At 32.6% G+C, this 57,671-nt stretch carries 45 protein-coding genes, 2 pseudogenes and 3 riboswitches (1 of these 50 only partly in view); of the genes and pseudogenes, 15 read left to right on the top strand and 32 right to left on the bottom strand.

Annotated features, from left to right (window positions below):
- On the top strand, window positions 1-733 hold the 3' portion of the coding sequence (xerS, locus tag AC0NJG_RS22935; protein WP_087952154.1) for a tyrosine recombinase XerS. The gene continues 341 nt to the left of window position 1, outside the view; only the last 733 of its 1,074 coding nucleotides appear in the window; its start codon lies off the left edge, out of view; it ends in the stop codon at window positions 731-733.
- A gap of 276 nt (window positions 734-1,009) precedes the next feature.
- Window positions 1,010-1,285, top strand: coding sequence for a hypothetical protein (locus AC0NJG_RS22940; RefSeq protein WP_065705857.1), 276 nt, complete (start codon window positions 1,010-1,012; stop codon window positions 1,283-1,285).
- A gap of 41 nt (window positions 1,286-1,326) precedes the next feature.
- Here the strand turns inward: AC0NJG_RS22940 and AC0NJG_RS22945 are convergent, their stop codons facing one another.
- The 3 genes from AC0NJG_RS22945 to AC0NJG_RS22955 all read right to left on the bottom strand — a co-directional run bounded on the left by AC0NJG_RS22945 (window position 1,327) and on the right by AC0NJG_RS22955 (window position 3,528).
- Complete coding sequence (locus tag AC0NJG_RS22945) at window positions 1,327-1,461, bottom strand: DUF2642 domain-containing protein (protein ID WP_002046518.1); 135 nt, start codon at window positions 1,459-1,461, stop codon at window positions 1,327-1,329.
- A gap of 224 nt (window positions 1,462-1,685) precedes the next feature.
- Window positions 1,686-1,919 (bottom strand): hypothetical protein, encoded by a 234-nt coding sequence (locus AC0NJG_RS22950; RefSeq protein ID WP_065705855.1) that lies wholly within the window; start codon window positions 1,917-1,919, stop codon window positions 1,686-1,688.
- Between the two features lie 178 nt (window positions 1,920-2,097).
- Complete coding sequence (locus AC0NJG_RS22955) at window positions 2,098-3,528, bottom strand: IS4 family transposase (RefSeq protein ID WP_087952155.1); 1,431 nt, start codon at window positions 3,526-3,528, stop codon at window positions 2,098-2,100.
- Between the two features lie 151 nt (window positions 3,529-3,679).
- Here AC0NJG_RS22955 and AC0NJG_RS22960 point away from each other — a divergent pair, with 151 nt between their 5' ends.
- Both AC0NJG_RS22960 and AC0NJG_RS22965 read left to right on the top strand, forming a co-directional pair.
- Window positions 3,680-4,288, top strand: a complete 609-nt coding sequence (locus tag AC0NJG_RS22960; RefSeq protein ID WP_087952156.1) for an ArsR/SmtB family transcription factor — start codon at window positions 3,680-3,682, stop codon at window positions 4,286-4,288.
- Window positions 4,281-5,537 carry an MFS transporter gene (locus AC0NJG_RS22965; protein WP_087952157.1) on the top strand — a complete coding sequence of 419 codons (1,257 nt, stop codon included), beginning with the start codon at window positions 4,281-4,283 and terminating at the stop codon, window positions 5,535-5,537. Before AC0NJG_RS22960 ends, AC0NJG_RS22965 begins: the two co-directional genes overlap by 8 nt.
- A gap of 346 nt (window positions 5,538-5,883) precedes the next feature.
- Here the strand turns inward: AC0NJG_RS22965 and AC0NJG_RS22970 are convergent, their stop codons facing one another.
- The 4 genes from AC0NJG_RS22970 to AC0NJG_RS22985 form a co-directional block, all read right to left on the bottom strand.
- Window positions 5,884-6,267 carry a hypothetical protein gene (locus tag AC0NJG_RS22970; RefSeq protein WP_142940660.1) on the bottom strand — a complete coding sequence of 128 codons (384 nt, stop codon included), beginning with the start codon at window positions 6,265-6,267 and terminating at the stop codon, window positions 5,884-5,886.
- A gap of 187 nt (window positions 6,268-6,454) precedes the next feature.
- Window positions 6,455-7,027 (bottom strand): histidine phosphatase family protein, encoded by a 573-nt coding sequence (locus AC0NJG_RS22975; RefSeq protein WP_078214455.1) that lies wholly within the window; start codon window positions 7,025-7,027, stop codon window positions 6,455-6,457.
- A 218-nt stretch (window positions 7,028-7,245) separates the two neighbouring features.
- Window positions 7,246-8,400: a 1-deoxy-D-xylulose-5-phosphate reductoisomerase gene (locus tag AC0NJG_RS22980; RefSeq protein ID WP_087952159.1), complete on the bottom strand. Its 1,155-nt coding sequence runs from the start codon at window positions 8,398-8,400 to the stop codon at window positions 7,246-7,248.
- Between the two features lie 92 nt (window positions 8,401-8,492).
- A complete protein-coding gene (locus tag AC0NJG_RS22985) occupies window positions 8,493-9,746 on the bottom strand; it encodes an MDR family MFS transporter (RefSeq protein WP_087952160.1) in 1,254 nt (417 codons plus the stop codon).
- Window positions 9,747-9,848: 102 nt separating this feature from the next.
- On the opposite strand from AC0NJG_RS22985, the gene AC0NJG_RS22990 reads away from it, so the two are divergent.
- Window positions 9,849-11,495, top strand: coding sequence for an ABC transporter substrate-binding protein (locus tag AC0NJG_RS22990; RefSeq protein ID WP_087952161.1), 1,647 nt, complete (start codon window positions 9,849-9,851; stop codon window positions 11,493-11,495).
- Window positions 11,496-11,926: 431 nt separating this feature from the next.
- Here AC0NJG_RS22990 and AC0NJG_RS22995 read toward each other — a convergent pair whose 3' ends face one another.
- The gene (locus tag AC0NJG_RS22995) at window positions 11,927-12,355 is read right to left on the bottom strand and encodes a DUF5412 domain-containing protein (RefSeq protein ID WP_087952162.1); all 429 of its coding nucleotides are present in this window, start codon (window positions 12,353-12,355) and stop codon (window positions 11,927-11,929) included.
- A gap of 399 nt (window positions 12,356-12,754) precedes the next feature.
- On the opposite strand from AC0NJG_RS22995, the gene AC0NJG_RS23000 reads away from it, so the two are divergent.
- The gene (locus AC0NJG_RS23000) at window positions 12,755-13,459 is read left to right on the top strand and encodes an anthrax toxin lethal factor-related metalloendopeptidase (protein ID WP_087952163.1); all 705 of its coding nucleotides are present in this window, start codon (window positions 12,755-12,757) and stop codon (window positions 13,457-13,459) included.
- An 86-nt stretch (window positions 13,460-13,545) separates the two neighbouring features.
- Window positions 13,546-14,079, top strand: a complete 534-nt coding sequence (locus AC0NJG_RS23005; RefSeq protein ID WP_474063520.1) for a hypothetical protein — start codon at window positions 13,546-13,548, stop codon at window positions 14,077-14,079.
- Between the two features lie 238 nt (window positions 14,080-14,317).
- Here the strand turns inward: AC0NJG_RS23005 and AC0NJG_RS23010 are convergent, their stop codons facing one another.
- The 3 genes from AC0NJG_RS23010 to AC0NJG_RS23020 all read right to left on the bottom strand — a co-directional run bounded on the left by AC0NJG_RS23010 (window position 14,318) and on the right by AC0NJG_RS23020 (window position 18,262).
- Window positions 14,318-15,565 carry an MFS transporter gene (locus AC0NJG_RS23010; RefSeq protein WP_087952165.1) on the bottom strand — a complete coding sequence of 416 codons (1,248 nt, stop codon included), beginning with the start codon at window positions 15,563-15,565 and terminating at the stop codon, window positions 14,318-14,320.
- Window positions 15,566-15,704: 139 nt separating this feature from the next.
- A complete protein-coding gene (gene allC / locus AC0NJG_RS23015) occupies window positions 15,705-16,946 on the bottom strand; it encodes an allantoate deiminase (RefSeq protein ID WP_087952166.1) in 1,242 nt (413 codons plus the stop codon).
- 44 nt (window positions 16,947-16,990) lie between these two features.
- Entirely contained in the window at window positions 16,991-18,262 is a 1,272-nt protein-coding gene (locus AC0NJG_RS23020; RefSeq protein ID WP_080990916.1) for an MFS transporter, read from the bottom strand.
- A gap of 510 nt (window positions 18,263-18,772) precedes the next feature.
- Between AC0NJG_RS23020 and AC0NJG_RS23025 the strand changes: the two genes are divergently transcribed.
- Window positions 18,773-20,395 (top strand): PucR family transcriptional regulator, encoded by a 1,623-nt coding sequence (locus AC0NJG_RS23025; RefSeq protein WP_087952168.1) that lies wholly within the window; start codon window positions 18,773-18,775, stop codon window positions 20,393-20,395.
- Window positions 20,396-21,141: 746 nt separating this feature from the next.
- Here AC0NJG_RS23025 and mmuM read toward each other — a convergent pair.
- The 4 genes from mmuM to AC0NJG_RS23045 form a co-directional block, all read right to left on the bottom strand.
- Complete coding sequence (mmuM, locus tag AC0NJG_RS23030; RefSeq protein ID WP_087952169.1) at window positions 21,142-22,119, bottom strand: homocysteine S-methyltransferase; 978 nt, start codon at window positions 22,117-22,119, stop codon at window positions 21,142-21,144.
- Window positions 22,094-23,503 (bottom strand): S-methylmethionine permease, encoded by a 1,410-nt coding sequence (gene mmuP, locus AC0NJG_RS23035; protein ID WP_168411497.1) that lies wholly within the window; start codon window positions 23,501-23,503, stop codon window positions 22,094-22,096. The genes mmuM and mmuP overlap by 26 nt, the downstream gene beginning before the upstream one ends.
- Window positions 23,504-23,586: 83 nt before the next feature.
- A riboswitch (SAM riboswitch) is annotated at window positions 23,587-23,694 on the bottom strand.
- Window positions 23,695-24,465: 771 nt separating this feature from the next.
- Window positions 24,466-24,930 carry an SHOCT domain-containing protein gene (locus AC0NJG_RS23040; RefSeq protein WP_087952171.1) on the bottom strand — a complete coding sequence of 155 codons (465 nt, stop codon included), beginning with the start codon at window positions 24,928-24,930 and terminating at the stop codon, window positions 24,466-24,468.
- A 409-nt stretch (window positions 24,931-25,339) separates the two neighbouring features.
- Window positions 25,340-25,474, bottom strand: coding sequence for a hypothetical protein (locus tag AC0NJG_RS23045; protein ID WP_255290326.1), 135 nt, complete (start codon window positions 25,472-25,474; stop codon window positions 25,340-25,342).
- A 248-nt stretch (window positions 25,475-25,722) separates the two neighbouring features.
- Here AC0NJG_RS23045 and AC0NJG_RS23050 point away from each other — a divergent pair, with 248 nt between their 5' ends.
- Window positions 25,723-25,833 carry a YjcZ family sporulation protein gene (locus AC0NJG_RS23050; RefSeq protein WP_000505681.1) on the top strand — a complete coding sequence of 37 codons (111 nt, stop codon included), beginning with the start codon at window positions 25,723-25,725 and terminating at the stop codon, window positions 25,831-25,833.
- Window positions 25,834-26,150: 317 nt separating this feature from the next.
- Here the strand turns inward: AC0NJG_RS23050 and AC0NJG_RS23055 are convergent, their stop codons facing one another.
- Complete coding sequence (locus tag AC0NJG_RS23055) at window positions 26,151-27,236, bottom strand: phosphodiester glycosidase family protein (protein WP_087952172.1); 1,086 nt, start codon at window positions 27,234-27,236, stop codon at window positions 26,151-26,153.
- A 160-nt stretch (window positions 27,237-27,396) separates the two neighbouring features.
- On the bottom strand, window positions 27,397-28,725 hold the full coding sequence (gene mgtE, locus AC0NJG_RS23060; RefSeq protein WP_087952173.1) for a magnesium transporter: 1,329 nt from the start codon (window positions 28,723-28,725) through the stop codon (window positions 27,397-27,399).
- A gap of 280 nt (window positions 28,726-29,005) precedes the next feature.
- Window positions 29,006-29,171, bottom strand: a riboswitch (M-box (ykoK) riboswitch).
- A 505-nt stretch (window positions 29,172-29,676) separates the two neighbouring features.
- A riboswitch (M-box (ykoK) riboswitch) is annotated at window positions 29,677-29,853 on the top strand.
- A gap of 186 nt (window positions 29,854-30,039) precedes the next feature.
- Here mgtE and AC0NJG_RS23065 point away from each other — a divergent pair.
- Window positions 30,040-31,167, top strand: a complete 1,128-nt coding sequence (locus AC0NJG_RS23065) for an FtsW/RodA/SpoVE family cell cycle protein (protein WP_087952174.1) — start codon at window positions 30,040-30,042, stop codon at window positions 31,165-31,167.
- A gap of 528 nt (window positions 31,168-31,695) precedes the next feature.
- Here the strand turns inward: AC0NJG_RS23065 and AC0NJG_RS23070 are convergent.
- The 3 genes and pseudogenes from AC0NJG_RS23070 to AC0NJG_RS23080 form a co-directional block, all read right to left on the bottom strand.
- Window positions 31,696-32,856 (bottom strand): Ger(x)C family spore germination protein, encoded by a 1,161-nt coding sequence (locus AC0NJG_RS23070; protein WP_142940661.1) that lies wholly within the window; start codon window positions 32,854-32,856, stop codon window positions 31,696-31,698.
- 335 nt (window positions 32,857-33,191) lie between these two features.
- Window positions 33,192-33,420 (bottom strand): annotated as a pseudogene (locus AC0NJG_RS23075) (spore germination protein); the annotation flags it as partial.
- A gap of 428 nt (window positions 33,421-33,848) precedes the next feature.
- Window positions 33,849-34,874 carry an alpha/beta hydrolase gene (locus tag AC0NJG_RS23080; RefSeq protein ID WP_087952176.1) on the bottom strand — a complete coding sequence of 342 codons (1,026 nt, stop codon included), beginning with the start codon at window positions 34,872-34,874 and terminating at the stop codon, window positions 33,849-33,851.
- A 411-nt stretch (window positions 34,875-35,285) separates the two neighbouring features.
- On the opposite strand from AC0NJG_RS23080, the gene AC0NJG_RS23085 reads away from it, so the two are divergent.
- Complete coding sequence (locus AC0NJG_RS23085; protein ID WP_087952177.1) at window positions 35,286-35,705, top strand: DUF1259 domain-containing protein; 420 nt, start codon at window positions 35,286-35,288, stop codon at window positions 35,703-35,705.
- Window positions 35,706-35,894: 189 nt separating this feature from the next.
- Here the strand turns inward: AC0NJG_RS23085 and AC0NJG_RS23090 are convergent, their stop codons facing one another.
- Entirely contained in the window at window positions 35,895-36,605 is a 711-nt protein-coding gene (locus AC0NJG_RS23090) for a DUF421 domain-containing protein (RefSeq protein WP_087952178.1), read from the bottom strand.
- Between the two features lie 1,235 nt (window positions 36,606-37,840).
- Between AC0NJG_RS23090 and AC0NJG_RS23095 the strand changes: the two are divergent.
- Window positions 37,841-37,993, top strand: a pseudogene (locus AC0NJG_RS23095) (Rieske (2Fe-2S) protein); the annotation flags it as partial.
- Window positions 37,994-38,359: 366 nt separating this feature from the next.
- Here AC0NJG_RS23095 and AC0NJG_RS23100 read toward each other — a convergent pair.
- From AC0NJG_RS23100 to AC0NJG_RS23120, 5 genes are all read right to left on the bottom strand, one after another.
- On the bottom strand, window positions 38,360-38,857 hold the full coding sequence (locus tag AC0NJG_RS23100) for a DM13 domain-containing protein (RefSeq protein WP_474063500.1): 498 nt from the start codon (window positions 38,855-38,857) through the stop codon (window positions 38,360-38,362).
- Window positions 38,858-38,955: 98 nt separating this feature from the next.
- Window positions 38,956-40,014, bottom strand: coding sequence for a sensor histidine kinase (locus AC0NJG_RS23105; RefSeq protein ID WP_087952180.1), 1,059 nt, complete (start codon window positions 40,012-40,014; stop codon window positions 38,956-38,958).
- Window positions 40,011-40,724, bottom strand: a complete 714-nt coding sequence (locus AC0NJG_RS23110) for a response regulator transcription factor (protein WP_087952181.1) — start codon at window positions 40,722-40,724, stop codon at window positions 40,011-40,013. The genes AC0NJG_RS23105 and AC0NJG_RS23110 overlap by 4 nt, the downstream gene beginning before the upstream one ends.
- 371 nt (window positions 40,725-41,095) lie before the next feature.
- Entirely contained in the window at window positions 41,096-43,312 is a 2,217-nt protein-coding gene (locus AC0NJG_RS23115) for a binary toxin-like calcium binding domain-containing protein (RefSeq protein ID WP_087952182.1), read from the bottom strand.
- A 223-nt stretch (window positions 43,313-43,535) separates the two neighbouring features.
- Window positions 43,536-43,949 carry an ATP-binding protein gene (locus AC0NJG_RS23120; RefSeq protein ID WP_373408449.1) on the bottom strand — a complete coding sequence of 138 codons (414 nt, stop codon included), beginning with the start codon at window positions 43,947-43,949 and terminating at the stop codon, window positions 43,536-43,538.
- Here AC0NJG_RS23120 and AC0NJG_RS23125 point away from each other — a divergent pair.
- Both AC0NJG_RS23125 and AC0NJG_RS23130 read left to right on the top strand, forming a co-directional pair.
- Complete coding sequence (locus tag AC0NJG_RS23125; protein ID WP_078386463.1) at window positions 43,886-44,656, top strand: ABC transporter ATP-binding protein; 771 nt, start codon at window positions 43,886-43,888, stop codon at window positions 44,654-44,656. The two genes, AC0NJG_RS23120 and AC0NJG_RS23125, sit on opposite strands and share 64 nt — an antisense overlap.
- The gene (locus tag AC0NJG_RS23130) at window positions 44,631-46,601 is read left to right on the top strand and encodes an FtsX-like permease family protein (RefSeq protein WP_474063501.1); all 1,971 of its coding nucleotides are present in this window, start codon (window positions 44,631-44,633) and stop codon (window positions 46,599-46,601) included. Before AC0NJG_RS23125 ends, AC0NJG_RS23130 begins: the two co-directional genes overlap by 26 nt.
- 411 nt (window positions 46,602-47,012) lie before the next feature.
- On the opposite strand, the gene AC0NJG_RS23135 is transcribed toward AC0NJG_RS23130, so the two are convergent.
- Together AC0NJG_RS23135 and AC0NJG_RS23140 are read right to left on the bottom strand one after the other, a co-directional pair.
- Window positions 47,013-47,957, bottom strand: a complete 945-nt coding sequence (locus AC0NJG_RS23135; RefSeq protein WP_000052085.1) for an acetyl-CoA carboxylase carboxyltransferase subunit alpha — start codon at window positions 47,955-47,957, stop codon at window positions 47,013-47,015.
- Between the two features lie 32 nt (window positions 47,958-47,989).
- Window positions 47,990-48,436, bottom strand: a complete 447-nt coding sequence (locus AC0NJG_RS23140; RefSeq protein WP_016122572.1) for a MarR family winged helix-turn-helix transcriptional regulator — start codon at window positions 48,434-48,436, stop codon at window positions 47,990-47,992.
- Between the two features lie 791 nt (window positions 48,437-49,227).
- On the opposite strand from AC0NJG_RS23140, the gene AC0NJG_RS23145 reads away from it, so the two are divergent.
- On the top strand, window positions 49,228-50,658 hold the full coding sequence (locus AC0NJG_RS23145) for an IS4 family transposase (RefSeq protein ID WP_474063502.1): 1,431 nt from the start codon (window positions 49,228-49,230) through the stop codon (window positions 50,656-50,658).
- 165 nt (window positions 50,659-50,823) lie between these two features.
- Here AC0NJG_RS23145 and colA read toward each other — a convergent pair whose 3' ends face one another.
- The 4 genes from colA to sdaAB form a co-directional block, all read right to left on the bottom strand.
- Entirely contained in the window at window positions 50,824-53,706 is a 2,883-nt protein-coding gene (gene colA, locus AC0NJG_RS23150) for a collagenase ColA (protein ID WP_087952185.1), read from the bottom strand.
- A 287-nt stretch (window positions 53,707-53,993) separates the two neighbouring features.
- Window positions 53,994-55,313: an aromatic amino acid transport family protein gene (locus AC0NJG_RS23155; protein ID WP_087952186.1), complete on the bottom strand. Its 1,320-nt coding sequence runs from the start codon at window positions 55,311-55,313 to the stop codon at window positions 53,994-53,996.
- Window positions 55,314-55,618: 305 nt separating this feature from the next.
- Window positions 55,619-56,497 carry an L-serine ammonia-lyase, iron-sulfur-dependent, subunit alpha gene (gene sdaAA / locus AC0NJG_RS23160; protein ID WP_087952187.1) on the bottom strand — a complete coding sequence of 293 codons (879 nt, stop codon included), beginning with the start codon at window positions 56,495-56,497 and terminating at the stop codon, window positions 55,619-55,621.
- Between the two features lie 22 nt (window positions 56,498-56,519).
- The gene (gene sdaAB / locus AC0NJG_RS23165) at window positions 56,520-57,218 is read right to left on the bottom strand and encodes an L-serine ammonia-lyase, iron-sulfur-dependent subunit beta (RefSeq protein WP_173601843.1); all 699 of its coding nucleotides are present in this window, start codon (window positions 57,216-57,218) and stop codon (window positions 56,520-56,522) included.
- Between the last annotated feature and the right edge of the window lie 453 nt (window positions 57,219-57,671).

Genomic DNA, 57,671 nt, shown 5'->3' on the forward strand with positions numbered 1-57,671 from the left:
TAAGTACCTTACCTCCCTATCAGAGAATGAAGATGGAGAATGTTATTTTTATAGAAATGTGATGGCTAAAATTGAAATACATAAAGATAAAGAAACATTAAATGCTCGTGCAAAACGTATGAGATCTAAAATATTCCATAATGATGATGATCAAGAATTTCTGAATTATGTTAAGTACGAACATGAAAAATCTTTAACAAAACATCAGTTATTCTATTTCCTAAGAGATAAAGAGCGTGATGTAGCCATCCTCTCCCTCTTTCTTGGTAGTGGTATTCGTGTAAGTGAATTGGCCGATCTCCGTATGGAGGATATAAACCTAAAAGAAAGACTAATTGATGTAATCCGCAAAGGAAATAAAGAAGATTCAGTATGGATTACCCCAATTGCATTAAATGATCTTGAAAAATATATGGAAATTAGGGATAGCAAATATGCTCCAGGGAAAGAGTTACAAAATGTATTCTTATCGAAGTATAAACATACTGCACAGCCTCTTTCTGTTAGGGCTATCCAAGATATAGTAGAAAAATATACTAAGGCTTATGGAAAAAGAATGTCTCCTCATAAATTAAGACATACATTAGCAAATAAATTATATATGGAAGAAAAAGACTCGTTACAAGTGATGCAGCAACTTGGGCATACGAGTCAAGATACAGCATTGTTATATACTCAACTTGGGGAAACAACTATTAAAGATAGTTTAGGCAGAATAGGGAAAGAAAAATAATAAAAGGTTCAGCTCTCTCCTCTTCCTAGATTGCTGAACCTTTTATTATTCATTGTAATTTTAATTTTATTATGTAAAAAATACATAGTTTATCTGTCGCTTCGTTTGGGATATGAATGATGAAAAATATTAATAATATTTGAAAATCTATCTTTAATTTGAATGTAGGTATATAAAATCATGAATTTCAGTTAGTCAGGTGTCAATTTAGGGAATCTAATATTGCCCATTCAAATATGATAGAATGGAGATATATCTAAAACGGAGGAAAAACAAATGAACGCAAACACAAAACAGTTTATTTATGATATCCAGCAAAGAAAGAATAATTATATAGAAAATGCATTAATAGCAATACAACACCCTAAAAAAGAACAATCTGAACAAGTCATTCAAAATATAGTAGAGAAGATGGATATGATGATTAGTCTAGTTACTACGTACATGAAGATTGAATCAGGATCTACGGAAGAATTAAAAGAACTTCAGAAAGAAATTATCCATGCTCAAGCATATATCCAAAAAAGAAAATTTGAAGAAAAACAGAGATAAAACCCTGTGTTTTTCTTTGGATGTCTATGAAACCAATTGGATCATTGTTTTGGCATAATCCATACAATTTGTTGAATTCGTACAATATACGGTACCGTATCTTCAATTAGCAAATGATCTGGTTTCACATCCTTTAACTTTCCTCTTACATTACCTCTTACAGTTTCAATAACCACATCTTAACTTGCATTCTTTCTCCTAATATATGAGATAAATCTTATAAATATGCTAGAAAGATAATTCATTATATGAACGGAAATAACATTTTAATAAGATACGTTTTCTATTCCTAAATTCCTAAAAAATTATTTATATAAGGTTATTTTTACTAGTTAATAGATGATGAAATAGGGATATTTTAAATGTATATCTATGTTGTTTTTTCAAGATATGTATCATTTTATATACGCCCTTTATTAAAATACTGCTTATACTTTTTTTGAAATTCTTTAGTAATACGTGCGTTAAATAAAATTGCTAACAACAAAAACACTCCATATTTCCCCTCTGCCGCTCCTATGATAATTACACTACTACAAATAAGTACTATTAATAGGATAAATGAGATTAAATAAATACGTTCATAGTTCCTTGACATCTTCTCGTATTTTATACGTTCTTTCCTTGCATCCATCTAAATGCCTCTTCGCCTTCATTATATTCTTTAGTAGGGGTAGCACCACATCGCTATCAAGCTAAGGTAATATCAAGTCAATTCCAAAAGGGATTTTTCACTTTTTATAGGGGAATCAGCATAAACTATTTGAAAATTCGCATACAAAATAAACCCTAACTTGTTTCATTTTTTTCAATTAAGCCGCTTGATTATCCGACATGGTACAATTATAAACGACACCTAATATATCAAAGACTGTTTTTTTCTCGTATCGATGAGATTTTCGTCCGTTGTGCTGTAGGAGATTAAACAGACGAAGCAAAATCTTTGATAATTCCTGGGTGTCTTTTTGTATGGTTTGGAGTAGAAGAGAAAAATAGTCTTTAATCATATATATAGCTTTATATTCACTTAGCTCTTGTTTCCTCTTCATGAGAAGTAACTTCCGCATTTGAAACATAATGGAGGAACAGAGTAGAATGGCAATTAGTTGCCCATACAAATGGCATTCCAATCGTTCTCGTTTTATCTTCTTACAATGATGAATGTGAAAGAATGATTTCCACGTTTTAAATAAAATTTCGATTTGCCAACGTAAAGAATACCAATAATGTACTTGTCCCGTTGGGATAATATCTGTAGGAGTGTTTGTCATATACACATTGATACCACTAAGTCGTTTACTACGAGGAGAATACTTCATTCCTTTCTTTTTTTCTCTTACAGCTTGATCTTGTAATCGTTTTTGTTGTTGTTCTTCTGTTAGCCGATGAACAATCACACGAGTTGGTACTTTATCAGTCATTCCTACATAAGCGTCAGATATTTCACATGTTTGTCCTGTTTGAAGAGAATTCATTAAGTCCTCCAAATCTATCTGTATATACTCTGTACCTTTCTTGGTTCTTCCATCTTGAAAATAATCAGGATTGGGATTTTTTTGATAAATACGTGTATTCGATTTGATACGTGAGATATAATAAGCTTTTTTATCTTGTATATGTTGAAGATCTTTCAAATGAAAATAACCTAAATCTCGGATACACAAATCATTCGCTGTTACAGTTGGAACACACAGGGAACCGTAGGTTCGATCATGTTGTTTCCCTGGACCTGTATGAATATGAAGGAACTGTCCACTTAATAAATCATACTCAAGCTGAATCTTTACTCCCGCTGTATGGCTACATCCTCCTGCACCTGGATAAACGAATGAAAAAGGATCTGGAAGTTGAAACGCAGTTGAATCTAAAATACGAATACGCTTGAAAACAGAATTATATGGAGAAGAAATCGGCATAGATGAGACCATTTTTTTGTTTAGTAGTTCGGTTAGTATGTGTTGTAAAAATTGGACAGCCGCTTTATTAAATCGTTGGTTCAGTCCCTCAGGACTGATGAGCACTTCTGTTGATGCCTCTAAACAGGTGGATAATTGAGTTAAAGAAGCCGTAGCGACATTTTGGCTCATCCATACACATAAAGCGACTAAATCTTTTGCTTGATACTTACTGGTTCGTTGCACAAAACCAACATCTCTAGCAAGGTCTCGTAAGGTATTTGGAGATAAGAAGCTTTGAATTTCTTGAGCAAATAGTTGTAATTCATTAGATACAGAAATAGACAAAAAAAACGCCATCCTTTCCTATGATTATAGAAACAGGATAACGTTTTTTTATTTTTCAGAAAATATTTTATTTATTATTGACAACAGTCTAAAAAAACAGTTATATTTATGTCAATAAAAACTGACTAGTCAGATGAAAGGAACATGTTAAATGATACAAAAAGATATATTAATTCTAAATGAGTATGAACAATTAAAATCATTAAGTGATCCATTAAGAGTTCAAATTCTTTCTTTTTTAATTGAAGAACCTCGTTCAGGGCAACAATTGTCACAAATTATTGGTTTGTCTCGTTCAAAAATTCACTATCACTTACGTGATCTAGAAAAGAATGGTTTAGTCCAAATAGTAGAGGAAAATAAGAAAAGAAATATGACTCAAAAACTATACCAAGCGGTTGCTAAAAGTTTTATCCCCTCTAATAATTTATTACCTTTTCATTCGGAGTATGGAGAAAGTCGTAGGTTATTAACCATTGCAACCTTAGAGAGAGCAAAGAGTCATGCTTTAGCGGCACCTGAAAATGCTTTTTTAACACAATCTGAAAAGCCAGAAGAATGGGCTAGAATATCAAGTCAAATAGAAATTCGCACAACAAAAAAGCGATTTGAAGAATGGGTTGCTAAATATCATAATCTTTTAAAAGAACTCCATGATATTGATGAAATTGAGAATAGTGACGCGGAGTGGTTTTACTTAGCCACAGTTGGATTCCAAATAGATGAGCCTTATTTTAAAGAAGGTAATCAAGATGAGTGAACCTGTTTTACAAAAAACTGCAGTCACGACAAAAGTTAAATCTTTATTCAAACAAAAATCTTTTTTATTACTTTGGGTTAGTACCATCTTCTCCGGGTTGAGTTTCAGTATGTTTTATTTTGCTGAAGCATGGTACGTTGTTCAGGAGTTAAATTTAGAAGCTTCCTTAGGGATTATTTATATTATTGGAGCAATTCCTCGGATTATATTTATGTTGTTAGGTGGCGTGTTAGCTGATAGACTAAGTCAATCGAAAATAATGTTTTTTTCAAACTTAACAAAGGCCATATTAATTGGAGGATTAGTTTTATTATTATTATTTACAGGTGAGATAAATTTCTGGACATTAATTATATTTGCGTTATTTTTTGGTGTTTTGGATGCGTTTTTCTGGCCTGCATCTAGTTCTATTACTCCCGTTATTGTTCCTAAAGAATTTCTAACAAGAGCGAATTCAATTATTCAGACTACAAGTCAAGCTACTTCAATTTTGGGTCCAATGATAAGTGGGTTTATAATTGTTGGACTTGATTATACAGGGATTTTTAGTTTGATTACGATCCTGCTAATTTTAGGTAGTTGCTTTATATTTTTTATTAAAGTTAATAAAAAAGTTGTTAATACTCAAGAAAATAAGCATCATTTACTTTTAAGTTTAAAAGAGGGCATTAATTATGTTAAGAAGGCACCAATATTAATGGCTTTTCTTTTAAAAACATTATTTTTGAATCTTTTTTTCATAGGTCCATTAACTATAGGTGTTCCAATTTTCGTTAAAAATATATTGAAAGGCCAAACAATAGACTATAGTTTTATAATGTCGTTTTTAGCTATCGGGATGGTGCTGGGTTCTATCATCCTTGGTATTATAAACCTCAAAAGAAAGAGAGGCATTCTTAGCCTAACATCTCAAATGTTTGTAGGGCTTTGTTTCTTGATATTAAGTTTTAGCAATGAGATATGGCAAAGCGTTGTTATTGTTGTTTTTTTGGGGATATCAATGACAATTTCTAATATATGTGCTGTTTCTGTTGTACAAAATGAAGCTGAACCAGAAATGATTGGGAGAGTAATGAGTATTCAAACCGTCTCTTCTATGGGATTAACACCTATTTCCTATGGATTGACTTCATTAAGTCTTTCACTTGAGATAGATATAAAATTTATTATTATGGCTGGTGCCCTATCTTTAATAGCATTTACCTTATATATATACTTTAAAATTCCAGCATTACGAACAGTCGACTAAATCATCAATTATAAAATACCTATAGAGATACGAAATTTTTGTTTTGGGGGCAACCTGTTCTGTTAGCTTGATGGGCATGGGGTAGCACCACACATCCATCAACTTAAGAAAACAGATTCACCCCAAAACGAAAAAATGAGCTTAATTCTCAAATATAACTGTCGAAAGGTAAAATTTTTGTTTTGGTGGTGCTTCAAAATATTAGCTTGATAGCGATGGGACTGACCCACTAATACTATATTTTAATAATGACTCTTTTCATGAAACAAAACTCAGTTATTAGTCTAAACTATTTTTTAGATTTAACAATAACAAGTGTGCTTCTTTACCTTTCAGATAGTCTCTATTATTCTAATTTCTTCATTTCTTTCAGCCGTTCTATATCCTTTTCAGAAGCGTTTTCTATTTTATACAGTTCATAGCTACCCTTTATCTCATCTATCACTACAAATTCAACTTCATTCCGAACATAGCTTTTGGTTTTCCACTTTTTATAACCAATAACATTATCTAATATAGTTTTTCCACTATCTTTTTTATATAAATTATAGCTAACAGGTGGACGTCCAATTACATACTTATTATCAGAAAATCCGACTATATCATCCCTTCCTAATCCTGTCCAAACACTCCAGACAAAAATAATCCGAAATATAGAAAAAACAACAATACCACATATGAAAAAAAATAGGATTGATTTAAAAAATAGCTTTAAAGATATCCTGTTCAAAAACATCCCCTCCCATTTCACCTCGGGATAGCAAGAACAAAACGTGAATTTTGTACGCTAAGAAACCGAATTTTTTAGATTTTTGAAATCAGTCCCCCGTCAGTGGCATAAGAAAAAGAGTTACCGCAGTAACCCTATTGCTTATAATACACGTCACTAGGAAAAGCTATGGATGAATAAAGTCAATCTATGAAATTTCCCACAATCTTTTAACCTCCACCAATTCCTGTCCATTGAATTCCATTCTATATATATCTGGCTTTGATGTCTGTAGTAAAAAATTCAAATCATACTTACTGTCATAATACCCCATCATCAACGTCATAATAGCTCCATGAGTGCCTACTACTACTTTCTGTCCTCGATAGGTGTTTAATAATTCTTTTAAGACTTTTATAGCACGTTTCTGACAGTCGACATTAGACTCTCCTCCCGTTAAAGCAAAGTCGGGGTCTAAAAATGACTTTTCTATCAAAGGAAATAATTCTTTATCCGACATTCGTTCCTCTTCAGCAATAAAAATTCTCTCTTTTAAGTCTTCAAATACTAAAACTTCTTGTCCTATTTGCTTCGCTAACTGCTGAACAGTTAGAATTGAACGATTGTATGGACTCGAGATAACAACGTCGATCCCCTCACCTTGTAATATATCTGTTATTCGTTGAACATCTAATTTTCCTTTTTCGGTTAATCCTCTTGTTGCTTCTTTTCCAAACTTTGGTGAATCTCCGTGCCTAACCATATATATGAAAGTTTTCATAATTACCTCCAATTTTTTTAGGTTTCTTTATTCCGTATATAGCTTATATTAATTAAAAAGGACTTTCCCAATGAGCATAACTAATAATTACTATAAATCCTTCTGCATGCGATATCTTAAACACATTTCTTTACAATTCCACAAACGTAAATGTATAAAAACAAAAGAACACGTAAAATGGAGAGCTAAAAAAGACGAGTTCTGTTCTAGCTCTTATTTCATTTTCTAATTAATAATTCGTTTGCATATTCACGAGCCCAACGATCGGCGTCTAATACTGTTTCCAAATCTGGATTTGCAGTGCTATGATGAGCTTCAAGAGTAGAATAAATTGTTTTTTCGATATCAAAAAACGAAATATTATTTTGTAAATATAGCGCATTTGCAATTTCATTTGCTGCATTTAAGACAGCTGGTGTTGTACCACCAATTTTCCCTGATTCATACGCATAATGTAAGCAAGGGAATTTTTTGAAATTTGGTTTTTCAAAGTGTAGGCTAGCTATCTCTAGTAGGTTTAATTTTTTATAGTTTGATTGTAATCTAGTTGGATAATGGAATGCATATTGAATTGGCATTCTCATGTCAGGAGCACCGAGCTGTGCCATGATGGATCCGTCTATAAATTCAACTAAAGAATGAATAACACTTTCTTTATGAATTAAAACATCAATTTTCTCATACGGGATATCAAATAACCAACGTGCTTCCATAACTTCAAAGCCTTTGTTCATTAATGTAGCTGAATCAATGGTTAGTTTTGCTCCCATTAACCAGTTGGGATGCTTTAAGGCATCTTTAGCTTGTAAGATTTCCATTTCCTCACGTGTTTTATCTCGAAATGCACCGCCTGAAGCAGTAACAATAAGCCTCTCAATTTCTTGAGTATTTTCCCCATTTAAACATTGAAAAATGGCAGAATGCTCACTATCTACTGGAATTAAGCGGCAGCCGTTTCGTTTCGCTAAATCTGTCACAATATGCCCTGCTGCAACTAATGTTTCTTTGTTCGCAATTGCTATATCTTTTTTCGCTTTTAATGCTTCAATTGTTGGAAGGAGACCAGAGACACCGACAACTGAAGATAATACAAGATTAGAATCAGGGTAAGTTGCAACTTCAATTAATCCATCTGTTCCATATGTGACTTTTGTGTCCGTAGAAATTCGCTTCCGAAGTGCATCTGCTAAATCTTTTGTGCTTACGCTTACAATTCGAGGGTGAAATGTATGTATTTGTTGTTCGAGAAGGTCAATATTGTGATTTGCTGTTAAACCAATAATTTTAAAATGTTCCGGATGAGAAGTGACTACATCTAATGCAGACGTACCAATTGAGCCAGTTGAACCAAGAATCGAAATATATTTTACCATGATAATTCCTCCAAATTTGTATTCTCCCTCTTTACACACCTATCCTACGATTCTATAGAAAGAATAGTGTATATTTCATTTTAAGTACTATATTATATTGAAATTTTATTCAATCTTTCCTGTGATTGACTACTAGTTCTAACAAACAGACCGTTATATAGGAAGAATGCCCCTATTATTACAATCATACCAATATAAACAGACATCATCGTAGGAATTAAGAATGCACCGACGATAATAGTCATTCTTGCAATTAGGTCCGCTCCAATATCTGATAGACCCGCAAAGGCTGAATATGATCCTCTCTTGTCAGCTGGAATCATATTAGCTTGTTCTGCATTTCTGATTGGTGAGTAAACAAGTTCACCAACAGTAGCAATAGAGTTAAAAATAATTAGTACGTACCAAGTGTTTGAAGATGTTACTGCCACATAGCCTATCCCATAGAGCACAAGACCTAAAAGTAACGCCTTTTTCCCACTTATATGATCTGTAAATTTATTTATAATAAATGTTAAACATACTACTAAAAGCATATTTTGTATATTAAGAATACTTAGCATCCTCACTCCTACTATTTCAAAGTCCCCAATGCTTATTGGATTGAATGTTTCTGAAAGTCGTACACCAATATAACTGTTTAAAGAAAACTCTGCCGCAAATATGCAAGTAGACCCTATTACAACTCTTAAAAATGCTCTATCTTGAATAGCAATTTTATAATTTTGAATTAGATCAAGTACTATATTTTCCTGCCTTTTTTCTAAGCACTCTTTAACTTCTGTAACTAGCCAAATTTTATAAGCAATCGGTACTGTAGCAGAAACACAAGTCAGTAGTATAAACAACTCTTGTTGATGATTAATGTATAAAAAACCACCTAATGCTGCACCAATTGCCATAGAAAGATTCATAAGCCAATAGTCAATTGTATAGACAGCCTTTCGATTTTTCGGTGTAGTTGAGTCTATGATGATAGCTTGCATGGATGGACGCCCAAGACTGCTAGTTATTATAAAACCTACATAAGCGATTGCAAATAACCAAATCATCTTATCTGTCGGATATAAGCTTAAAGTCATGAATAAAAACATCAAAGTACTAGAAAAAGAAGTTAACAATAAGATTTTCTTTCGTTGAAATCGATCTGAAATGTAACCTCCAATTAAATTTGAAAAAAAACTTAACATAACCGTTAAGATTAAAAATAAACCAGCCCATACTTTATTTATTTCTTGAGCAAAAAACAATGCCATAAAAGGCATTACTGCTGATGTAACAGCACGATTAAAAAATGATGTAATTAAGCGTACTTTTATATTTTGTTCAAATTCTTTCCAATTCATCGTATCTCCTCCCCTTGTCTAATGTTATATTAAACTAGACTTATCAAATTAAAAATGGACACCTTCAGAAAAACATGTCCACTTATAAAAGGAGATAGGAAAATGGATAAAACTTTACTGAATCTATGGCAATCATTTTCTTCTGGAAATATAAAAATACAAGACCTAGCAGATTTTTTAAATTTAAGTACAAAGCAAACCGTACGTTACTTACATAAATGGATGGACGAAGGTTGGCTAACTTTCATTCCTGGAAAAGGTAGAGGAAACCCCTCCTCTCTCCAATGGTTGAAAAATGTAGAACAAATCTATGAGTCACAAGTAATGGAAATTATGGACCAACAGCCTGTTGAAAAAAGTAGTAAATATTTACTATATAATTGGTCTCCAAACAGTAAACTACGCTTAATGACTAAGTTTCATTCAAAATTTGGCTATATACATAATTCAGATGACAAATTAATTATTCCTAGAAGGAAGCCCCTTTTAACAACACATCCGCTCGAGGCTGCCGATGTACATAGTGCACATATTGTTGCGAATGTTTTTAATCGACTTGTTTATATGGATGAAAAGGGGAACATATTCCCTGAAATAGCTCACAGTTGGGATTTAACTCCATCTACGCTTAGACTATATTTAAAAAAGTCTATAAAATTTCATGATGGCTCCATCTTAACAGCGTCTGATGTGAAATTATGTCTCTCAAAATTACGCAGTCATACATACTATAAAGACTTATGGGCACCCATAGAAAATATAGAAGTTGTATCACCACTAATTCTTGATATACATTACCCAAAGGGGTGTAGTTATTGTTTACAAATGTTATGTATGATAAATACAAGTATTTATAAAGAAAATAACGGTCAAATCATAGGAAGCGGTGGTTTTTATATAGGAGAGAATAGCCTGGAGAAAACATCATTGATAGCATTTCATGATTATTTTCAAGAAAGACCTTTGCTAGATACAGTAGAATTCATTCAAGTCCCTCTGGAATTTGATACTATTTATCAATCTTCCAAACACCATAAATGTAATTCTACTTTTCAAGTAGAAAGGAATTCCGGTTTTGGCGTTATAATTATGAATGCTTGGCGCGATTCTTCCATTCAGCACATAGATGTTCGTAATTACTTACATTCTATTATCGCTAACAATATAAATCATATTCATGAATATGATTCTCAAAAAATCCCAAATATTAAAAGCTGTTTAAAAGACATAGATCATCAAATCAATATCCCAAAAAGAAAACGTCCTGAATTTAAAGAACCACTTATTATAAAAGCTACTCAGTATACAGAAGCAACCACAAAATGGTTAATGAATATCTTAGAAAAAGAAAATATACCTTTTCAAGTTAAATGGGTTCCATTTGAAAACTATCTTAGGGATGAAAAACTTAATGAACAAGTCGACCTTTTTATTCATGGTGAAGTATTCGAGATGAATCAAGAGATATCATTTTATTATTTTTTAACAGCTAGATATTCACCATTGGCTAAAGTTTTAAAAACAAATAAATCACTAAGAAACCAACTATCTAAATACAAACATACACATTTTGAAGAGTGGCCTTTATTAAATAAGAATCTTGAAAAAGAACTGATAGAATCCTCTATTATGATTCCCTTATACTATGAAACACGTCAAATTCCTTTTTCATCAGACTTAACGAATATTAAGATGAAATATTTTGGGTATGTGGATTTTTCTCAACTTTGGATAAGACCTTTAATTTAAAATTCGCAAGAAACCTAATCCACTTATAATAATTATCACCCTATTTAATTTCCCTGATGCCAAAGGTGAATTCTTTAGGAGTACGGATACATCGCTATCAGGTCAATTAAACTGGTATCTTAGAGTCATCAACTTAAACAACAAATAACACCATCTCCATTTTTTCAATATTTTGAAGGACTCACAAAACAAAATTATTATCTCTCCACAGTTAACTATGAGAAGTTAGCTCGTTTTTTCGTTTTGGGGAACCATCGGTTTCAAAGCTTGATGACGATGTAGCGAGACTTCTTAATATAACATCAATTTATCAGTAGTCGTATCTAGAAACCTAAAAAAAGTCCATTTAGAAGATCTAAAGGGACTTTTCACTCATATAATCCTATCTATGGTTAAACAAATAAAATTGAATAAATTTAATTTTTCTTGTTTTATCTAATAAATTGTTTAGGCATTTCTTTAACGTGCTTATCATCATCACGCCAATCATAGGTTTCTTTCTGTGAAATATCTAAAGTTTGATCTCCAATTCTAACAATATTCTTATTTACCCATTGGATATATGGATCCGTATCTGGATAGTTCCAATATATATTTTTCTCTGAATCTGTATCAAGGTTAACTAATTCACCCCTAACAGCATCCGCACTTAATGATCCTGCATTATGAAAATAAGTCTTAATGAGATATTTTCCATCTGGAGATTTCACTGTTCCAATTAATTCACCTTTTGGAACACCTTGCAAACTAAAAAATTTCCAATATCCAAATCCAATTATAATTACTAACATAGTAAGTATAGTTATTAATACTTTTCTTTTTGTTTTTTTAATTTTACCTTTTGTATTTATAATACTCACTCATTCAACCCCAGTCCATAGAATATAAACCATATTATACCTTTAAATAAATGGTTTATATATCCAAAAATAAAAATCCTACCTTAATATTTTTTATAAAAGGGCATATTTCACATAATTCTCGTTATCAGTAGTTAATAATGAATAGAATTTTCATTATGGGGGGTACTATAAAATTTTAGCTTGATAGCGATGTGGTGCTACCCCATCGCTATCAAGCTAAGAAAATACAACTCTCCCAGAAAGAGATTTTGTCCTAATTTGTAATAAAAAACTCGTTTTTTCGTTTTGGGGTGGATTTGTTTTCTTAAGTTTATGGGCATGCGTCGTACCCCACAAAGGGAAAAAGAATTAATTTTCGAATATTTAACTATAATATACTAAATTTAGGAGGAGCTTATGAAAAGGATTTTATTGAAAAAAGCATTTTCCGCGTTATTATTGACCACAGTTTTAACATTCTCATTTTCTACTGCTGCATTTGGAGAATCCGTCACTACCCAATCACTTAAAATGAACAATGTTCTTGAAAGGGTTGTGACGGTTGAAACAAAGGGTGAGTTTGATCATGAAGAGACTCAAAATATGGTTGATCGTCTCTGGAGCATCCCAACTAATATATTGATCACCATGCATAAACAGGGAGTTCAGGTCAAACTGATTAATTTCCCTCTTACTGATTTGCCGGAGTATGAATATTTAAGGGGAACCGTTCCAAGGGGATGGGAACATACTCCATATACGTGGGATGATGTGCCAGGTGCAGGTGGGCAGACAGTTGTTGCTCGAATCGGTTACAGCTATAAAAAGATGCATAGTTCTGTAAGTCTTGAGCTGCATGAAACATCCCATTCCATTGATTGTTATGTATTTGACAATGTTAGTTATTCGGATGAGTTTACTGAAATTCACGCTTTGGAGCATGATGATTTTAATGACAATCCATATTTCGATTACAAGGAAGAATATTTCGCCGAAGCCTTTGCCTATTTTTATGCTGGTCCAGACACGAAGGCTGAGTTAGAAGAAAAAGCCCCATTAACTTATAAATTTATTAATGAGTTACAGCGGAATATCCCATCGGAAAAGCATTCAAATAAGTAGAATTATAGAATGTTTCCATAATTATGAGATTCCCAAGTTATGGAAACGGAATTCGAAAAGGGGTACGGCAAGAATTCCTTTTTTTTTTGAGTCATTTAAAGAAAAGTCTTTTTATCCATTTAACGCTTGCTAGGTGTCAATATTTGTACAAAAAAGCTGTAATTAGTGATTTTGGACGAAAATCTCATCGATATGAGAAAAAGACAGTCTTTGATATTTTGGGTGTTGTTTATGAGTATACCACTTCTAATCCTCAGGTAGCCTCTAATAAATATTTTGGTGTGCAAAACGCGAAACAGGCAGGAAGAACTTTTTTGAAATCACCAGTTTATGTTAAATCTAGACCCTATCAGGTTCTTTACAACGTTGCGATTTTCCCCGTTTTTCTATGGCTATATAGCAAAGGGATAGATACAGATAATGTAAAAGAATTTATGCTTAATACCGTTATTCAATGGACAGCATTGTCGATAATTATCGACTATCTTAGTTGGGTTTTAATTCCTTATAAATTTAGGTTAACACATAAAGAATTTTACATTGATTATCAACCATATATCACTTTGATTTATGTAGCAATTTTTATTAGTCATTATATAGTTGGTTTTTTTATCATTTAACCGAGAAGATTCCCTCCTCTAAACGGAGTGAAGATGGGGGATGAATCGGTTTTTTCTTTTTTGGGGGTACTTTTATTTGTTAGCTTGATGGACATGGGGTAGCACCACAAATCTATTAATTTAAAGAGAACTTTATTTCTGTACAGCTGCGTATAACGATTCTTTCTGACATAAAAACACGATGTCTTAAAAGACATCGTGTTTTTATGTCAGAGATTCATCTCTTGCTTCAATAATTTTATTGTATATTAGCATCTTTTTCTTTTATCAAAATTAAGCTGAAATGCCCGATGAGTAAAAAGACTGAAGCTAAATAAAAGCCTGCTTTCATACTTCCTGTATAAATTGATAATACTCCTGTGATATAAGGAGCTAGTACACTTGAAGACATTCCTATAAAATTGTATAGCCCAAAAGTTGTGCTATATAGATTTTGAGGAGCATTATTTGCTACAAAAGCTACAATTATAGGATCCATTGCAATTTTCCCCATAAAGCCATATAATACTAGCCCCACTATAATCCAAACAGTACTATTAGTAAAACCAATTAAAAAAGTGAAGATTGAAGAAAATATCAACATAAACTTCATGATTTTGACATGTTTTTGAAAGCGGTCGTTTATCCAACTAAATAAAATACTTCCAGGAAGCGCTAAAAGTGCAATTATTGACGATAAATATCCCGCTATACTACCTTCTATTCCTTGTTCAGTTTGAAGATAATAAGGAAGCCAAGTTACCATAACTGAAAATCCATATAATGAACAAAAAGCAACAATATAACTAACTATTAAGTTTCTGTTCATTAATAAGAGTTTAATTGAACTTGAGAATTTTTTTTCTTCTCTATCAATTTTCCTCTTTATTGAATTTTCATTTTCACTATCATTTTTAATAGTAAATAACATTATTATTGACACTATTATTGTTAGTAGGGCAAAAATGAAAAAAGTAATTCTCCAACTAAACCCTAAAGATAGCGTAAAGTAACTAGAAAATATAAATCCTAAAGATAACCCTATCGCTCCTCCACTATTTATTATTGCACTCCCAATTGTTCGATATTTATTTGGAATAGACTCTGATGATAATGCAAATTGTGGACCATAAAAAGTACCTTGTCCAATCCCGGAAATCATCCATGCAGATATAAGTAACAAATACCCTTCTGACAAACCTGTTACAGCTAAAAATATTCCAGAAATCAGAAATCCAGGCACGAGCACCCATTTTTTTGAATACATATCTCCTAAATAACCCGATGGAATTTGTACAACTGTATAAGCTAAGAAAAATAAACTATTCATAAGCCCTATTTCTGCATTGTTTAATGAATAATCACTTTTAATCTCCCCTATTACTGGGGTTAAAATAGCGCGATTTCCATATATAAAAATCCAGCCTAAAAAAAATACAATAACTAATCTTATCCAATAAGGAGTCATTTTATTTTTTTTATTTTCTATTAGTACTTTTTGTTTCATTATGTCCCCCTTTTAGAAATTTAATATCAGGGTCTTTACTTGTAGTAGATCTGAATTGAATAAGATAATTACATAGTTAATTTAAATAATAAACAACAATAAAATATTGTTTATTATTTATAAATTTACTTAAACCGTGTTAATATGCTAATTCATATAATGTATGAATTAACACATTTACTCCTTCAGCTAAATCTTTAGGATCCGTATACTCAAACGGCGAATGACTAATACCTTTATGACTTGGAACAAAAACCATGGCGGTCGGTATATATGGTGCTATAATTTGAGCATCATGACCTGCACCACTATGCATCATTTTATACACAATATTATTTTGCAAACATTGCTTTTCGATAATGTCAGTTATATCTCTATCCATTGGTACTGGTGCAGCATCCATCCACATTTTAATTTTTATTTGGACTCCTAATTGATTTGCAACTTTGTTCATTTCCTGTACTATTTCATCAGTAAATTGATGCAATTCTTCTTTTTCTACATGCCTTACGTCTATCGTAAATATAGCTTTACCTGGTACTACATTTACGACATTGGGTTCTACTTTAATTTCCCCAACAGTGGCAACAAGTGGCTCCCCATGTTCTAAAGTCATGGTATGAATCCTATGTATCATATAACTAGCTGCACTCATCGCATCTTTTCTATATTTCATTGGTGTTGTGCCTGCATGATTGGATTCACCAATTATTTCAACTGTAAACCGTCGTTGACCAACAATGTTTTTGACAATACCAATGGATCTCTCTTCTTTCTCTAGTACTTCTCCTTGTTCTACATGAAGTTCAACAAATGCTTTAATATCCTTACGAGCATATTCAGGATTAGCTTTAAATGTGAAACCAGTTTGTCTCATCACCTCTACAAATGCTTGACCATTAAAATCTGAGATATTCTGAACATCTTCTTGTTTAGCAATCCCAACAATATTTTTAGATCCCCAAAATGTATATGGAAACCGACTTCCCTCTTCTTCCGCCATGGATACAACCTCAATATTCCGCAAAGGCTGTCCATATTTTTCTTTTAAATATTTTATAGCTAAAAGTCCAGCGATAATACCATACTGCCCATCAAATAATCCTCCATTTTTTACTGTATCAACATGAGAACCAGTTAATATTGTTTCGTCTTTATATTTACTACCTTCAAGCGTTCCAAATAAATTTCCGATTTCATCATAATGGATAGATAATTCCTCTTTAATAAATAGCGTTTTTAGAGACTCTTGAGCCTCTAGCCACTCTGAACTATATAAGAACCTGGATACTCCCCCTTCTGGATCTTTTCCACATTCTCCTAACCAATGAAGTAAATCGAGTGTATCCTTTCCTAATTGCAACTTATCCAGTGTATGCATTAATTTCCCTCCAGTAAACTTCCAATTAATTTACTCTTATCCTCTTAAATGCTTCCTTCTTCAAAATGTGTATTCGGAGAAGTCTCCTTAAAAAACATCATGATAATTAAACTTATTCCAAGAATGATAACAGCTGAATAAAACCCAGCAGCCATACTGCCCGTTAAATCGGCTAAATAACCTGCGATAAATGGAGCCACAATTGAGGATGACATTCCTATAAAATTATAAAGACTAAACGCTCGGCCATATGATTCTGGATTTACGTTCTCTGAAACAGTTGCAATTAGCACCGGATCTAGCGCTATTTTCCCAAAAAGACCATAAATAATAAGAGCTCCAATCATTAAAGGAATACTTTGAATATACACCGTTGCCCATAAAGAAATTGCGGCGATTGGAACCAATGTAAATACAAATATCTTTTTCTTTCCATATTTATCAGATAAATAACCCACAAAAAGTGATCCTGGTATTGCTGCCCATGGAACTAATGATGAAATAAAACCTATTTCACTGCCCTGAAATCCCCGCTCCACTTGTAAATACTTTGGTAACCACGTCATAATAACTGTAAATCCATAAATAGAGCAAAATAATATAATGAATGTAATTAAAAGATTACGGTTCTTTAATAAAGAAAGCATACTTATATCAGTCTCTATATCTATGACTGGATTACTTACATCTTTCTTTTGTCTCTTTCCTTCTTTGACAACAAAACCAATGAACAAACCGCATAAAATGGTTAAAACGGAAAATATGTAAAACATCATTCTCCAGTTTATTCCCCATTCCAACACAAGGGTACTAGAAGAAATAAAGCCTAATGATATTCCTAAAGCTGCTCCGCTATTAATGATGGCAGAACCGATACTCCTTCTTTTATTTGGTATTGCCTCAGAAGAAAGTGCGAACTGCGGTCCATAATAAGTAGCTTGTGTAAGTCCTGTTAAAGCACGCGCCACTAAGAATCCTGTAAATCCAGCCATAATACCACTTACTCCTGTAAAAATTCCAAATAAAATAAAACCCGGAACCAGAATTATTTTCCTCCCAAACTTATCGCTCAATGTACCGGCCGGAATTTGTGCGATTGTATAAGTGAAAAAGAAAATACTATTTACTAAACCCAATTGAGTATTGTTCAAGTTATACTCCAACCCTATTTCTCCCAATATAGGGTTTAAAATGTACCGATCCGCATTAAGAAATATTGTTCCTAAAGTAAATGCCAGTACAACTTTCCACCAGTAAGGAATCAAAGTAGTGGATTCTCCAAATTTATCTTGTTTTTTCATTAAGGATTCAGACATATTAACAATACTCCCTTTACATTTTTCAGTGAAAATCCACCTTATTTAATATTTTTATAAGCATACTACTTTAACACTTTGTCAAATTCGTATAATACTTTCTCTCACAATTCATTTTAAATCTATTTATTTCCCTATCTTTTTATGGAGAATCTTTCAAACATAACACTGAAATAATTGGATATCCAACAACTTTTCGAATCTTTTATAAGGCCTATTTCATATATTATTATTTAATTCTAATAACTACATTGACAAATCATCCAAATATATACTGTTTTTTTAGTTATTATAACCATAGTTAGAGTTAACACCTTTTACTCTCAGGTTTCCTGTTTTATAATGGCCATTATTTAGCAAAATATTATTAATCAATTTATCCAGTTATTATTTTCTATAACGTAGTATTTACATTTAAACTTTGTAATACATAGTAAGAGTTAGTATAATCTACTTATTTAGTAATTTGGCTCTTAATATCCTACATAAGTCATCCTTGGAGGAAATCTAATGAAACTATATGATATTATGAAAATCCCTATTTTTGATCAAGCTAAACTTATCGCTGGTCATAAGGGTTTAGAACAAGAAGTTTATACCGTTAATATGATGGATGCACCTGATATAATTCATTTCTTAAAAAGAAACGAATTATTAGTTACAAGTGCATATCATTTTAAAGACGATATGTATGCATTACGAGAACTTATCATACAAATGAAGAAACAAGGTTGTACAGCTTTAGGTATAAAAACTAAACGGTTTTTACAAGAAATACCCGAAGAAATTATTTCATTAGCAGATGAAATTTATTTTCCAATTATTGAGCTCCCATTTGACATAGGACTAGGAGATCTTGTAAATCAAACCTTAAGTTATATTCTGGATATGCGAACTAATGAATTACATCAAGCAATGCAAATACATCAACAATTTTCAAATCACATTATAAGTGGAAAAGGCATAAATATGATTTTGGAAAATTTATCATCAATAATTCAGTTACCAGTTGTACTACTTGACTATCACTTGCGCCCTATTTCCGAATACAATAACACTAAAGCATCTATTCAAATTTTAAAGAAGTTTTTTATAAACGGGCGTAAACTACCGTTATCAACAATAGAAATTGTTACTTTTTCTCTTCTTACTAAAACTCGTGATACAGTTTCAATTTTTCCCATCTTTACACAGAATAATCAATACAGCTATTTAGTTATAGACGGCTTTATTTCACCTTTAAATCGTTCAATGGTATTGGCTGTTGAACAAGCTGCAAACGTCCTTGCTTTTGAATTAATAAAAGAACATTCTTTAAGACAATACTCAAGACGCATTCAGGATGAATTTTTTACGAATGTTATTAATAGTGTTTTCTCTACTCAAAATGAAATTATTAATCTAGGAAAAGAATTTAATTTATCATTTGATCAAAAGTATATTTGTATTATAGGAAAAATAGATATAAAAGAATTCACTATGTCATTTATGGAATATCAAGAAGAAAAGGATCTTATATATGACTTGATAGAGGAAGAACTAAATTCTTATACTGCAAATGTTCATTTATTCATAAAAGATGATATGTATGTTTTGTTGGTGAATTGTGATGGCATTTGGAGACAAACTGAAAAAGAACGAATGATCTCTTTATTAAAAAACATACAGGTGAAAATCTATACATATTTTCAAAAAAGCATATCTTTTGGAATTGCTAATTCTAGCGAACAATTGTTACATATATCTCATTCATTTAAAGAAGCAACAGATGCATTTTACTACGGTGAAATATCAGGGAGTAAAGAATTTATTGAGATCTATCAAGCAAAAGAAATCTCAGCGATTTTACGTATGATTCCACAAGAACAATTAAAAAAGTTCTATGAGAGCACACTACATTCACTTGCAAATGAAAATGAAAAAGATTATGCTGTACTATTGCACACGTTATCTGTTTATTTAGAAACTCATTGTGCAATATCCGAAACTGCTAAACGTTTATTTTTACATCGTAATACCGTTATTTATCGTTTAGAGAAATGTGAAGAAATACTTGGACGAAACATAAAAGATCCAAACGAAACTTTACAATTAAGAATTGCATTTAGAATAAAACCATTAATCCATGTATGATATTTATATAAATTAAAAGCTCGTAAATAAATTTTAATATCTGAGGTCTGATATTGCATAATCGTAAATAATAAAAATATAAAGTTCTCATATTTACTAAAGGTAAGTAATCCTTCTATTTTATTTTTCTACAATACAATTACGTTCTTACAGTGGGGCACCAGACATCTATCAACTTAAGAATGGAAACAAAGTGTACTTTCATTTTGTGAGGTAAAGCATTCCTAAAATAGAAGCATACTCTTAATAATACGCATACCAAATAAACCCTATCGTTTTATTAAAAATCCAGGAAATAGTAATGAAATCCTATATTTATACGATTGAATATAATGTCACACATTTTATAAGGTAAAAAGGAAAGGATAGATGAACAGGAGAGCATACCTGTTTACATCTACCCTTTTTTACAACAATATGACCATATTAACTACTACAACTTTTCATATAATTATTGAACTATTTTTTAAATAAATAAATAAATGGTCCCCTTCACCTTCAATTGGATCAACTACATCTTCATTAAAAGATTCAGCATGTTATCTACCATATCTATTAAACCAGCGGTTTTTATTTTCCCTGATTCCTTTCCATACCTAAGGTACCCAAAAGTCCAGAGGATTTCCGAGGCTACCATCCACATTTGTGTCTCTGAAAAAACATTTTGTGCCACTAGATGAAACTGTAGATTCCTTAACAAGCTAAATCATGAAAATACACACAAAAATAGATTATCAATCATTACATTACTGCTTTGCTTCGTTCGAATAGAAAAACTCGGAAGAACGCCACTTGTTCGATATCCCCTCAATGTGATAAGGTGTCGTTCTGCAGCATCCACCTATTAAACGTGCACCTGCTTGGTACCATTCTTCAGATTGAATATCCAACGCGTTACATTGTTCATAATCATGCCATGTTTTTGTTTCTGGATTATAAGTTTCACCAGAGTTTGGATAAACAATAATCGGTTTTTTGGTGTTTGCCCTCAACTCTTGGATTGCACCAGTCACAACGTTTACTGGCGCACAATTGATGCCTATTGCTACAATTTGTTCACTTTTCTCAAAAGCTCGTGCACACTCCACGAGTTTCATACCTTCACTAATCTCTTTCTCATTTTTTAGCGAAAAGGTAAGCCACGCATATGTTTCTGGAAACTCACGCAATAATGTATCTAATACTCTTGCTTCTTGCAGGGAAGGGATCGTTTCAAATGCCAATAGATCTGCACCTGCTTCAATTAACGCGGACATTCTCGAACGGTGAAAGTCTGCTAATGTTTTATCTGTCACACCATAGTTGCCTACATACTCTGAACCATCTGCAAGGTAAGCCCCGTACGGCCCAACTGATGCAACAACCAATGGTTTAGGCCTATTCGTTTGCTTATTTTCCTTCCAAAAATCATCTCTTGCCCTTCTTGCAAGTAACACCGTTTTCTTAATTAATTTCAAAGCTTCCTGTTCTTGTATTCCACGCGTGGAAAAACCACTAATAGTAGCTTGATAGCTTGCTGTTATGGCACAGTCCGCTCCAGCAATAAAATAATCTAAATGAACCTGATAAATTAGTTCTGGATTTTCTAGTAACACACGTGCCGACCAAAGGGGATCGTCCAAATTACATCCATGTGCCTCCAATTCTGTAGCTAATGCTCCGTCAAGAATCATAATGGAATGTTGGGATAAAATATCATCAATTGGGTTGATTTTGTTCGACATAATCTACGCCCCTCTTTTTTAGATTTTTTGTTAGATAATAACTTCCATAGCAAAACAAAATAAACGGTATGCCGCAATATAAGGCAATCCTCTGTGTTGGATCGAATGCAATTCCAATACACGATGCCAGACAAAGGATAAAAGAAGCAATTGGTACTAATGGATATAGTGGTGTGCGATAAATCAAGTCCTTTTCAGAATTTCCTTCTTTCAAAAATTGTCTGCGAAATAGGAACTGGGAAGCACTAATACTCATCCAAACTACGACTACTGCTAGACCGGAAATGGAAACAAGTACGATATAGACAGTATCTGGTGCCACAATACTTGAGAGCAAAGCCAAAGCTCCACCCACCATGCTGAAAATGACGGCGTTGATTGGAACACCTTGCTTCGTCATTTTTCCAAAAATGGGGGATATCATGTTCTTATTAGCAAGCGACCAAAGCATTCTAGAAGAGGCGTAAAGGCCTGAGTTTGCCGCAGATAAAATGGCTGTTAAGATAACGAAATTCATTATGTCAGCTGAATATGGCACCCCAATTCGTTCTAGAACTGCAACAAAAGGGCTCTCTAATACCCCCGCATCGGAAATAGGCAATAACGCAGATAAAACAACAATCGTTCCTACAAAAAAGATGATCAATCTCCACAGAGTAGTTCGAATGGCCTTCGGTATCATTTTTTCCGGGTTCGCTGTTTCTCCAGCTGCAATGCCTATTAATTCTGTTCCCGAAAAAGCAAAATTAACCGCAAGCATGGTCATCATAATGGCCGTAGCACCATGAGGAAATAAACCTCCACTTGTAAAATTAGAAAAGAATGGTGCTGCTTTTGAATGAGCCATCGGAAGAAACCCTAGCATTGCCGCTACTCCTAAAACAATAAAAATCACAATAGCTATAACCTTTATCGATGAAAACCAAAATTCGGATTCGGCAAAAAATTTAACAGTCAGAACATTTAATACAAAGATCAAAATGGCAAAAAGAGCACTCCATACCCAAACATTAATCGATGGAAACCATCGCTTCATAAGTAATCCTGCGGCTGTAAATTCAGAACCTAAAGCAACAGTCCAAGTTAACCAATACAACCAGGCTACTGTATACCCTGTACCCGGTCCAATGTATTTAACTGCATAACTATGAAATGCGCCCGTTTCGGGCATATGTACGGAAAGTTCTCCTAAACATAGCATAACTAGATAAACCACTAGTGCACCAACCAAATAGGATAGAATTGTTCCAAATGGGCCAGCTTGTTGAATAGTGTAACCCGAACTTAAGAATAAGCCCGTTCCAATCACCCCACCAAGTGATAGCATGACTAAATGACGTGCTTGCATTTTCCTTTGAAATTCTTGCCCATTTTTGTTCTCCATTTCTACTCTCCTTTAGTTACTATCCAGAAAAAACAAAAACGCACTCTAAAAAAGAGGGCGCTACTGACAAATAAAAACGGAAGCTCTCATCTATCAGGATTATCACCCGCTGGAATTAGCACAGTGTCTACTTAAGCAGACCTGTTGCTGAGGTTTCATAAGGCCAGTCCCTCCACCTCTCTGGATAAGAAATATTTTTTTATAACCTTATCAATCCATTCAATAACTGTCAAGACAATTCTGTTTTTTTAAAAAAATCATCTATTATAGAAATACAAAAAAAGGAGTATTACTATAACTGCAATCCACTCCTTCTTGGGTATTATTTAAAAATTGAACATACAAAACCTCATTTATTTATGATACAGTTCACAAGCACTTCCTCAAAATTTGATGCGCTTCTAAATATCTTCTTACTTCTTTGGCTATGGGGATCACCGCAACTTAGAGATGTGTGACGAGACCCCATCGCCATCAAGCTAAGGTTTTGAAGTACCCCCTAAATGACAATTTTCTTTCTCTACAATTAATTATTTCGAGAAATGAGCTCATATTTTTGTTTTGGGGATGTTTACTTTTCTTAAGTTAATGGGTATGCGGCCGTACCCTTAAACAAGAAACACAAGCGCCAGCTACTAAAGAAGAGCCTAAAAAAGAAGAACCCAAAAAAGAGGGGCCTAAGAAAGAAGAAGCTCCGAAAAATAAACCTGGAATTAGCAAAACTAAGTTCAATTAAATCAAAAATGGAATGAGTTACGACGAAGTTAAAACTATCATTGGTAGCGACGGGGAAGTTTTATCTTAGACTGGGCAAGCTAGCGAACAACTTCATACCATTATGTATAAATGGAATGTAGAAAAAGGATTTGGTGCTAATGCGAACTTCATGTTCTAAGAAGGTAAATTGCAAAATAAATCTCAATTCGGTTTAAAATAAAAAAAGCACTCATATGAGTGCTTTTTTAAATTCCTAATAATTGCTTTTTCTTCGCTTGAAACTCTTCTTCAGTAATAACTCCTTGATCTAACAACTCTTTATACTTCAATATTTCATCTGCCCCACTTACTGATGCAGAAACTTGAGGTTTGCTTTTATTAGCTAAAATACTCTCAATATACTCTTTAATTTCTACAGCCATTTTTTCTTCTTTTTTTGTAAACATAACTGTGTTTTCATCTGCTGCTGCAGCCATAACCCCTTTTTTACTCTCTTGACTACCCATAAAAATAAATTGTATGTAACCATTTGTGAGAAAATTGGCTTTTTTAATTTGAATACCAGTCATATTGTTAATATCAATGGTTTTTTCACCGTCTAATCCATGATTTAAAAAATTCAAGGCTCCTCTTCGCTTCAGTCGAATGAAGTTATCCTCTATTCTTACTACTGTTTTCCCTGCCCCTTTAAACTCAAATGTTCTATCCAAGCTCTCCACCCCTATAATTACATAATGTATTACTCAAATATTATAACTCTGAATCTTTATTTACAAAATATAGATTTTGTTCACTTTTACGATACATTTATGAAACAGTCGTATGTTACGTTATAAAAGTCCATTTTTTGAATCATTTTCATTCTGTTAAAAAGTCCCAGACCTTCTAGGGCTTTTTACGTTTAAATAAAGAGGTATACCAAATTTCTCAATGTACAATATTACTTGACATAGTAAAATAATAATTGAATTGGCGTCCAATACATATCATTAAAATTAAAGTGGTTCAAGTCGGAGGAAGGCACCTTTGGGTGTCTTTTCTTTATTATAAAAACCCTCAAGCATTCTTACACTTGAGGGCTTATCAATTGAAAGGTAGGGCTGTTTGGAGTTCTTTATATTAAGAACAAAGCGGGATTACTCCTAAACCAATTAATAGAGCTGCAGCAAACGCTGGAATTGGGACAGGGATCTCGATACCCTCTACAACTAAGAAGTATTGTCCACTTACTACTTTAAAACAAACTAATTGCATGGTTATTCCTCCCTTCTGCTAAGATTAATACATTATATTATTTAATCTAATTATTGATATAATTCAATAGTTTGCTTTTAAGAAAATGTGCAATTTATTTATATTCAGGTGAAGCGCCCTAAATCATCTTTCCCTTATTTTTAAAAGGACCTGCTCATTTAATCCTTAAAAACATAAAGTAATTTGAATCCATTAAAATACATGAGTGACTCCTTATTTTTCTCCTACTATTTAAAGGAGGAATTATTATGGGCTTTGGTGGTAGCTGCGGTGGCGGCTGTGGCTTTGCAGGAGGATTTGCTTTATTAGTTGTATTATTTATTTTATTAATTATTGTTGGAGCTTCTTGCTTCTGCTAAAAACTATGGGAAAAGACACTCTTGTTTGGGTGCCTTTTCTTTTTCTCAATATAAGAGCTATAAAAATATGCTATAGTTTTAATAGAAATTCCCTTTTGTGCAATGAGATAAAAATACCCAACAAAAAACCCACCTATTTCCGTAGGTGGGCCTTATCTTTATTACACAATACCAAATTATACTCCCATTTTTTCATAAACTTTATGCAATTATACAATTTCTCCTTTATGTGTACTGATTTCATTTTACGGATTTTATTCATTAATACATTTTGCGGTTTTAAAATCTTTATTTATATAAGTAGCTCATACATGGGTTTAAATATTTGTACCAATATTATCTAATGTTTTGGGATTTACTTTTTCTCCATCTATTGTCATCTTTATTTTTTGCTTCGAATTTGCTGTTACCACCCAAGCATTCGGTAAATAGCGATCTTCATGAGACAATGTAGAAGGTGAATTTATAACCCTTCCTCCTAAATATAGAGTAGCAGAGGATCCTCCATCCATTGCCATTGCATTTATTGCTCCTTTTTCATATAGAATATCTTGACACTCTTTTAACGTAGCCCCTATACTATGCGTCTGTCTACCGTCAATAACTAGAAACATAATTGTACCATCTTCTTTTTGTGCCATAATACTTCGCGGTGCAGAGCCCCAGCCACCGTCTCCTTCTGTAATCATTTTTTCTCCATTTACAATTAACTGTGGCATAAATCCTGCCGCTGAAACGACTTGTTTATCCAAAAGTTGTTGGGTAGAATAATTTCCTGTTATCATTTGCCCAAACTTTGTTAAACCCGTAATAATTGTAGGGGTATTTCTATCCATATTCGTATCAATAGCTTCCCCATTTTCTATTACTATTCCAGTTGCAACATTTCCTCCACCCCTTCCTGTTTCATCAGCAAATCCACTTGCATTCACAGCAACAAGTGCATGATTACGCTTTGCTATTACGCTAATTTTTTCTCCTCTGTTAGCGCCCTGTGTTCCTTGATGGCTAACAAGTTTAACATTGAAGGGATTGCTAATAGTAACTAATTTCCCTTCAAAAAGAAAGCGACTATCTTTGTTACTTTTAATTGTTTCTACATCAATTTCTAATGGTTGATTTTTAAATTCTTCTAATCTTTTTCCTGCTATTTTTTTATAAATATGCTCATCACTGTTTGACCATTTCGGATGGTTAATTCTATCTTGCAGTTTATCTAGTTCCTTTTGGGATAGGAATGTATATTTCGCATATTGTGGATGCTGAGAAGTTAGTATACTCCCAGCCATTGTTATACGAAGCTCTCGGCCATAGCTAGTACCAAATAATATTCCTATGCCAATAAGCATGAAAATAGACAACAGTAGCAAAATTCGTTTGAAGATTTTTCTTAGATGTTTCATAGTTTTATCCTCCAGCATTCATTACATTCAATAAATCCATTAAAATATTATTTATCTCAAGACATAAGTGTTTGATTTCCTCATTTTTGAATTCTCCACTAGATTTTAGCAATCAAGGCAAAATACTTATTCCGCATTTCGCTTTTACTTCAGTGTATATTTACAAATTTAATAACGTTTTTGCAACCATGAAATAAATTACTAATCCTGTTCCGTCAACAAATGTTGTAATAAATGGACCCGAAACAACTGCAGGATCTAGTTTTAATTTTCTTAGAATCAAAGGTAAAACTGCTGCTACAATAGAAGCCCAAATAACAATAAATAATAAAGTAATTGCTACAACTTGTGCAACTTCTGTTCCAACTCCTAACATGTAAGCACGAGTGAGCCCAGCTATCCCAAGTGCAAGCCCAAGAAGCATACCAATTGCAAATTCTTTTTTCATTACACGGAAAAGGTCTTTAAATTTCACCTCTCCGATACCAATTGCACGAGTAATTGTTGCTACAACCTGTGTTCCTGTATTCCCACCAGTACCTACTAATAACGGAACAAAGAAAGCAAGGGCAACTACAGTTTCAATTTCGTCTTCAAAATACTTTAATACCGTACCTGTGTATGCCTCAGCAACAAAAAGAAGTAATAGCCATGGTAGACGTTTTAAGAAAATGCTCCAAATGCTAGCTTCAAAGTAAGATTGATTCAATGGTTCACTTCCGCCTAACTTTTGAATATCTTCTGTAGCTTCTGCTTCCATAACATTCATTACGTCATCAAATGTTATAATACCAATCATTTTATTATTTGCTTTTGTCACAGGTATTGCTGCTAAATTATAATTCAGGAGCTTTTTTACAACTTCTTGCTGGTCAACTTCAGCTTGTACTGAAATTACCTCTTGAATCATAATAGTAGATAATATCTCTTCATCTGCTGCTAGTAATAACTCATGTATGGAAACGATTCCCTCAAGATAACCATGACTATCAAGAACATAACTATAAGATATTGATTCTACATTTTCAGAATGTTCCCTAATGTACTTCAATGTCATTTTTACTGACCAATTTCCTCTAACTGCAACAAAATCACTTGTGACAAGACTTCCTGCCGTTTCAGGTTTGAAATTCATCAATTTTTTTACGTTATGTTTTGTAATTTTGTCTAGATACGCCATTAATTTAGCTTGTTTTTCAGGATGAACCGCTAGAAGTAAATCTACTAATTCATCAATCGGTTGTAAATTTAGTAACTTTTTAGCTTTGTTTTCAGATAAGTGAATTAAGATATTATATTTTTCTTCTGCACTCATATATTGAAGAATTTTAGAGCTTTTTAATACGGGAATCGTATTTAGCAATATGATTTGATCTTCAATTGAAAATCTTTTTACTTCTTGTGCAACATCATACGACGGAAGACGTAAAACTTTCTCTGCATCCAAATTATTTTTGGTTACAAGTAATTCTTTTAATAATTTCTTCATGTTAACTCCTCCTCATATTGCTAAGGGAGACTCTAGAGTTTCATGAGTGGTTTTGTTTTATTTTATCTGTCTTAAATTTTTTATTAAGCAATAATAGTTACATTGCAATCAATTCATTAGTTAGAATTACCTCCTTTTTGAATATAGACAAGATAAAAATAAATAAAATTAAACAGAAAAACCTTTACTCAAAAAGGAGTAAAGGTTTTTTCACAATACAAATAAATGATTATTAAGACCGCCCTGCCAAAATCACAGAGGTGCCTTTCTATCAAATCGTATACCACTCCCTCGTTGAGTTTTAGCACTGTATAGCATAGGTTTTTATAACCAGCTACATTAAGAAGGGCCTTAATCCGACCGTTCCTGTTGACCCATTGGCGTCTCTCGACATTTTTGGGCAGCAGCGTTTCTCTATACAGGAGCCTCACCTAACAAAGTTTATTGAATTACTTCAAAATTTAAACCAGAATTTAATATTTGTCAACTGACTTTCAATTCCATTCATAAAAAAATCTTTTATAGAAAATTAAATTATATTTTCTTATAAATTTAAAATTCCCCTTAAAAACATAGAATTCAAATAGATTTAATTCGAAGAAGCGTTATAAAACATATGAAACTTATTGTTTTTAATCAAATTCCAATTGTATAACAAAAGATAAATAATTAGTCATTCTTTATATCAAAAGAACATTCTAAAAAAATCTTCTTTTATAATTAAAATCTTCTTTACTGTTTATCAAATTTATGTGGTTAAACTACTTAATCAAACGATACACTACAAGTCAAAAATATGTACTTATACGGAATGATTACATACATTTTCTCTTATCATTTCTCAAAGGACTATAAAGCAATAAAATAAATAAAATTAGCAATACGGTTGCTTGACAAGCAAAAAAAATATATTTATGCTTGCTACACGAAACAAACACATAAAATTTATATTGCTTAACCTGTTAGGTGAGGCTCCTATGCAAACACAGGCTATTGCCCAAAAATGTCGAAAGACGCCAATGGGTAGAACAGGAATTGTCGGATTAAGGCTCTTCTTAAGATAGCTAAGTAATGAATTTTCATTACTTTACGTTGTATAGTGCCAAAGCTCTACTAGGGGGAGAAAAGCCTTATTTAGTCATGCCATTTTGAATCCCTCTAGTTACATACTAGGGGGATTTTTGCGTAAAAAAACAGGGAGTAAGCGATAGAATCTTCCCAAACAAAAGTCATATTTAATAATTGACGAGAACAAGATTCTATTCATTAGCAAATGGAATATTATGTTTTGTTTTAAATCAGGAGGATATTAAAATGAAAAAAATATTAAAACTCGATTATCTATTGCTCCTTCCTCTATTCATAACTTGTACTTTAGGTATTATCATGATGTATAGCGCGAGCTCCATTGTCGCTGTCCAACATTACGGTTATAACAGTAGACATTTTGTTGATTCTCAATTAACAAAGCTACTTTTAGGAACAATAGGGTTAATAGTTTGTGCTTTACTCCCATATGAAATATGGAAAAAACGAATAGTCTCAATCTGTATTATGGTTGGGGGGACTTTTTTATTAATTATGGTTTTATGGAAAGGAAAAGTGGTGAATAATGCTCAATCATGGATCTTTGGAATACAGCCAGCTGAATTTCTTAAATTAGGAACAATCCTTGTAACAGCCCGTTTTTTTGCATTGCGACAAGAACAAGCTAAAAATAACTGGAGTGGTATCGGAAAACTTTTATTTTTTTTAGCTACAATTTTTTTTCTTATCTTTAAACAACCAAATTTAGGATCTGCACTTTTAATATTAGGTATAGGTTTTAGCATATTTCTTTGTTCAGGAATAAATATAAATCTACTAATCAAAAGAACTACCATCGGTTCTATTTTATGGTTACCTATTTTATATTATTTGATTCAATATAGTTTATCAGAAGTTCAAAAGACACGTATTACTACGATTTTCAATCCCTTTCTTGATGCGCAAGGAAATGGATACCAGCTTGTAAACTCTTTTATTGCCATGGGCTCTGGAGGAATCATTGGTCGTGGATTTGGAAATAGCATACAAAAAACAGGTTATCTTCCAGAACCACACACTGATTTTATAATGGCAATAGTTTCTGAAGAACTAGGATTTATTGGTGTATTTATTCTATTGGTTGGAGTTTTGACTATAGTACTTCGCTCCTTAAAAATTGCACAATTATGTGTAGATCCATTCGGCAGTTTTATAGCAATTGGTATAGGATGTATGATTGGTATGCAATCAGTTGTAAATTTAGGTGGTATTACGGGACTATTTCCTCTTACAGGTACTCCATTTCCATTTGTAAGTTTTGGTGGAAGTTCTTTAATGGTGAATTTAATAGCAATAGGAATATTGCTTAATATCTCAATTTTCAATAAAATAAGATTTCTCCCTCAGGATATATAGCTAATATACTCATATTGTCTTATTAAATAAACCGGTTTAACAACCTTCGATTATATATTCTATACTGATTTTCTCCTAGAAATATTTAACTTATGAAGCAAGCGAACAGTTTTTAGTTTATCTTCCCTTTTTATTTAGCTAGGTATTGGGGTACCGCCCCATACCTATCAATCTATTGTATTAGTGTCACCCCATAACGATAAAAATACACTTAGTTGCCAGAAAATAAACCTAATTCTTATACAGCATGTACTGATTATTAAAGAAAAAATGCAATCGGGTCTATCGCTACATCAATAAAAATAATTCAAAATACCTTTCATTAATAACTAATGAAAGGTATTTTGAATTAATCATTATAGTTCATCTTCTTCAAATTTTTCACTTTTATACTTGCTATATCCATATGTACATAAGCCAAAACAAACTCCACCTATACTATTTATTGTACGATAGTTGATTAATAATTACATCTAGAGAAACATCCCTGATTATAACAGTGAGCTTTGGCTAGCTATTCAAGTCACATTATTTTACTCTCTTCGGTAAAGCTGAGCCTGAATGTTCAATTACTGGATGAACATGAACATTAATTTCAGCATTACTAAAATAATTTTCACCTTGATCCCAATTCTTACTTATTTTCTTCCATTCTTTATAATTATTCCGCTTATATACTTCTCCTAACGCTAATACATCCACCTTATATTTTTTTTGAACAAGCTTTATTGATTTTTGAATCCTTTGCTCCATCTCTTTTGAAATATCCTTCGTTAAGCGTTTTTCATTCATGAATTTTTTATGATCACTAAAATGCAACTCCGCCAAAGTACCTTCGAGAAATAGATGAATATCAAACTTAGGTTTTGTAGTATTTTTAGTAAACACCTTTATTTTTCTGTGTAGCTTATGAATTTCATATGTAATAAGCTGATTCTTTTTACGTATGGTAAAATAACCTCCTAATTTTTCACCAATTACAAAGTTCATTCCCACTGTCTGTTCTCCGTTTAACATTCCAACACATTTGTTATCCTTCCCGCGAAACAACGCAGCCCCATTCATTTCTATCCCTTGTTTTGTTGGCCTTAAGACAGGAAGTACAAAACTTCGTTTTGAAATTATCTTTTCCTGCACATCACCAATTCTTACTGCCTCAATCATTTGAGCATTTTTCGGAGGATGTTCAGCTAGCATATCAATATACTGTGCCGGTAAATTTTCTGGTTTTGCACTTTGTTTCAAGATAGCTTCTGCATTTTTTTCAGAAACAAATAGACGGATGTTTCTTCTCATTTCATGATCACGAATATATAGATCAAGCGTATTTTGTAAAACATTAGGATTCGTGAGTAATTTTTCAGAAAAAATGATTACTTGTATATGCGGAAAAAATAATTCGCGACTAATTTTTTTAGCGATAGTTCGTATTTGTTCAAGTACACTATCTGCTTTTGCACTCACGTTAATATAATTATTTCCTGCACCTTTTCCACCTTGCTGCGTTAACTTACTGGGAAGTACCATCTGATACGTCCCTTTCATAATTGGATTTGATTTCGTTTCCTTAACAATATCGTAAGCCGCACCTACTACAAATCCTCTTTCTTCTATCTCCGCTAACTCAGAGCAACCGCTGATAGCCCCAGCTATAAGGCCAATTGCTATAATTTTAAGAAGACATTTCATTTCTACCATTCCTTTATTTTAGCTTATATACAATCAAAACTAGTAAAAGCGTTAACACAACAAAGATCATATCAATACAATCAAAATCAAAATAATCCGACTGTCTGAAGATATAACTTGCATAGTAATATTGCTAGGCATAGACAATGTACCTACATCAATGTTAGTTGAATATGCGCAAAACCAAGTCCCCATTATCTAAGTTTTTCATCTCCATGCTTAAATGATTTCAATTATTTTTGCTTCTCTAGATTTTTTATAAAATCTTACATCTAAAATTAATCTGTTTTGCCAGTTAACATAGATTTTGACAGACGGATAAATTCTTCTTTTCAATCTAAAAAATTGTATTTGCAATAAGAGTTATATAAGAAATACCAACACTTTTTAAATTTGTTATATAAATCGTAAGTGCAATAGGATATAAAATAATTCCATACTGTCCAAAACTAATCGGAATAAGTAAAACAATAATACTAAGAGTGAATCTACAATCCCTATATTCACCGCCACTTCTCTAATTACAAGTCCAACTGTTTGTCCCATCGATTTCAGAGGTCTAATTTCAACTTTAACAATTCCACTCACTTAACTTTCCTTTCAATAGGTTGTAGTTAGGTTCTGTTAGTAGAATGAAATATATACTAGAAAAGAGCTATCCCTCTTTAAGGATAGCTCTAACAGATGAATTATTTAACTCGATTGGCCAGTCGAACACAGCCTTAAATAATGGCGATTACGAGATATGAGTTATGTTTGAAATTAACAAAAACATAATATAACCAATAAGTCTTTCGCTCCAAATTTACTTCTTCATTGAAAAAAACAACATTTTCAGCTAGATTTAGTAAGGCATTTTAGGATGAAAAATTATAAATCCCTTGTACAATTAATTGTAATTCATCAAATACAGACATAGACATACAAATCCACTTTATTTTTTAAAGAAAGGCTTAACTTATTTATTTGTTTGTTAACCAACGTTAGAAATATTATTTGTATGTATTTAAAAACTCAAGAGCTTTGTTAAAAGTTTCTTGACCTGCAGGTGTATTCATTTTAAATTGAAATTCATGCGCTAACTCTCCAGAAATATTTTTATCAAAAAAGAGTTTTTCTACAGGTACCCCCTTACTTTCTAATGCAGAAGCCATTGCTTTGCCTTGTTCTTCAAATGATGCTTTATTTCCATCTGTAATAAACGTTGGTGGATAATCCTTTGTTATATGTTTAAAGATTGAAGCAATTTCTATTTCAGGTAAGCTTTCAAAATCCTTTTTCCCAAAATAAGCCCAGCCAGTGGTACGCATAAAGTCTTGCACTTCTTTAGTTGTTTCCATTTTAGCTAATGCAGGCATATCATACGGACCACAAAATAGTAATATACCTTTAATTGTTGAAGGTTCAACAATAGGATCAATTTTAGTTAAATTTGCATACCTAGGAGAGGTTTGAATATTAACGAATTGTCCAGATATTTGTGCTCCAGCAGAATCTCCTGCAAAATATACGCGATCTAATTTTAAATGATATTTTTTCGTATTTTCTTTTATATATTCGTAAGCTTCACCAAGTTGGAGTACTGGTGTAGGATAATTCCTTTTAGGAGCCAGAGCATAATTTATATTAACCACTGTATACCCCTTAGCCGCTAATTCTACTGCATAACCAGTAATGTCGGATTTATCTCCACCAACAAACCCACCCCCATGTACCCAAAAGACAACAGGTGTTTTTTCATTATGAATTTTTGGGTAAATAATATCTAATGTGCCATCAGGAAATTTAGAATTATAATTGATATCCCTAACAATTTGTGTTTCGTATATAGCATTTTTATAATTATCGGATTGAACAAACATTCCACCTTCAAACGCCTTTTTTATAAGAAATGCTTTTGGATTAGGAGAAAGATTCCAATAACTAATCCCTGCAACAATTAGTCCGAAAACAATCGTAAGTAATATAAACATTCTTTTCTTCCATACCCCTTTAGATTTTGATGATTTTAATTTCATAAGTTTAGAATCTCCATTCTTTTTAGTATCCTAACAATGTGAAAAAGTAAGTATTAATTTTGTGCACTAAAAAATATAAAAATAATGCTAATCTATCAAATGAATTAGTACCATTAGAAACGCATGGACTTATTAAGGCACATATTTATCTAACCTACATAAACTAATGATGTACAATCGCCTACTTTATGAATTCTTTAATGATATATAGAAAGTGTTCATTAAGTTATGATTGTTGGGAAATATCATTTATATTTCTTCTAAAATATACAGGTACATATTGCACATCGCGGTCTGTTTATTTTAGAGCAAGGTTGTTTATAAGTAGTTCCTTTCTTTAAAAGAAGGAACTACATTTTTTAAATTAAATTTCTAAATGAATAAATTTAGCTCGGGAAAGGAATTGAACTTATGTCTAATTTAAATTTCATTTCTGATCAATTTGCTGCAATTCTTAAAGGAAAGAGTAAAATAAATCAAGGTGGTTGTTCGGTGTCTTTTCACCGCAATTTTAGGGTCCTGGTACAAGGAAAACCAAGTACCAATGTAGTTCCCGTCGGAGTAAGTTTTGAATCGTTGGATCAAAATGGTAATGCATTAAATCTAGGCGAAATCGCGGTTCTACAAGAAGAGATCCCTGCATTTATGAAATCAATTGTACAACAAGGAATTATTGTCAGTGCTTTACATAATCACTGGTTATACATGAATCCCTTAATTATGTATGTTCATATCCAATCGGTAGAGCCCCCGTTACATTTTGCAAAAAAATTGGCGAATTCCTTTTTGTCCTTAAACAGCTATCCTATCTCTAATAACGAAGAACATTAATCAATGTTTTGGTCGTATTCATTTGTTATTCTGGGAAGCACCACGTGTCCATTAACTTAAGTAACTTTAATCCCCCTAAACAAGTTTGATTAAAAAATGATGTTTTCTTATAGTTCATTTAAAATGAACTATAACCATTTGTGGAAGCATTACAACGATATATTCACTTGTATTTTTAGTAGAAATAGCCTATTCTTGGTCCACTGGAGAGGTAATATTATCTTTATAGGTATCAATATAGATATTTCCATTTGCAGCACGTACAGCATATGTAACATCTGTGTAGTGAAGGTTACGTTTTTTTAGTTCACACTGTAATTCTAGCTCCGTATGATTGTTTTGCCTTAAGTTTTCTGTCATAATTTCCCCATCCATAATTAGCTCGATAGGAAGTTTATACTCTTTTTTTGTTGGCATATTTAAATCTTGTTTTGTAACAGTACGATATTCCGGTTTTTTCAAAACAGATATTTTACCATTTGTTTCAACTACGACATAAAGAACTTCTTCAATGTTAAAAATACCATTCTCTCTTAATTGTTGGTTTAAATAATCTAGAGAATAGCGCATTTTTCGCATATTATTTTCTAAAATTTTTCCATTTTCAATAATGACTGTTGGATTTCCTGCAAATATTTTTCTGCCTATTCGACTTTTCATGGATATGTAACTTACCATTAAAATGATAAATACTAAAATAAGAAAAGCAATAACTGCATGATGAGTTTTTACATTCAAATTAAATGCCAAATTTGCAATAATACTTCCAATAGAGATAGCACCAATAAAATCAAAGGTATTCATTTCAGCGATAATTTGTTTTCCTAATATTTTAGCTCCGATAAATAAAATCGAGAAAGATAACAAAGTTCTCAAAATAATCTCTATATGTTGAGACACAAATAGCTCCTCCTTTTACGGTTGGGTGTTTGAATAATAACATCTTATATAAGAATAATATGTATCATTGCAAAAGAATTTATTATGTTCAATAACATTAGATAATTCATGTAGATGAATTAATCTCAATCCTGTTGTCAAGTTTCTCAAAAAATAATACTTACTTTCTACATAATATCAGTTCTTCACTTCGTTATGATTAGCTATAAGGAACGCTCTCGATTAGCGCTCTTTTTGTTTAAATACAGATTCGGTTTTATTCTCAGGCACCTTTTTGATTCTATTCCGTACATTATTATCACAAGGAATCTCACAGATTTCTATGGTCCAATTCCCTTGAATTTTTTGCACACCGTGTGGAAAGAACCCATTTATAGCAAACAGGTTCTTTTATTTATTCATCATACAATAACTATTTTATCAAGCCCCAATGTACATTTACGCTAACTCGATAATAGGTATACTGACATTTGCTTGCGGCCTAGTAGCAACAGGTAAAAGACACCTCTTATAGTTTGCGTTATAGTTATAACATTCAATTTACGTCATTGTCCTCCTAGAGTTTGTATAATAACTCCTCTACCTAAAGGAGTCACAAACATGTAAAGTATCTATTTCATTTCGAATCATTTATTTATGGTCGATATTTATCCTTCTCTTTCATCTCTAATCACTCTAATGCTTAATGATATTACGCATATTTTTAGATTTTCCATTTGTAGCTATATTAATTGAGACATTTCTTCGGATATTATTTTCTATAATGACCTTGAGATTAAATCAAATGCAGATTTATAATCTTCACTATCCTTTTTTATTCTCCTATTTAAACGGTATTTACTATGTAATTGTGCATATTAATTAAATACTTAACAAACTCAATGTTACACGTGGTAAAATATATGAGAAAGGTATTTTCTATAAAGTAGGTTCTTAGGCCAGAAGGCGTAACGCATCTCATATTTATGATGTGGCGTTACTGTTAACATCCATACATATGTAAACTATTTTTCAAATAAAGTCTATTGATGTCTAAGATTCTGTTTTATAGGAAGTGTTTTTATGGGATGGGGAATATATATAGGAACGTGGTTCAAGTCAAAGAAAAGGCACTCCTAGGAGTGCCTTTTCTTTGACTATTTATATGTGCGAACGCTTTCGAAATTATTGGATCTAAATTGATATACGCATTGTATTAAATAGTGCATTTTTATCATTTTAGTCAAGAAGACTCCTTCCTCAATGGAGAACGTTCTTGGGATTGCCCATGCCATGGTTCGCGGTTCTTGTATACAGGGGAAGTACTTGAAGGGTCTGCTGAAGAACCATTACAAAAATACGATTATAAAATGATAGATAATCTTACTTCAGAAGACTCTGGTTATTAACTAAATTTATGTAGCGGTTATGAAACTCGAGGGAAATTATTATTATGATGGCAGCTTTAAAATTATAAAATAATAGAAGTTAATTTCACTAATGATAATATTTTTGATATGATCAATGTATAATAAAAACATAACTCATGTAATAGTCTAAGGCGGTATACTTGACCAACGGCCGCTTAGCTAATGAGTTATACCCCTTAGAAAAGGCACCTTGCAGCAGGGGTGCCTTTTCTTTTATTTTTTTTAGTGGTACATCATTCTAAATTGAAGCTATATAGTTAAAAAGTATAATGATTAAATTGTAATTGAAGTGAAGTATGTATCCCATATGAATTCCTCCTGTAAGAGGATATTTTAAGTTCATATTTAATTATTAAAATAAACCGCACCAAAGTTTTCATTAAATCTTTTACACCAAATAGAAACCGAACCATATTCATTTACATCTATCCCTTCAGGAATTTCGTAGTTTTGATCTCCTTTATTTCCCTTTAATTTTCCTAATTCAATATACTTATAGTTTTTCACGTCTTCATTATTTTTCAAACGATTTGTAGGAACTAATACAACTCGAACATCTGGCCCATTAGATGTTGCAAAATTAGAAAGTCGTAAAACACGTTTTCCATCCGCTAATTGGTGAATTTTTGCCGTTCCGGTTGTTTCATGGACACCGTTTTGAAACTGACCTTCCCTTATTACTCGATCACTTTGCATCTTTATTTCAGTTGATTGTATCTCTGCTTGTGGCAATGATTCATTTACGTGCTTATCAATAAATAATTTCTCTGGTCGGAACAATGACCATAAAATCCCCAATACAATTATCAAACCAACTATAAGCCATACATATTTTCTTTTCATAAAGTAAAAAACCTCCTGTAACATACTGTGTAGTAGTATGTTAACAAGAAGGTCTTTCATTTTTCTAACGTAAATGTTACAAAAGTCTTTCAGCCATCTTATTTTTTTACTGATGTGATGGGAAGAGTGAACCAAAATTCACTTCCCTGCTTACCATCTACACGATTCCTTACACCAATTTCCCCTTTGTGCATTTCAATTAATGATTTTGCAATAGCTAATCCAAGTCCAGAACCTCCAGATTGTGAACTTCTTGATCGATCTGTTCTAAAAAAACGTTCAAATACACGTAATTGATCATTTGGAGAAATTCCTATTCCTTCATCCCGCAAAGTGAATTGGACCTGTTGAGCTAGTTTATTTTCTACTACAGTCAATTCAATTGTTCCAGAGATAGGAGAATATCGAATTGCATTATGTAATAAATTACCTATGACCCTTTCTATTTTACAAGGCATAATCAAAAGTTGAGGTAATGTATCAGGGACATCCAATTGCACATGGATTTGTTTGTCCCCTAATAAGACAGAATGCGACTCTAATACATCTAATAGAACTTTATCTAAATGTGTGAAACTTGGGTGAAAATCTACTTGCTCAAACTCTAACTTTGAAAGATCAAATAAGTCGTTAATTAATCCATTTAATCTTTTTATTTCTTTTAAAACCGTTGCTAAGTATTGCTTTTTCGTTTCAGGATCTTCAATCAGGTTATCTTGTAATGCTTCTATCATCATTTGCATGCTAGCCATAGGTGTTCGTAAGTCGTGTGAGATATTGGTAATTAGCTCCTTACGAGAGTTTTCCTGTTCCTCTAACTTAGTAAACCCTTCTTCTAATTTTTTTGCCATCTGTTGAAAGGCTGTTGCTAATTCTTTAAACTCACGTGGTTCTTGACCAATTATATACATTGTTTCAAAGTGTCTATCACTAAATTGTTTCGTCAATTTTATTAAATTTTGTATAGATCTCATGATAGGACGTGTCATTAACCAATAAATAAATGTTGAAATAATGAATGCTACAAATGCAATTACTGTTAATAACCGCGTTTGTTCCGGCTCAAGTAACATTTTGGTCTCACTGTACCATATAGCAATTACCATAATACTGGTACTTAATAGATTCATGAGTAACAATTGAATACGTAATCTCATGTTTCATTTCCTCCATTTGGCTCAAAGCGATATCCTATACCCCAAACCGTATGAATCCAACGATTCTTTATCGTATGCTTCTCGAGCTTTTCACGTAAACGACTCACTAATACGGTAACTGTGTTTGATGCCCCTTCATGTCCAAAATCCCAAATTAATTCAAGAAGCTGCGAGCGAGAAAATACTTGTTTTGGATGCTTTGCCATGAGATAAAGTACCTCAAACTCTTTCACCGTTAACTCCACTTCCTTTTCACAAACAAGTACATATCTTGTCTTTGGATATATTTTTAAATCTGGAAATTCTATCACTTCCAACAGGGATTCTTTCGCTTGTATTGGTACATGACTTCCTCTTCTTAGTATAATTTGAACCCTTAATACTAATTCACGAGGGGAAAATGGCTTTGTTAAATAATCATCTGCCCCCATTGTTAAGCCTAAAATTCGATCCCTTTCCTCTCCCTTAGCAGTTAACATAATAATAGGGACATTTGACTGTTGACGAATTTCCTCACATAATTCCCATCCATCTTTTTTTGGCATCATCAAATCTAATATAATTAAATCTGGTTGATGTGTAAGAAATAAATCCCAACCCTCTTTACCATTTACAGCTGTATAAACTTCATATTCTTCTCTTTCTAAATACCGTTTACATACTTCTCTAATATTTTCTTCATCTTCTACGATTAAAATTCTTTTCTTCATATACTATCCTCACTTCTTTTTCACCAATAACACAAAATTTATTTTTTCTATTATCCAATAAAAATATCTTTATAGGTAAAGATATAGAAACTAATCACATAAATAAATCTGAATTCCACATTTCAGCCTCGAAACAAATGAAAATTCGGAAAAAAATTATGTAATATAGATAGTAATCTTAACATTTGATTACTTATATGACTAGACAAGTATTTAAAATAGTAGTTACTAAATCATATAAATTAAAAGGAATGAGTCCGATTCAACATCGAACTCATTCCTTATTAGTAACCTAAATTATTGTATCTAACTTTTCCGATTTAATACATTTACGTTTCTATTTCCAAACTTAGCAACAGAACTATTACCTATTACTGAACTCTTGATAGATTCCATGCTATAGTATCAGTCCCATTCTCTCCATTACCATATTTCATATAATCGATTAAATATCCTACCTTTAACTTGTTACCATTAGATAGTATGTTCCATTGCTTATGGTGTCCGGTGAAATTCTTTGGATATGCATGATTAAATTTAAAAGTACTTGCGTTCTGTTTTTGATCTAAGTGGATATAACTATCTTGAAGTTTTAAATATGCATAATCTGAATAAATAGGATTTTGAAATTTAATTAATACCTCTTCATCTTTTTTAATTGGTTTTCCAGGTTTAGGTTGACCTACTCTTTCAATAATTATATTTACTTTTTCATCGCTAGATTTTTCAGACCACAGATACTCCCATTTATTCCCGGCATGATGACTTCCCCAATAAGCTGTATTTCCATATGAAGCCACGGTATAAGGAACTCCTTCTGTAACAAATTCACCTGAATTATCTACTACATAATCTTCAAATTCTTTATTAGCTTTAATTTCAGTATCAATCTTTTGTGTAGGCGTTAAATTGTGTGCGTCATTGATTTCAAATGTAACTTTTCTGTGCGCAGCAATTTCAGATTTAATAGGGTGTATATTTTCTCTCGACTCATATGTAAATCCATTCTCACGTTTAACTAGTGTTACTGTTTGTGACGGAGCATTCCATTTCTTGTTATACGTAGTAGGAATCTCTTTACTCACTCCAAATAAACCAGGTAAAATTGTTGCCCTAATCTTTTGCGTCACAGAATCATAACTACCTTCTACTAATGTTGGTTGCTGTAGTTTTGCAAAAGCACCGTGTACAGAGTTTTTATGTAAATAACCGCGATCTCCCTGTCCCGCTTTTAAATCGTTTAATGCATCAGTTCCATTATTAGCTGAAACCACTGATACGTTATTAGTACTTTTAGCCTTGTTTACAATATGATTTACTTTTTTCGTATCTATATTTACATGTTGAAAAACTTCGTTATAGGATAACACTGGCTTATCAGCAAGGGATTTGTCTTTAGGAGTATATACCCTAAACTGTGGTATATTTCCTATATCTGTTTCTAATTGCTCAGTAGCTGCATTCACTCTAGACTCATATCTCCCTGAATCCCCCAAATGCATAATTTCTTCACCTTTTTCAATAGATAAATCCATTGTACTTGTAGGTAAAACTTCAATCGAAAGAAGTTCCCCTTGTTCAACAGCTTTCAATTCATCCAAAGATAAGACAATATTTGCATCTGCTTGCCCTTCTAAACTGTCAATTACTACTTCTGTTTTATTCCGTCCACCTTTTTCTGTACTTAAATAGTTTGCTTTATAACGATCTTGTGTTGCCTTTACAGTATTAATAATTTTGTTTCCTAAACGAATATTAAAATGTGGCGAAACATTTTCAGCGGATGCTGTTCCTACATTCTTATATTCCAAATGTACCCGTAATTTTGCTGCGTTCGCTGTATCAACAGTTGTTGCAGTAGACCAATCAAAATTATTTGTATAACTCTCCGTTTCCGTAGTTGTTTTTGAATATCCATATCCCACATTTGCTGAAACACTTCCGGAAGGAACAGGGCCGGCTGCTGAGCCTTCAACACCACCTGAACCACTTAAACCTACATTAAATGAATGTTGTGTAGATACACTTTTTTCCCATCCTCTGCTAACTGATCCGCCATTATTATCCGTAATGGTTGCAATAGGAATTACTTCAATTCGTTTGACACCAATTTGCAAATTAGGTATATTGGCAACTATCGGATTGAAATTAGTATCAGAATCGTTGTTATAATTCTCAACCTCATACATATCAGTAAAAGGATCACCATCCGTATTTGCATTCATAGGATTCGATATAAATTTTGGTTTCCCTTTATCCTTCTCAGGATCCCATGCTTTTGCTTCATTTTTTCCAGTTTGTGAATTGAATTCAATTTTATATCCATTAATCTCTAAGTCGTTAGAAATACCATCTTTGTCCCAATCATTGTTTGCCATTTCAATGTTTTGTGTAATGAGCGAACCTATCTCCCCATCAGATCCGAGCGTGAAATTCTTATCTTCTTTTTTTGCATTTGTATTCTCTTTGAATATTTCAACTGTACCTCCTGGATTCGGTTGTTTTACATCTGCTAAAGCAGGAGATGCTAGAGTCAGTGCCATCGATACACTACCTAATACACTAATTGCTGGCTTTAATTGTTTCATTGTTATTTTCCTCCTTGGTTTCTAGGTCGATTAGAACACCTACTTGTAAGATTAATTTCATCATATATAACGAATCTTTCTTTTCTCTCTCATAACTGTTAAAAAAGTCTCTCGTAAATGTTACAAAACACTTACAAAGTTTTTAAAATCTATATATGAAACATCAAAAAGCCGTAATATGAAGAATCGATTACAATGTATACAAAAAAGCAGCTAGCCAAAGCTAACTGCTTACTAACTTATAAAATTTCAGTAAAAGAATGTAATAATTTTGAAGTGTGCAAATTGGGAGAGTGACTTCAACTATAGTTCCCTTATTCACTTCACTCTCAATAAATACCTTCCCCTGGTGTGCTTCAATAATTTTATAATAGACCATTAATCCTAAGCTGATTCCCTCTTCCTTAATACTGTAAAAGGTTCCCCTAAATATGACGATTAAAACCGCTTTTATTTCGAAATATTCAGAAGTATTTCGGGTTTGTAAGACAAATGAAAGATAATTCAATATGAGAAATATTGTAGTTTGGATACACTCATTAACATAAACTACAAGAAAAGAGGTATACTCGTATGGGCATACTACAGGTTCGCGACTTAAGTAAACTCTACACAGGAAAAGTATCCTATAAAGCACTTTCAAATATTGATTTGACGATAAATAAGGGGGAATTTGTAGGGATTATGGGACCATCTGGAAGTGGGAAAACCACTTTCCTCAATATGATTTCTACTATTGATGCGCCAACATCAGGCGAAGTATTGATTAATGGCAAGAACCCTTTTCGTTTATCCTCTCATGACTTGGCACTATTTCGACGTCGTGAATTAGGATTTATCTTTCAATCATTTAACCTTTTGAATACTTTAACAGTAAAAGAAAATATTCTTCTTCCACTTACATTAGACAATGTAAATCTGAAAGAAATGCACAAACGAGTAGAATTCATTTCCAACCAATTAGGTATTGGGGAAATTTTAAATAAACGAACCTATGAAATTTCAGGTGGACAAGCTCAACGAACAGCGATTGCTCGCGCACTCATTCATTCTCCTCGATTAATTCTTGCAGATGAACCGACAGGGAACTTAGATTCAAAAGCTGCTGGTGATGTAATGGAACTATTAACGAAATTAAACAAGGAACAACAAGCAACCATGATGTTAGTGACACATGATCCAATGGCTGCGAGTTACTGCGACCGAGTGGTCTTTATTAAAGATGGTACATTTTATAATGAAATTTATTGTAGTGATAATCGTTCAATGTTTTATCAAAACATTATAGATGTATTATCCTTACTAGGAGGAAATCAACATGAATTTTCGTCAATTCGCATGTAATAACGTTATTCGCAATAAACGATTATATATCGGTCATTTTTTAAGTAGTACATTTGCTGTTATGATTTTTTTTGCTTTCGAGTTACTCGCATTTCACCCTTATTTCACCGGGAAACTTGCATCGACAAGTGCAACCATGAGTGCTTTGGGCACACAAGGATTTAAGATTGCTCAATATTTAATTGTATTTTTTTCCTTTTTCTTCATTTTATATTCTGTCACTGCGTTTTTAAAAACAAGAAAGCGAGAATTTGGAATTTTAATACTCCATGGTATGGCTAACTCCCAATTATATAAACTGATCTTTATTGAAAATATGTTTATTGGGTGTTGCTCTATTCTTGTTGGTATTGGACTTGGACTTGTCTTTGGAAAATTAGTTTTGTTACTGAGCGCTTCTCTTTTGACATTAAAAGGTGGTCTTCCATTTTATTTTCCATCCAAAGCAATTCTAATAACAAGTCTCTCGTTCCTCATTCTATTTATAGTTGTTTCTTTGTACACTACGCGAATGATGAAATTATCTCAGCTTATCGAACTCATGAAATCAGAAGAAAAACCAAAACCAGAACCAAAGTCATCTAAATGGTTAGCTTTACTCTCTATTCTTTTTATTGGTATAGGATATGCATCAGCATTTTATTTATATACTGCGTTATGGAAAGGAGATAGTTTTGTATATGTTATGTTAGCTTGCGTCTTTTTCACTGTAGTAGGAACATACTTTTTATTTACCCAACTCAGCTTTTATCTCATCCAAACATTGAAGAAGCGTCAACATACGTTCTTTAAAAAGACCAATCTGTTAACTCTTTCAGAGTTAGCGTATCGAATGACAGATAATGTGAAAACCCTATTTCTAGTGTGTATTCTTTCTACTGTTGCTTTTACCTCTATTGGTGTTTGTCTTTCCGTAGGAAGCAGTGCATTCGCACAATCTCAGACTCCTTACGCATTTAGTTATACATCCTATAAGGGAAATGTAGAGGAAGCATCTCATATTGCTCAGATAAAAAAACAATTAAATGATGCTGACTTTTCCTATAAATTGATCTCTCCTACTGTTTTTACAACAGAAAATACAGCAGATATCATGAAGCTTACTGATTATAATGCATCCGCTAAAATACTAGGGTATCCTGTTGAAACTTTGCAGAATGAACATGACAGCCTCATTCTTCCATCAAAAAGTAGGCTTAGAAGAGAATCTCAAGATGAACTAAAAAAAGAAGTTTCATCTTATACACTGCAGCAAGGGAATATACGTATCAATGTTTCTGGTGAAAAATTATTAATGGATAATATATTGAGTCCTTCCTATGGTTATATTTCTGTTGTCTCAGATTCAGTTTACGAAAAAATAATCAATACGCCACCATTGCAAAAACAAGAGCATAATGAATATACACAATATGGTTTTTTAATTGAAAATTGGACAGAAACAGAAGATATCTCTAAACAATTCATAAAGATGTTCCCTTATGATAGCGAAAAAATGAATCCATCTTATAAATTTGAATCCTTATTTTTACAATGGTTAGAAGGAAAACAAGCGAATGGACTTCTTTCTATTATTAGTGTATTAGTAGGAATTGTATTTTTTGTGTTTGCGATCAGCTTTTTGTACTTCCGTCTATTTACAGATCTAGATCGAGACAAACAACAGTATGAAATGCTTTCTAAAGTAGGATTAACCCAAAAAGAGTTAAAAAAAATTGTAACTCAACAAATTAGTATATTATTTTTTGTACCAATTGTAATTGCGATAATTCATAGTAGCGTGGCGTTTGTAGCATTACAATATTTAGCGCAGCGTAAGTATATAGATGTATCTGTTACAGGAAATTCTATTCTTATCTTTACAAGTTTTATATGTGTACAGATTATTTATTTCTTAATTATACGAAGAAATTATTTGCGTCAGATACTTCAATTAATACGCTAATGTTTCATGTAGTTTAATCGTATTTACAAACTAACTGCTTTAAATGGAACATTGTTTTTTAGCTCAATGTCACTCACCAAAGTTACGCATTTTAATTTGTTTTGTAGTAGGGGTAGCACCACATTGCCATCAACCTAAGCTTTTGAGATACCCCCATACCGAAATTTTCACCTTTTTACAGTTATTTATGAGAATTTAGCTCATTTTTTCGTTTTGGGGAGCAATCAATTTCTTAAGTTGATGGGTATGTGATAATGCTTCCATTTGAACAAATTTTCCTTTTCCATACCGATCACACATCTTTTGTAGAGTAATAGTGTCAGCATATCCCGGTTTAAGAGGTTACTTGCAAAATATTTAGAATTTTTTTCGCGAGAATCCTCCGAAATGTAATATGGACTTTAAATACTTTCATTTATAATTCTCTATTTGTCTATACTTTTCATATCGCTGTTGTATAAGCTCTTCCGAGGATAATAGTATCAATTTTTTTAGAGATGATTCGATTACAGATTCAATCATTTTTGCCTGTGATTTTATATCATTTTGTGCGCCACCTTTAATTTCAGGAATGATTTCATCAATAATTCCTAAATGTTTTAAATCTTTTGCTGAAATTTTCATATGTTCAGCAGCTTCTGGAGCATACTTAGCGTCCTTCCATAGGATAGATGCTGCTCCTTCTGGCGAAATTACCGAGTACCATGAATACTCTAACATATGGATATGGTTACCGACACTAATGCCAAGAGCCCCACCACTTGATGCCTCTCCAATTACAATACAAACAATTGGCACTTTAAGTGTAGTCATTTCAAATAGATTTCGAGCTATCGCTTCAGAAATTCCACGTTCTTCAGACCCTATCCCTGGATAGGCGCCTATTGTATCAATAAATGTAATAATAGGGCGATTAAATTTATCAGCTTGTTTCATAAGTCTTAGCGCTTTTCTATAACCTTCTGGATGTGCCATTCCAAAATTTCTTTCTATACTTTCCTTTGTATTTCTACCTCTTTGATGACCAATAACCGTAACGGGCATTCCTTTAAATTTTGCAATACCACCTATCATTGCTTTATCATCACCATATAATCGATCACCATGAAGTTCGAGAAAGTTTGTAAACAATAAAGGTATATAGTCCAATGTCGTGGGCCGGTTACGTAGCCTTGCAATTTGAACTCGTTGAAAAGGTGTAATATTAGAATAAATTTTATCTTGCATTTTATTTAAACGTTTTTCTAATTCATGAATTTCTGACGATAAATCTACATTATTTTCTTTCATAATTTTCTTTAATTCATCAAATTTCTCTTTTAATTCAATAATAGGACGTTCAAAATGCAAACTCATTTTATCCTCCAAATGTTATGATTTACCTCATTCTAATCAAAAGACTTAGAAATAGAATCAATAAATAATTCAAAACCATCCACAACTATTTTTTGTTCTGACTCTGATAAATTATTGAGAATACTTTGATAAAATGTAATGGATTGCTCTCTTAAGCAATTAACAGTTATGTGACCTTTTTCTGTGAGGTGCAGAAAAAGTTCTCTTCTATTTTTTTCATTTACTTCACGATAAATAAGCCCCTTTTTTACTAACTTATCTACCAATCTACTTACAGTTGAAGTCTCTAATCTAAGTTTATTGGATAGTTGCCAAACAGTTAATTTTTCCACCTCTAGTTCCTCTAACGCCATCATTTGAGAAGTTGGTAAAGGCTTTTCAAATGGTCCATTGGGCAAATTTTGAGATTCAAAAACCCCAGTTATTATAATCATTTTCTTAATATCTGTTCTTAGTTTTAAGGCATCTTCTCTTTTCAAAAAGGTCCCCCTCCTACAACTAATGTATCATACATCAATTGTATTATACATGAATATGTTTTTTTCACAAGCTTAACGTAAGCCAATATTACAACATGGACGAGATATTTCTTCTTGTTAAAATGGTATAAGTGGATTGTTTTCTACAAATGGCAGAACATCAATTATGTATCAGGGGCCTTTATGGGGGACCGCTCATCGCAATCAAGCTTAGAAAATAAAACTACCTAAAAAACGAAAATTTTGTGATAACTTGTAACAAAAAACTCATAATTTTTTGGGGGAGTTCTAAATTCTTAAGTTGATGGGCATGGGGTATCGCCACATCGCTATCAAGCTAAGTTTTTGATATACCCCCTAAATAAAATTTTTCTTTTTTTACAGGTAATTTCTTTGAAAGGTCAGCTTATTTTTTTTAGTTAATGAGATATGTGGTGGTATCTTGCTATTTAGATATGCAATTAGGCATTTTCTATTTATTTTAATTTCCCCTATGATAATATATAATCTATATATATTTATATTAAATAAAGAGTGGGAATGATTAATGAAAAAACAGTCTCAATATATGTATCATTTAATTATTAGTATACTATCACTTTTAGCTATACTATTTTTGTTTTTTGGAAACTATAAAAGTACTATTTTTAAGTACTCATTTATCTTTATATGTTCAATTAATATGATAATAAATTTCCTTTCTTATTATAAAAAAAGAAATAATTAGTTCTCCATAAAATTAAAAAACACGCTATTCTTTCTTTAACTCATAGGAAAGGATGGCGTTTTTTATGTCTGTTTCTGTGTCAGACGAATTACAACTATTTGCTCAAGAGATTCAAAGTTTTTTATCTCCAAATACCTTACGGAATCTTGCTAGAGATGTTGGTTTTGTGCAACGAACCAGTAAGTACCAAGCAAAAGATTTAGTAGCTTTATGTGTATGGGTGAGCCAAAATGTAGCTATGACTTCTTTAACTCAGTTATCTAGCTGTTTAGAAGCATCAACAGAAGTACTCATCAGTCCTGAGGGACTGAATCAACGGTTTAACAAGGCGGCCGTCCAACTTTTACAACACCTACTAGCCGAACTACTAAGCAAAAAATTGGCCGCATCTATGCCGATTTCTTCTCCATACACTTCTGTTTTCAAGCGTATTCGTATTTTAGATTCAACTGCATTTCAACTCCCGGATGTATTTTCATCGGTTTATCCAGGTGCAGGAGGATGCAGCCATACAGCTGGAATAAAAATTCAACTTGAGTATGATTTGTTAAGTGGACAGTTCCTACATATTCATACAGATCCAGGTAAACAACATGATCGCACTTACGGCTCTCTGTGTGTCCCAACTATAACAGCGAATGATTTATGTATCCGAGATTTAGGTTATTTTCATTTGAAAGATCTTCAACATATACAAGATAAAAAGGCTTACTATATCTCTCGTATCAAGTCGAATACACGTATCTATCAGAAAAATCCTAACCCTGATTACTTTCAAGATGGACGAATCAAAAAAGGTACAGAGTATATACAGATAGATATGGAGGTTTTAATGAACTCTCTTCAACCAGGACAAACATGTGAAATATCCAAGGCTTATGTAGGAATGACTGATAAAGTCCCAGCTCGTGTGATTGTTCATCGACTAACAAAAGAACAACAAAAAAAACGATTACAAGATCAAGCAGTAAGAGAAAAAAAGAAAGGAATGAAGTATTCTCCTCGTAGTAAACGACTCAGTGGTATCAATGTATATATGACAAACACCTCTACAGATATTGTCCCGATGGGACAGGTACATGACTGGTATTCTTTGCGTTGGCAAATCGAAATTTTATTTAAAACGTGGAAGTCATTCTTTCAAATCCATCATTGTAAAAAGATAAAACCAGAACGATTGGAGTGCCATTTATATGGTCAATTGATTGCCATTCTACTCTGTTCTTCTATCATGTTTCAAATGCGCCAATTGCTCCTCATGAAAAAAAAACGAGAGCTTAGTGAGTATAAAGCCATATATATGATTAAAGACTATTTTCTTCTTCTATTCCAAACTATACAAAAAAACACCCAAGAGCTATCAAAGGTGTTACTTCGTCTGTTCAATCTCCTACAGCAAAACGGGAGAAAATCTCATCGATATGAGAAGAAAACAGTCTTTGATATATTAGGTGTCGTTTACAATTGTACTATGTCTGATAATCAAGCGGCTTAAATCAAAAAAATGAAACCCGTTAGGGTTTATTTCGTATGCAAATCTTTCAATCGCCTACACTTGCCCTTTAGAAAAAAGAAACAATCTCGCCTAAAATTGACTTTGTATAAGCTTAGCTTGATAGCGATGGGGCGGTACCCCTATATATATTAAAAATAAATAGATTTATTTTATTAATAATGAATATTCACCATTGTTCTCATCAAATTTATACACATTCAAATAATATTTCCCTGGTTTCGCTACGAATTTTCCCTTTATAGCATTTCCTTCATCTTCACCACAAGCTACGTAATTTTGCATGTCTGATTCATGATAAAGTACCCATGTCATCCCAATGTTTTGTTCATTTACCACAGAAATATCTACTTCTTTTGGAACTGTAACATCAAACGTATAAACATCTGTTTGATCAGGAGCAATCAGATTTCCTTTTACAAGCTTATTAAATGGGAGTACCTTTTCCTCTTCAAGGGATCCACCTGTTTGCGGATCTTGTTTTACAGTAACTTTTGTTTGTTCTTTACTTTCTTTTCCTCTACTATCTTTCACAGTTAGTTCCACAGTATATGTTCCTTTTTCCCCATATACATGGGTAGGGCTGGCTTCAGTACTTGTTGTACCATCTCCAAAGTTCCATAGATAAGAAATAATTTTTCCATCTTCACTTTCTGTGCCATCACTATGGAATTGAATTCCTTCATTTACTATCCCACTATATGGTCCATTCATATTTACTATAGTCGTTGTTTTTTCTTTTTCCTCTGTTGCAACACCATGGAAAACAATATCATATTCAAACTGATTTGCTGCATTCACACGGTAGTTAACAAAATAGGCTGTAACTGTTTTATAGCCGCTCCATCCTTTTTGAGACAACTGCTCCAAGGTTTGATTGATTTGTTTACTCATCGTTTTCCAGTCTTCAGACTCACCTTTTGATGTACTACCTATATACTTACCTTCCACAGTAAATGTGTTAAAGAATTTGGACTCATGTTTTGTAATTTTTGCATCTTTTATATTAGTTACATCTACAATTTCTTTCTTCACTTCAGCTAACGGCTTAGGTGCATGTTGTATTAAGTAATCATTTGTTACTTGCGGTACATTGTATTTATCTTGATTATCAATCAACTGCTGCATATACGTTTGATATTCTGTATTCAGCTGTGGATCTTTACTTAATGCTTCACGATACGCGTCATAATTTTTCACATCGTTTGCACGGATTAAATCCTGAATCTTATCAAAGGTTTCAAAGCGATGATTATATAAATAAGACTGTAGTGCAAAGGAATAATTATAAAAATCCCATGATCCATATTTTGCGAACAAAGTTTGCTTTGCAGTATAACGGCTTGCTGGATCAGATGATAAGCCACTTATAATACTTTTACGAGGTACAACATTATTTGTACGTGTAGATCCTGCAAAAAATTCTGCATTCCCCTCTTGGAACCAAGTTAAGCGTTCATTTTGATATAGTTCTCCGCTTCCAAATAAACCAGGAACCTCGTATCTTCCTTGTAAATAATGAGTGAATTCGTGACGGAATAACTCTTCTAGACTATAAATACTCTGTTTTGGCGTACGCTCATATGTAAAGAAAGTGCCCTTTTCTTCAATATAGATACCACCGTTGTTCGTTTCATATCCATATAATTGTCTATTTAACTGATATTCATCTGGATTATTATAAATTACAATTGTCAGTACATCATCTGCATTACCTAGTTCTAGTGCTTTATCATTTCCAATTACACGGTGATATTGTGCCTTTACTTCTTTGGCTGCCCAATATAACCTTTTAATTTTTTCTTCTGTTACCTTATCGCCTGTCTTAAAAACAATAGATCCATCATCAAATGTATATGTTTTAGGTAAGTATTGTAGCTTTCCTTCTTCACGTATTTTCTGTAAATCTACTGCATTTCCATCATAATCTTTTCCACTGTAGTTTGTTTTGATTTGCTCTACCGCTATAAAATAAGGCCCACTTAGACGAGGATACATATTCATCGCTTGTGTAATAACTTCCAACCCTTTGTTTGGATTGCTATGAAATTTCCCTAAACGTCCTGCATAATATATACCGTTATTAATTAGCCAACTATTCTCAGTTGTTAAATTCCGTATGAGAGCAATTCTACTAACCTCATTTATAAAGTTATCTATCTTTCCATACCACATTGTTGCATTAGGCTTTTTATTCGTTTCCTGCAAATAAGATTGTATATCATAATCAATACCTTTTACGATTTCATATACAGCTTGTTCTTTCTTATAATCATTAGCATACATAGAAAGGTTATCATTAAACTGTTTTAAAATATTTGCTGCATACTGTACTGTTTCAGCATCACTAGAAGCATTACTAATTAATTTCCCATACGCAACTACTACTCTATCTTGCTCAGTTGTACCTAATGTAAAGTTTGGGTTTTTTGCAATTGCTTTTAATGATGGCAAACATTTGTCATGGAAGCCTCTCTCATTTAAGTAACCTACTTCATTATTAAAATATCCCACATAAAAAGCAGAACGTAATATTTCAACAAAAGTTTCAATTCCCATTGAGTCCTGTTTCGTAAAAGATTTCCCTCGTTTTCCCAATTCATCAATGATAACGTTCATGCGATTGCTATTTTGATAAAAAGCTTTCGTATCTTGATTGAATTGAAATAAGTCTGTAATTTGATTCCATGAAACTCTTGATAACGTATCAATGAATTCACTATCAGACATTTTATTCAGTTCTGCCAGGGTATAACTTTGCTTTAATTGTCTTTCTTCAGGTTCCATCACTGGAGTAGGTCGTTGTGAAAAATCACCTACTTTTAAACGCTCTTCAAAAGTTAAAGTTCCATCCGCTTTTGTAGCATGTGCAATTTCATCTTTTAAACTCTCTGTCCCAATTGGTTTCATCTGTAACGTATTATAGGGTGCTTTTTCTTCTGCTGAAACCTGTGGTTGAATACTTCCAAATGATAATGCCATCGTACTAATACCAATCATCATTTGAGTAAATTTTAAATTCTTGTTCATAACATTTCCTCCATTTATATATTCCATCCAAAAATATAACATTTTATTTTAATAAATCATTATAAAATGTATTATTTCATATTATATTACATGGATTTCTTTATAAATTAATATTAAAAAATATAAAAAATTTACATATAATCAAAAAAGGACAAACTATACAAGGTGAATAGCTTGTCCAAAATTATAAATTCTATGGTTTAACAATATATAATTCAGTTCCGCTAAAAGTCTTTTATTCTCTTTTCAAATCCTACTATTTTTGCATCCAAACGAACAATAGTGAATTAGAATAATGACTTAATACTTGCTAGAACAGTAAGTATTCCTATAACAATTACAAATACATTGCTCATTTTCCCTCTATATTTTGCTAGTACTGGTACTTTACGAATCGCATACATCGGTAATAGACATAAGATAGCAGCAACTAACGGACCGCTAAGAGCATCAATGATTCCAAGAATACTTGGATTTGTATAAGCAACATACCAGCATGTTAATACGACAAAAGTAAGAATTATTGTCTTAACTGTTTTCTCCCCTATATCTTTCCCACGTTTTTTACTGGACTTGATAATCATGTCACGCATTACCTCATACGCCCCTATATAATGGCCAAGGAAAGACTTGGTAATTGCCACAAACGCAATGATAGGAGCTGCAATAGTAATTACTGGTGAATTAAGCTCATTAGCAAGATATGAAAGGATTGACAAGTTCTGTTCTTTTGCCACCTTAAGATCATCTGGAGTCAAACTTAAAGTACTACTCCAAACAAAGAACATAACAACAGCGAATGTCATGATATAACAAACTTTTTGTATTTGAGCACACTTGGCATCAGTAGCGTCTATTCCATACGTAGCTCTCTGTTTCATAACGAATGACGAAATCATAGGTGAATGATTAAAAGAGAATACAATGATTGGTAGTATCATCCAAATTGTTCCGAAATATCCTGATCCAGTTGAAGCAGTAGAAACACTTGAAAAACTTAGCATTGAAGTATTCCATTGTGGAATTAAAGATATTGCAATAAAAAGTAGAGAAGCAATAAAAGGATATACTAGCATGCTCATTATCTTTACAGTAATATCTTGACCAAAATTTAGTATAGCGATAAGACCGAGTACTAATACAAGTGATAAAATGCCCCTTGGTGGCTCTGGCATGTGCAATTGATGCACAATAAAACTACTTGCAGTATTTGTAAGTGCGACCGAATACATCAGCACAATCGTATAAATTGAGACAAAATATACGATGTTAAAAATGATACTTGCTTTATTTCCGAAATACTCTCTTATTGTACCAGTAATACCCTCTTCGGCAGAATTCGAAGCGTATATCATTTTTGCAAGCGCCCTATGTGAGTAATACATAACAGGATATGCAAGTATGGTAATTAACAGTAAGGATAATAAACCACCTGAACCTGCATTAATCGGTAAGAAGAGTACTCCTGCTCCAATTGCTGTTCCAAATAGACTCAATGCCCAGGTAGTATCTTGTTTATGCCACTTTTTAGGGTCTAAATATTTCTCATTTTTTACTGCAGTATTATCAACTTGAAATTCTATGTTTTTTGCAGTATTCCCATTCATATAATAATTCCTCCTTGTGTCCTATTCTTACTTGTCTATTTAAGGCATAGGAATATAGACTGTTCTTCAAAAATAAATTGCTTATAAAATGCGCTACATCGTATATTTTTCTTCTCAGTTAGTCCAAATCAAAAAATTAGTGAAGCATTAACCAGACTAAGTTGTTATCGCTTTCAAAACATTTCAATTATATAGTAGTGTATTTTATTAGTAATCCCCCTAATATACAGACATCCTAAGGTAATCAATAGAGAATACATTGTTAACATTTTCACAATATACCCGGTAATTGTTCATTGATTAGATTATTTCTCTCCAAAGATTTTATTTTTAATGGCAATCCCTGTAGCTGTAGTTGCAATACCACCTAAACCTGTCTCTCTTAATTCTCGAGGCATCTGTCTTCCAACTCTATACATAGCTTCAATAACTTCGTCAGCATTGATGAGATTGTTTACTCCGGCTAATGCGATGTCCGCTGCTGCTAAAGCATTTGCCGTTCCAATGGCGTTTCTCTTTACACAAGGAATTTCTACCAAACCAGCGACCGGATCACAAACTAAACCGAGTAAATTTTGTAATGCAATTGAAAAAGCTTCAGAAGATTGCTGTGGCGTCCCACCTGCAGCTTCTACTGCAGCTGCAGCCGCCATCGCTGAGGCACTTCCTATTTCAGCTTGACATCCTCCGTACGCTCCTGATATACAAGCATTGTTTGCGACTATCGTTCCAAATAACGCTAAAGTGAATAGAAAATGAATCATATCTTCATGACTTAAATCTAACGTATCTTTAATACTAAATAGGACTCCCGGAATCGTTCCACTCGCACCCGCTGTTGGAGTTGCACAAATAGCTCCTAATGCAGCATTTACTTCATTAACACCGATAGCACTTTGGATCCCTAACACCATCAAATCTCCAGAAAGAGTTTTCCTATTTTCTCGATAGTTTTTAATTTTAATAGCATCCCCTCCAGTTAAACCAGTTGGAGAAAATACCCCGTCGCCCTCAATACTTTTATTTATAGCATTTTTCATAGTCGCTAAATTTCGTTCCATTTTACTCCAAACTTCTTCATAAGTAGATTTAGTTTGTTCCATTTCCTGTTCAATTGCTAATTCATAAATTGGATTTTGGCTTTTATTAGCTGCATCCACAATTTCTTTTATGGCCATATACATATTTTTTCACTCCTTAATGTAACTAAAGAATAATGAGATTAGCTATATTGCTTAAATTTCTTAACTCCTCCTGAATATTACCAGGCAATATTGAATCTAATGCGAATGCAAATAAAAATTTTCTATTTTCTTCTAAACTATAAAAATTATTAATTTCCACATCATATTGTTTAAAAACTCTGCGTAAAACAAATTCAAAGTCAGCTCTTTCGGAAATTGCAATAATAACTGGCAATGGCCCTTGCAAATCTAAACTAAATCCGTCAATTTCAACATGTTTGATTTCAATTAATCCACCGCCGACCGAAATACCCATAGTTCTAATACTTCGAATTTCATCCTCTAAATATACATCTGCCGTATTTGGATGACCAGCTGGACTATCCTCCGCTTTTTCCATAAAGGTAATGTCGATTCCCTTAGATTCTGCTATTTTAATAGCATCTGGTACTTTGTTATCATCAGCTGCAAATCCTAATACCCCAGCAATAATCGCAAAATCAGTTCCATGTCCTTTATGTGTTTCAGCAAATGATTCATAATACCTTACCACGACTTTTTTTGGAAGACCTTGAAATAATTTATTGGCAACTGTTCCAATAGCCAAAGCCCCTGCAGTATGTGAGCTCGAAGGTCCTATCATTATGGGCCCAATTACATCAAAACAACTTTTGTATTTAACAACCTTTTTTTCTTCAATAGATGCTACATTTATGTTCATATAAGCACCTCCATAATTTATAATTTTAATTACTGTTGAAACTAAGTTATTAGAATAATTAATTCAAAACGAGGTCTCATTGTTAGCGCTTTCTTTTGATGTTAAATAAATTTCCTTTCCGATTACATATCCTTTGTAGAGTAATCATATCAGTATGTTTAATTTAAAAAAGTTACTTGTACAGTCTTTAAAATTTTCGCATTAAAACTAGGTTTGATATTTTATCTAGAGGTAATCAACTATCTCTCGACGCCCTCATTATAACTTGTATATTTATAAGTTCAATGTTTTTTTATTTTTAGAAAGATTGAATAAACAGAATATTGAATGGATAATAAATTACACTTAGCATGTAGCAATTATGTCCTTTGTTTGAAGCTGTATTAGTTAATAGAAAAGTAAAAATAACACAGAGTTCCTTATATTTACACATTAATTATATTGGAAAATCAT

The sequence above is a fragment of the Bacillus sp. SSR7 genome (assembly GCF_055902415.1).

Coding starts and splice junctions, on each gene's coding strand:
- AC0NJG_RS23070 (WP_142940661.1), bottom strand. CDS start 32,856: ATGAAATGTCTTCTTAAAATTATAGCAATTGGCCTTATAGCTGGGGCT.
- allC (WP_087952166.1), bottom strand. CDS start 16,946: ATGCATACACTGGATAAGTTGCAATTAGGAAAGGATACACTCGATTTA.
- AC0NJG_RS22950 (WP_065705855.1), bottom strand. CDS start 1,919: ATGGATGCAAGGAAAGAACGTATAAAATACGAGAAGATGTCAAGGAAC.
- mmuP (WP_168411497.1), bottom strand. CDS start 23,503: ATGGAGAACAAAAATGGGCAAGAATTTCAAAGGAAAATGCAAGCACGT.
- AC0NJG_RS22965 (WP_087952157.1), top strand. CDS start 4,281: ATGAGTGAACCTGTTTTACAAAAAACTGCAGTCACGACAAAAGTTAAA.
- colA (WP_087952185.1), bottom strand. CDS start 53,706: ATGAACAAGAATTTAAAATTTACTCAAATGATGATTGGTATTAGTACG.
- AC0NJG_RS23085 (WP_087952177.1), top strand. CDS start 35,286: ATGTCTAATTTAAATTTCATTTCTGATCAATTTGCTGCAATTCTTAAA.
- AC0NJG_RS22975 (WP_078214455.1), bottom strand. CDS start 7,027: ATGAAAACTTTCATATATATGGTTAGGCACGGAGATTCACCAAAGTTT.
- AC0NJG_RS23145 (WP_474063502.1), top strand. CDS start 49,228: ATGTCTGTTTCTGTGTCAGACGAATTACAACTATTTGCTCAAGAGATT.
- AC0NJG_RS23155 (WP_087952186.1), bottom strand. CDS start 55,313: ATGAATGGGAATACTGCAAAAAACATAGAATTTCAAGTTGATAATACT.
- AC0NJG_RS23020 (WP_080990916.1), bottom strand. CDS start 18,262: ATGTCTGAATCCTTAATGAAAAAACAAGATAAATTTGGAGAATCCACT.
- sdaAB (WP_173601843.1), bottom strand. CDS start 57,218: ATGAACATAAATGTAGCATCTATTGAAGAAAAAAAGGTTGTTAAATAC.
- AC0NJG_RS22980 (WP_087952159.1), bottom strand. CDS start 8,400: ATGGTAAAATATATTTCGATTCTTGGTTCAACTGGCTCAATTGGTACG.
- AC0NJG_RS23025 (WP_087952168.1), top strand. CDS start 18,773: ATGAAACTATATGATATTATGAAAATCCCTATTTTTGATCAAGCTAAA.
- AC0NJG_RS23065 (WP_087952174.1), top strand. CDS start 30,040: ATGAAAAAAATATTAAAACTCGATTATCTATTGCTCCTTCCTCTATTC.
- mgtE (WP_087952173.1), bottom strand. CDS start 28,725: ATGAAGAAATTATTAAAAGAATTACTTGTAACCAAAAATAATTTGGAT.
- AC0NJG_RS23115 (WP_087952182.1), bottom strand. CDS start 43,312: ATGAAACAATTAAAGCCAGCAATTAGTGTATTAGGTAGTGTATCGATG.
- sdaAA (WP_087952187.1), bottom strand. CDS start 56,497: ATGTATATGGCCATAAAAGAAATTGTGGATGCAGCTAATAAAAGCCAA.
- mmuM (WP_087952169.1), bottom strand. CDS start 22,119: ATGTCGAACAAAATCAACCCAATTGATGATATTTTATCCCAACATTCC.
- AC0NJG_RS23125 (WP_078386463.1), top strand. CDS start 43,886: ATGGGCATACTACAGGTTCGCGACTTAAGTAAACTCTACACAGGAAAA.
- AC0NJG_RS23045 (WP_255290326.1), bottom strand. CDS start 25,474: ATGCAATTAGTTTGTTTTAAAGTAGTAAGTGGACAATACTTCTTAGTT.
- AC0NJG_RS23110 (WP_087952181.1), bottom strand. CDS start 40,724: ATGAAGAAAAGAATTTTAATCGTAGAAGATGAAGAAAATATTAGAGAA.
- AC0NJG_RS23000 (WP_087952163.1), top strand. CDS start 12,755: ATGAAAAGGATTTTATTGAAAAAAGCATTTTCCGCGTTATTATTGACC.
- AC0NJG_RS23050 (WP_000505681.1), top strand. CDS start 25,723: ATGGGCTTTGGTGGTAGCTGCGGTGGCGGCTGTGGCTTTGCAGGAGGA.
- AC0NJG_RS22985 (WP_087952160.1), bottom strand. CDS start 9,746: ATGAATTGGAAAGAATTTGAACAAAATATAAAAGTACGCTTAATTACA.
- AC0NJG_RS23105 (WP_087952180.1), bottom strand. CDS start 40,014: ATGAGATTACGTATTCAATTGTTACTCATGAATCTATTAAGTACCAGT.
- AC0NJG_RS23010 (WP_087952165.1), bottom strand. CDS start 15,565: ATGAAACAAAAAGTACTAATAGAAAATAAAAAAAATAAAATGACTCCT.
- AC0NJG_RS23130 (WP_474063501.1), top strand. CDS start 44,631: ATGAATTTTCGTCAATTCGCATGTAATAACGTTATTCGCAATAAACGA.
- AC0NJG_RS23100 (WP_474063500.1), bottom strand. CDS start 38,857: ATGAAAAGAAAATATGTATGGCTTATAGTTGGTTTGATAATTGTATTG.
- AC0NJG_RS22990 (WP_087952161.1), top strand. CDS start 9,849: ATGGATAAAACTTTACTGAATCTATGGCAATCATTTTCTTCTGGAAAT.
- AC0NJG_RS23135 (WP_000052085.1), bottom strand. CDS start 47,957: ATGAGTTTGCATTTTGAACGTCCTATTATTGAATTAAAAGAGAAATTT.
- AC0NJG_RS22960 (WP_087952156.1), top strand. CDS start 3,680: ATGATACAAAAAGATATATTAATTCTAAATGAGTATGAACAATTAAAA.
- AC0NJG_RS23080 (WP_087952176.1), bottom strand. CDS start 34,874: ATGAAATTAAAATCATCAAAATCTAAAGGGGTATGGAAGAAAAGAATG.
- AC0NJG_RS23055 (WP_087952172.1), bottom strand. CDS start 27,236: ATGAAACATCTAAGAAAAATCTTCAAACGAATTTTGCTACTGTTGTCT.
- AC0NJG_RS22940 (WP_065705857.1), top strand. CDS start 1,010: ATGAACGCAAACACAAAACAGTTTATTTATGATATCCAGCAAAGAAAG.